Below are 57,671 nucleotides of genomic sequence, written 5' to 3' on the forward strand. Positions count from 1 at the left end.
GATGTATTGGCTCGCCAGTAATGAACGCCGCAAAGCGGGGGCAGTTGGGTTCGACTGCACCCGCGCCCGATCTCGCCGCTAGTATTCCCCGCCAGGCAAAGTTTGGAGTAGTTCATGGGGCGGGCGATGACCACAAAAACGGAGCCTTCGGGATTTGCTGGGTCACCTCTCTGACACGATCGTTCATGCAGCCCGGACGCACGCGCTACTGGCGTATGGTCTAGCCTTCGTGCTGACCGCGGCGGAAGCGTTTCCCGTCATCGGCGCGCTGGTGCCTGGAACCGCCATTATTGTCGGATTGGGCGCTCTCGTGCCGACGGGCGCCCTGCATTTCTGGCCCCTGGTGGCCTGGTCGACGGGAGGAGCCATCCTGGGCGACGGGCTGCCCTTCTGGTTTGGCTCCCGGTTCCGGCACCAGGCGACAGGGCTCTGGCCACTGAGCCTGCATCCGGATCTGCTGCCGCGAGGCAAGGCATTCTTCGAGCGCCATGGCGGGTCCGCCGTTATCATCGCACGGTTCACGCCAGGCGTGCGGGCTGTTGTGCCCATTGTGGCCGGAGTCAGCGGGATGCGTTCGCTCCGCTTTTATGTGCTCGACGTCGTTTCAGCGGTCATCTGGGCGCCCGCGCATGTCGGCGCCGGGGTTCTCGTTGGCGCCTCGTTGGCCATTCTGGGCGTCATGGCAGGCAGGCTCGAGGCCCTGCTCATCGGCTCGATCGTCAGCCTCGTGCTCCTGCTCTGGCTGGTTCCACGGCTTCTCCGTTTTGTGATTAGCTGGTTGGAAAGCAAGCGCGGGCCAGCGCTAGCCTGGGCCCACGCCGGCAAAGGCAGGATTCGCAGTAACGTGGCTTCCATCCTCGATCCGGCACGGACGGAACTGTCCGGCCTGATCACCCTCGCCGGGGCTCTTGCGGGCAGCCTCTGGCTTTTGCTCGGCGTTCTGCAGGACCTGATCGCCGGAGATCCGCTGGTTTATGCCGATCACGCGATTCTGCATTTCCTTGAGCCCTATCGAAGCGGCATACCGATGGAAGCGGCGATGGCGTGCTCCCGGCTTGGCAGCGGTGCGGTCACGCTTGCTGTCGCAGCGGTCGCGCTCGTCTGGCTCGACCGGCAGAGTGCGTGGCGTGGTGCGGCCTATGGTATTGCCGCTGTGATCGGTGCCTCCCTGTTCACCGCGGGGCTCGATCTTGCCCTGCATCGCGCGCCACCGTCGCCGATTGCGCCCGGCTGGAGCCTTATTCCGTTTCCCGGCGGCGATCTTGCAACCTCATGCGCGGTTTATGGCATCCTGACCGTCATCGCCGGCCGACGGCTCGGCGCGCGCCCACGTATTGGGCTGATCACGGCAACGGTCCTTTTCGCTGCACTGCAGCTCGGCAGTCGGGTCTATCTCGGGCTGGACTGGTTTTCATCCGAACTGGCTGCGCTGGGCTTCGGGTTCGCGTGGGCGGCCGGTCTCGGCCTCGCCTATGTTGCGCGTCCGGTCGAACCGGTGGCACCCTGGCGCCTCGTCGCCATTACGGCGGCTACGCTCGCCATCGCCGGTACGCTGGCGGTCGCCCTCAACCGCAATGCCGATCTGGCGCGTCATGACGTGGGGCGCATGAGCACGACGATGACGTGCCCTGACTGGCTTCAACACGGTTGGCAAAACCTGCCAACACGCAGCCTCGGCATGCTCGGCAGTTTTTCCGGCTCACTGACGATCCAGTGGATTGGCCCGGCCGACGGGCTTCGGCACGCTCTCGCCCAGCTCGGCTGGCGCTCGCCCGCGCCCTGGACATTTCGCAATGCTCTTGAATTTCTAGCCCCGCACGCAAGCCCAGCCGAGATCCCGGCGCTGCCACGCTGGGATGACGGCCGACGCGCAGACCTGATAATGGTTTTCGTCGGACACGGCCTTGCCGCCGATAAACGGCTGGTGCTGCGCCTCTGGAAGACGAGTGTATCTGTAACCATGCCGACAGGATCGGTACGGACGCTCAGGATCGGGGAGATCGAGATGCAAAGGCTGCGAAGGATGGTCTCAACCCTGACAATCCCTGTCTCGGAAGGTTCCGCTTCTACCGTCCTGCCTCGAATCGCGGCGGCATTGCCTGCCTCGCGGCTGGTGACGCGTGCCGCCGATGGCGCCACCGTCCTGCTCGCCGGTGATCGTGCCGTGGATACGGAGGGATGCCTGACGCAGCACCGTGGGGACGGTGCGCAATGAGGGTTCTTATCGTCGAGGACGAGGCGAAGACCGCGGCTTATCTCCGAAAGGGTCTCGAAGAGAACGGCTTCACGGCGGATGTGGCTACTGATGGAGAGACGGGGCTCGAATTCGCCCGCCACGGCGGCTACGATGCCATTATTCTCGACATCATGCTGCCACGGCGCAACGGCTTCGAAATCCTCGACGAAATCCGGCGGCGAGACAGTCAGACCGCCGTGCTTCTACTCACGGCGCGGGACCAGGTGACAGATCGCGTCGCCGGGCTGGAGGCCGGGGCTGACGATTACCTCGTCAAGCCCTTCGCGTTTTCCGAGCTGCTTGCCCGTGTGCGCACCATTCTGCGGCGAGGGCACGCGCGGCAACCGGCGCTGATCCAGATCGCCGATCTCGAGATCGACCTCTCGGGACACCGGGCAACGCGAGCGGGTCAGGCGCTCGATCTGACGCCGAAGGAGTTCCGCCTGCTTTCGTTGTTGGCCCGCCGCGCGGGCGATGTCATCTCCCGAACGGTCATTGCCGAACAGGTCTGGGACATCAATTTCGATTCTGGCACGAACGTCGTCGACGTCCACATGTACCGCCTCCGCGCCAAGCTGGACGACCCGTTCTCCCGCCGCCTGATCCACACCGTTCGTGGCGTGGGTTACGTGCTCGAAGACTGTGGCGGCTGATCCTGAAGCGCCGAGCGCTGGCGGATCGATGTCCCTGCGGATGACCGCGTGGTATGCAGGGACGGCGTTCCTGCTCGTCCTGCTGGCCACTAGTCTCCTGACCTGGTCGTTTGGCGCGCGCATCGCCAGGCAGGAAGACCGCACGCTGCACGTGCTCGCACAGATCGCCCGCCCGCTGGGCGGCGCTGCCGATCCGTCCGCATCGCAGGCCATTGCATCGGCGCTTGAGCGAGCGGGCAACACCCGCGAGATCCAGTTCCGCGTCATCGGCCCGCACGGTCGGATCACAATCCAGTCAAAGGGCAATCATCTGCCTCTGCCATCATCGGTCGGCTTGCCGAACGTCGCCACGCTTGATAGCGGCGGGATGGCGTTTCGTGTTCTCACCCAGCCCCTGCCGAACGGCTTCATGCTGCAGATCGCCATCGCCAGCCCCGGCTCGCAGGCCCTCCTGCTCCGTTACCGCGAAACCCTTACCCTGATTCTTGCGGTGTCGATCATCCTCTGCGCCGTGCTCGGATATCTCATCGCCCGTTCGGGCATGCGCCCGATCGAGCGCATTGCCGAAACGGCCGAAAACATCCGCCTTTCGACCCTGCATGAACGTCTCGACGTCGCAGGGCTTCCCGCCGAACTCGCCGCGCTCGCCAACACGTTCAACCTGATGTTGGACCGGCTTGAGCAATCCTTCCTCCAGCTCTCCCAATTCTCGGCTGACCTCGCGCACGAGCTGCGCACGCCGATCAGCAATCTGCGCGGCGAGCTGGAAGTTGCGTTATCGAGGCCCCGCTCTGACGATACTTATCGGGAAGTCCTCGGCTCCGCACTCGAGGAATGCACTCGCATCAGCCGGGTCATTCAGAGCCTCCTGTTCCTTGCCCGCGCCGAGATGGTCGGGGCTCCACCCGCCGTTGAAGCTCTTGATCTTGCCAGCGAGATCGCAACGGTTCTCGAATTCTACCAGCCGATGGCGGCGGAGGCGGGGCTGTCGCTGACCGCCCGCGTCCGCCCGGGACTACCGATCAGGTTCGACCGCATTCTCCTCCAGCAGGCGCTCGGCAATCTGGTGGCCAATGCAATCGCCCATACCGGCACCGGCGGGCAGATCACCATCGAAGTTGCGGAGGTGCTGGAACAGCTCTCCATCCGCATAAAGGATACCGGGCAGGGGATCGCACCCGAGCATCTGCCGCATGTGTTCGACCGGTTCTATCGCGCCGATCCCGCGCGTTCGCATGTCGGCGGCAATCTCGGGCTCGGCCTCGCCGTGGTTCGCGCGATCATGGACCTGCACGGGGGCCGGGTTTCCATTGAAAGCACGCAGGGTCAGGGCACCACCGTATCGCTACTGGTGGCAGCGACCGCGCGCTAATCCCGAAACGGTGAGCCCAAACTGACGAAATCGTCATTCTGGCGAGGCGGAAACGTCATTCTCGCCGGCTAAAGCGCGAACTCTTTTCCGCTTGAAGCCATGAAGAAAACGTCCCGACACCTCCGTTTCAGACCCAGCCGCGTCGGTGCTCTTGCGCTTGCGACACTGCTTGCCGGCTGTGCGCGGTATCAGCCGGCGCCGTTGCATCCCGGTACTTCGGCCACGGCACTGCTCGGCCGCCGTCTCGACGAGCCGGCGCTTGGCCAATTCCTCGCGGCTATGGGCGTGCATCCGCGCGGACACTGGGGATTGCGGGCTCTGACGCTCGTCGCCGTCTATGAGCGGCCAGATCTGCGGATCAGCGTCGCCGCCTATAACGCCGCGAAGGCGGCGGTGACGACGGCCCAGCAGATCCCGAACCCCACGCTTTCCCTCGCGCCCAGCTTCAACGCGACGCAAGCCTTCCCTTCGCCAATCAAGATCGGGCCGGTCATCAGTTTTCTCGTCTCCAATCTCGGTGCTCGCGAGGCTGGCATCGCCGCCGCGCGGGATCGCCAGCAAGCCGCGCGAATACTCATCGCTGCCGCGGCATGGCGGGAACGCAGCAACGTCCGCAACGCGCTGCTCACACTCTGGCTCGATGAACGGATCGCCAGGATCAAGGCGCGCGTCGCCAGCTATGCCGCGACAGCGTCCCGCCTCGTAGCACAGCGCGTGACCTCTGGGATGCTTGCTGATACCGTGCTCGCCAGCACAACCGAGGCGGCGAACAAGGCAAGCTTTGGCGCCGCTGAAGCGCGGGTCCAGATCGGAATGGACCGGGCCCACTTGGCCGCTGCGATCGGAATGCCGGCGGCGGCGCTTCGAGGTAAGCACCTTTCATTCACCGCCTTTGAGCATCCGTTGCCGCCGGCCAATCTCGCCGCTCTTACACGCACGGCGCTGGTAACCAGTCCATCAGTCGTCGGGGCCTACAAGAATTATCGCGCGGCCGACGCTTCTCTCCGCAAAGCGATCGACCAGCAGTTTCCAGGCTTTCGTATTGGCTCCGGGTATCACTACGATCAGGGCGCTAGCAAGTTCATACTTGCCCTCTCGCTGCCGCTGCCAATTCTCAACCAGAATCAGGGCCCGATCGCCGAGGCGCGTGCAAGGCGCCAGCTTGCGGCGGCCCTGTTCGATCGGGCGCAGGTGCGCGTTCTCCACGAGATCGACGCAGCCAAGGCCGCTCTGCAAGGCAGCGTGAGCGTTGCGCGCGCGGCACGGCTACTCCTCGCAACCGCCCGCGAGCGCGAACGCCAGGCTATTGAAGCTTACCGCGCCGGTGCGACCGGCCAGCTGCGCATGGTCGAGGCCGAACAGCAGGCAACCCTGGTCCGCGAACAGGAGCTGACCACGGATGCTCAGCGATTACGCGCCCTCGCAGCCCTGGCCGACGCGCTCCATCACCCCATTTTCCGGGAGAGCCACTCATGAAGCAGCATCTGCAGGCCATCGCGGCAAGCCTATCACTTGTTTGCGCCGCAGCTGTCGCGCATGCCGCGGCCCTGCGCAGCGTGACGATCAATGCGGCCACGATGAGCAGCGGCCTCATCAAGACGAGCGTCCTGCGCCTTGAGACTAAACATCCCGGCTTCGCGGCTTACGGCATGGTGATCGATCCCACGCCGGTCATCACCTTGCGGCACCGGATCGTCTCAGCACGCGCAAAGCTGACGCTGGACGATGCAAATCTCGCCCGCGCCCGGAAGCTTTATCGATCTGGAGGTAACGTCTCCAAGGCCAGCCTGCAGCAGATCCAGGCTAAAACCGCCATTGCGCAAGCGCGTGTCGAGGAATTGCTGGCCCAGGCGAAAGCGCGCTATGGCGCCGCCCTCGGAGCGGCGATCGCCGATAATGGCCCCTCGTTCAGGACAATCAGCACTGGCGGTTCGCTTGTCTCGGTTGTGCAGGCAGTTGCCACACTTGTATCCCCGCCGGCCGCATTCGCTAGGGCGCCGGATGGGTCTCGCGTCACGCTACGCCCTGTCGGGTCTGCCGGCAGGATCCCGAAGGGCTTGCTGGGGCAAACCTTTTTCTACACTGGCCCCGCACTGCCCATCGGCGCACCGCTCGCCATCACGCTCCGCGCGCCTGGCGTTGTCACCGGCTACGATATACCCGCGGCTGCGCTGGTCTGGCACGACAATGGGCCCTTCATCTTCGTCCGGATCGGCGCCAGCCGTTTCGCGATGTACCGTGTTACCAGATCGCACCCGCTGTACCATTCGGGCACCATCTCGGGCTTCTTCGTGCCCGGCACAGACCTGCCGGCCCACCCGGCGATCGTAACGGCGGGGGCCGGACTGCTGAACTCGGCGCTGGCCGGCGGCGACGCATCCGCTGCGAACGACGACTGAGATAATCTTATGCTGTCCCCTATCGTCCGTGCCGCCCTGCGCTACCGCCTCGTCGTCGTGCTTCTGATCTCAGGCTTGGCAGCCCTCCAGCTCTCCCGACTGCCTACCGCCCGCTATGATGTCTTCCCGACCTTCACCGCCCCCACCGTCGTGATTCAGACAGCGGCGCCCGGCTTCAGCGCGCTGCAGACCGAGCAAGTGGTCACCGATCGCATCGAACGCACCCTTACCGGCCTGCCCGGCCTTGCGAAGATGCGCTCATCCTCGGAGTCGGGCCTGTCCGTCATCCATCTCGTCTTTCACGGCGGCACCGATCCGTATCAGGACAGGCAGCGCATCGCCGCGCGCCTGAGCGAGCTTGGCGGGGCTCTCCCGGCCGGGATCCTGCCCCGCCTCGCGCCGATGCAGTCCTCCACCGGCACTGCACTCGAAATCGGCCTCTATCCCAAGCGCGACATGTCGCTCGAACATCTGACCGCCATCGCCGAAACCGGACTGCGACCCGCCCTGCAGGCGGTGCCCGGCGTTGCGAATGTCGTTATCTTCGGCGCACGCCCGCCACAGCTGGATGTCGAGGTCCAGCCCCGATCTCTCATCGCCACGGGCTTCACCATGCAGGATGTGGCGCGTGCCGCCAGGCAAGGCAGCGCCGTGCTTGGCGCCGGCTTCATCGACAACGGCAACCAGCGGTTTGTGCTTGCCCCTCACGGCCAGGCACGCACTGCTGCCGCCCTCGCGAAGACCTGGCTCGGCACCAGCGATGGTGCGCCGATCAGCCTCGGCGATGTGGCAAGTGTTCGGTTGTCGGCACCGCCTAGGTACGGCGCGGCGCTGATCCACGGTCATCCTGGCCTGCTGATGATCGTCTCCTCGCTCTACGGCGCGAACACGCTTGCGGTGGCCGACCAGGCGGCCCGAACGGTCGCGCGGCTGACGCCGGGCCTTGAGGCGCAAGGGATCGAGATTGATCCCAAAGCCTTCACGCCGGCTACGTTCATTCATGTCGCACTGGCCGATCTCGGCCATGTGCTGCTGATCGGCGCAGCGCTCATCCTGCTTGTCCTGCTCATCGCGCTGCGAGACTGGCGGGCCTCAGTCATCTCTTTTGTGGCTATCCCGGTCTCGCTGCTTGCCGCCACTGCGATCATCACGGCCCTCGGGATCACGCTGAACACGATGGCGCTCGCGGGGCTTGCGATCGCACTCGGCGAACTCGTCGATGATGCGGTCGTCGATGTCGAAAACATCACCCGCCGCCTGCGCGAGAACCGTATCGCCGGCAGCCCGGAACCACCGCTCCGCGTCATCTTCAGGGCATCGCTGGAAGTGCGGAGTGCCATCATTTTCGCCAGTGCCGCCGTCGCCATCGCCTTCACCCCGGTGATCGCACTCGGCGGTGTCGCAGGCCGGCTCTTCGCCCCCCTCGGGATTGCCTACATCGCCGCGATCGGCGCGTCACTCGTCGTCGCGCTGGTCCTTACTCCGGCCCTCGCCGCGCTGCTCCTGGTTCGGCCCGCCGCGGCAGCGGACCACACGCCGCCGATCGCACTGCTGCGCCCGGCTTATCGCAGCGCGCTCGGCAGGCTGGAACATCACGGACGTGCCTTCATCGCCGGCGCGCTCGCCCTGATCCTGCTGGCCGGTATCAGTATCCCGCTGCTGCAAACTCGGTTCCTGCCGCGCTTTCGAGAAAACGACGTCATCGTCCATTATCTCGCCGCACCTGGCACGTCGATCGACGCGATGCTCGCCATTGGCAGGCTCGCGATCCACACGCTCGAGAACCTCCCCTCGGTCGGGGATGTCGTGATGCATATCGGCCGCGCTTCGATGAGCAACGGCCATGCTGGGGTGAACAAGGCCGAGATCGACATCACGCTCAGCAAAACCGGCAACCACCATGTCGAACGATCGACGCGGCAGATCCTGGCGTCGGTCGACCATATCGACGGTCTGTCCTGGTGGTCGCGCACATTCCTCAGCGAGCGTGTCGATGAAAGCCTTTCCGGCGTCACCGCCCCGGTGACCGTTTCGGTATTTGGCCCCTCCCTCGATGCGATCGACATCGCAGCGGCGCGGATCGTGGCGGCGGCACACGGGGTGCCTGGCGTGCGCGCAGCAAGCATGGCGGCTGTCCAGCAGGTGCCCGCCCTCACGATTGACCTGAACCGCGCAGCGATGCTGCGATACGGCATCACCCCTCGCGCGGCGCTCGAGGCGATGAAGATCGCTTATTCAGGCGGCACCGTCGGCCATGTCTATCGCGGTACTCTCGTTGAGCCGATCGTTGTCACGCTGCCCGCAGCACTCCGCCATCAACCGGCTGCGATCGGCGACCTCCCGGTCGCGGCGGAAGGCGGCATGATCGTGCCCCTCGACCGTATCGCAACAATTCGCCAGACGCTGGTTCCGGCGCAGATCCTGCACAACGACGGTCGACGCGTTCAGGTCGTCACTGTCCAGGTTGCGCATGGCCAGGCAGCCCCGGTGATCCGCGGCCTACGCCAGCGGCTTGCCAAGCTGCGGCTGGGCACGGATGTTTACGTCCGCTATGGCGGCACGGCCGTTGCCGGAGGCACTGCTCGGCGCGAGCTTGCCGTCCGCGCCGCCATCGCTCTTGCCGGCATTCTGATCCTGATGGCGCTCGCCCTGCGCGAGACACGAGCTGTCGTGCTCATCATGGTGATTCTTCCAGTCGCCTTCTCGGGCGGCATCGCGGCGATATGGACCTTCCTCGGCGGCCATCTCGAACTTGGCGCCATGGTCGGACTCGCGACGCTGTTCGGCCTCACGCTGCGCAACGGCTTGCTGCTCCTGATTCACATGCGCCGGCTCATGGAGGGCAGCGGCAAACCATGGTCAGCAGAGATAGCACGCCAAGCCGCGGCCGACCGGCTTCCGGCAATCCTGATCACCGCCTGTGTAACCGCCCTCGGCCTCCTCCCGCTCGCACTGGCTACCGGCTCCCCCGGCGACGCCATCGAGGGGCCAATGGCGATAGTCATCCTCGGCGGCCTCGCAACCGCAACGATCCTGACGCTGTTCGTCCTGCCGATCCTTGCGCCGCGCCTTCTGCGGATCGCCTTACCTAAAGCCGATAGCCTCGATTGAAGGAACATGCGGTGATCGCGATCCGGCGGTTTGATCTGTCAAACTGGGGCGCGAAGCGAGCGGGTGGTCCGCTTGTTGGAGCCGAGGGAGGCAATCATGGCGCACTACGCAGGACTGGACATTTCGGACAAAGACACCGCCATTCACGTTGTGGACGACAACGGGAAGCTGGTCTGGCGGGGCAAGAGGGCCAGCGAGCCGGAGGTGCTCGCCGCGGCCCTGCGCCGGCATGCGCCCGAACTCGTTCGGGTCGGGCTCGAGACCGGACAGTTGGCGCCGTGGCTCTACCATTCGCTCAAGGACCTCGGTTTTCCGGTGATCTGCCTCGATGCGCGCCATGCACGCGTGGCGACAGCGTTGCAGCGGAACAAGACTGACGCACACGACGCTGAAACTTTGGCGCAGTTGGTCCGGACTGGCTGGTATCGGGAGGCTCGTGTGAAAGGCTGGGCCGCACACGCCATGCGCCGTCTGGTCGGTGCCCGTTCGCAACTCGTCGGCATTTCAATCGATTTGTCGAACCAGATCCGCAGCACGCTGAAGACGTTTGGGCTGAGGGCGACAGGCGGGGCCGGACGCGTCTTCGAAGCGAAGGTGCGCATCGCGCTGGAGGGCCGGCCCGAGGTCGCCGGCGTGGTCGAGCCGTTGCTTGCGGCCTGGCGCGCCGTCCGCGATCAGATCGCCGTACTCGACCGCAAGCTGATGGCCGCGGTCAAGGCCGACCCGACATGTCGGCTGCTGATGACCTGTCCGGGTGTCGGCGTAGTGGTTGCCGCGAGCTTCAGCGCCACCGTCGAGGCCCCAGCGCATTTCCGGCACTCACGCTCGATCGGCGCCTATCTCGGACTTACGCCCCGACGCAACCAGTCCGGCGAAATCGACCACAGCGCCGGCGTGTCCAAGCGCGGGGACCGGTTGCTGCGGAGCTACCTGTTCGAGGCGGCGGCCTCGCTGCTGGTGCGGGTGCAAAGCTCATCAGCATTGAAAACATGGGGGCTGGCACTCGTGCAACGACTTGGTTTCAAGCGGGCAGCCGTTGCCGTCGCCCGTAAGATCGGCGTTGTGCTGCACGCCATGTGGAAGTCCAACCAGCCGTTCGAGGCTTGGCACGGCGCAACACCCAAGGCCCGAGCCGCCTGACGGTTTCGCCAGTTTACTGAATCCGCCCCTCAGGCGGACGCAGGCGTCCTCGCCGGACGCGACGAGGCTACCCCGAGTTGGGTCTTGCTGCCGGACTATCCGGACCGCGCTCTCGACATGGTGGGCCTCGCCTTCGAAAAGCATGTTGCGGCGACCAACGAGGGTCGACCCCGGAAACAACCAAGATCCGGCGATGATGCAGCAAGCTGCAAGAAAGGAGTTGACAGGTCAGTCGCGATCAAACAACCCGTCGGCGGTGTCGGAGCGTTTGACGATCTGTATGATCCATTTGCCGATTTTGGCGAGGTGTCCATTGAGTTTGGGACCGGCATAGCCGCCGTCGGCGAATCCGTGCCGCAACCAAGGATACAGGGATTTGACCGATTTGAGCACGTCGGGCGCCCCATCCCGATCCTGAATGCCGGCATGATGAACGACGGCGCCGACGAGGTGGCCGATTGTATCGGTGATGATGTGGCGCTTGCGCCCCTTGATCTTCTTTCCGGCATCAAACCCGCGCTGCCCGCCGGTGGCGCAGCTCGGTTGGCGCAAGGGAACAAAGGGGCGTCTGACAGCCCGCTTTGCCGCCATGAGGGTACGCATTGCTGATGGCGCGCCCCAGCGAATCGGTTCTGCCGGTGCCCAGCACATGCCGGGAGAGGAAGCCTGGCTGGTGGGTGAGCATCGCTCGAATGGCGAACGAAAATATTATCTCTCGAACCTGCCTGCCGACACCCCGATCAGAGCTCTGGCTGGCGCCATCAAGGCGCGCTGGATCTGCGAGCAGGCCCATCAGCAACTCAAAGAGGAACTCGGCTTGGACCACTTCGAGGGCCGATCCTGGACTGGCCTCCACCGCCATGCCCTGATGACGATGATGGCCTACGCCTTCTTGCAATCCCGAAGGCTCGCTCAGGCGGGACGGAAAAAAGAGTCCCCGGTCCGCCTCCCCAACCCACCCTGCCAGCAGTGCGCCAAGCGGGATTGTCAGGTTGATCGAACGAGGTGTGATTTGACCGAGACGCGATCGATCAGGCGGCGAGATTGGCGGCGTAGTCGGTCCAGAGCAAAAATGCATCGGCTCTTGCGTGGCGGTAGGATCTGGCGGAGAGGCGATGGCGTTTTGGGCGGAACAGGGTGGTGATCTGGTCGTGGGTGGCGAGAAATCTCTGGGCATGACCTGGGGATATGAACCGACCCATTATCTTTTCTCGTCGCCTGGTGTGACGATGGGATGCTTCGATCCGGTTGTTCAGCCGCTTGTGCGATCGGTGATCGGCGCTGCGGCAATCCGTGCGAAGGGCAACGTCGTAGCTCCGTAGCTTATCGGTCACCACGACGCGCGGCTGACCCCATCGGCGCATCAGCTTGCGGAGAAAACGCCGGGCGGCTCGGGCATCTCGCCGCTTCTGGACCAGGATTTCCAGCACGTCACCGCGATGATCAACTGCCCGCCAAAGCCAATGCTTCTCGCCGCCAATGGTGATCACCATTTCATCGAGGTGCCATTTGTCGCCGGCCGGCAGCCGATCGCGACGGATTTGCGCGGCGATCTGCGGGCCAAACCGATCGACCCAGACGCGGATCGTCTCGTAGCATACTATCACGCCGCGAGCGGCCAGAAGATCCTCAACGTCCCGCAGGCTGAGATTGAACCGGTAATAGCTCCAGACCGCATACGCGATCACCGATCGAGGGAAGCGATATCCCTTCAAACGTGCAGGCAGAGTCAAAGCCATCATCCGAAATCGCTACGGGCACACGATCACCACGTCAACCTGACAATGCTCTCGCACTCATTACTATCCCAAAGCATTGAACAGCCCTGCGGCTTGGGCGGGTATGATTCGCTGAGCTTCCCCGAAGGAGGTTTGCGATGACGGTAGCGATAACGCGTTTGGACTTGTCGGCTATGGCGCTGCGCGAGCGGGCGGCTCGTGCGACGGATGCGAAAGTTTCGAGGCGGCTGCTGGCGATTGCTCTTGTTCTCGAAGGCTGGTCTCGGCGCGATGCGGCCGAGGCTTGTGCCATGGACCGGCAGACGCTGCGCGACTGGGTGCACCGTTACAATGGATTGGGGCCTGAAGGACTGAGCGCCGCGCCGCGCCGCAACGGCCCGCCACCCCGATTGTCGGCTTCGCAGCAGGCACAGATCGCGGCATGGGTCAGGCAGGGTCCGGACCTGGAGCGTGACGGCGTGGTGCGGTGGCGCTGTGTCGACCTGCAGCGGCGGATCAAGTCCGAGTTTGCGGTCACCCTGCACGAGACGTCGATCAGCCGACTGTTGCGGCGGCTCAAGTTCACGCGGGTCCAGCCACGTCCGTATCATCCGAAGAGGGACGCTGCGGCACAGGACATTTTTAAAAAGACTTCGCCGGCCTGGTAGCGGCGGCGATCCCGGCCAGGGCGGCCCGTAAGCCGATCGAGGTGTAGTTCGCCGATGAGGCCCGTGTCGGTCAGAAGGGAACCCTGAGCTATGTCTGGGCAGAGCGGGGTTCCCGACCACTGGCTGTGCGCGACAACCGCCATGATTCCGCCTATCTGTTTGGTGCCGTCTGCCCGGAATGCTGTATTGGTGCCACCATCATCATGCCGGTGGTCAACAGCGAGGCGATGGCCGAGCATCTTCGGGAAATCAGCACGCAGGTCGCGCCGAGCGCGCACGCCGTGCTGGTGCTTGACGGTGCCGGCTGGCATCAAGCCGGCGAACGTTTGCCAGTGCCAGACAATATCAGCATGCTGCCGCTGCCACCCTATGCGCCAGAGCTCAACCCGGTCGAAAACATCTGGCAATTTCTGCGCGGCAACTTCCTCAGCCATCAAGTCTGGAACAGCTACGACGAAATCCTTGCCGCCTGCCGAAACGCCTGGAACAAGTTCATGCAGATGCCAGAACAAATCGCTTCAATTGATCTGCCCCCTTCTGAGTGGTCCGGGATCTGTTTTAGATTTTGGCCTGAAGGAGGACTGGGATGGCGAGGAACGTATGGCCCGCCCCGTCCGCAAGGGGTGATTTTCATCTGGCTCTAATCAGTCTGCTTCAACGTATCCGGTCTCGGGCTTCGAACCCGGCCAAGATGGAGATCCGCGCGGCCTGATCCTCATAATCACACCGGCCTCGGAGGCCGTTCACTGCGTCAGGTTTTCAAGCCGCCGTTCGACTGTCAGGCCATCTTCCTTTCACCTCACGCAGACATCGACTGCCCTTTCGCGCCCAACTGTGAGCGCTGTTCGGGCGATTCCGTCATGCGGCCGCAGCCGCCGCTTCGAATTGGGCGTCGTAATCGCAACCGTGCGCCAAAACGGCCCATGCGATCCGAGCCAGCTTCGCGGCCAGCGCGACTACGACCACGTTCTTATGCGCTCGATCGAGCAATCCCCGCGCCCAGCGGCCCAACGGCGTATCACGTTCGACAAGATAAGGCAGCGCCGCTCGTGCGCCATGGATCAAGTTCTTCCGCAAATAACGATTGCCGCGTTTGCTGATGCCGAGCAGGCGCGGTTTTCCACCCGTTGTCATTTGCCGTGGAACGAGCCCCAGCCACGCCGCCATGTCCCGCCCACGTTTGAATGCATGCGCCTCGCCGACCGCCGCAGCCAGCGCCGTAGCGTTTATCGTTCCAATTCCTGGGATTTTGGTCAAACGTCGCACAGCCACGTCGTCACGAGCCAACTGAACGAACTCGGCGTCGAAGCCGGTGATCCTCTGGTCGAGTGAACGCCATTCCGCCCGAAGATCTTCGATCAACGTCCGGATGCGCGGGCTCAACGCGGCAAAACCGCCATCTTCGGCCAATGTCTCAAGCTCGGCTTCCAGTTTCCTCCGGCCTTGCGGAACGACGATCCCTCGCTCCAGCAGCAACGCCCGCAAGTGATTGATCAGCGCCGTCCGTTCCGAGACGAGGCGCTCCCGGGCTCGGTGCAAAGCCTGGAGATCAGATTGGTCCTGGCTCTTCACAGGCACGAAACGCATCGTTGGCCGCGTCGCAGCCTCTGCGATCGCCTCCGCGTCGAGATCATCGTTCTTCTGCGCCTTCACGTACGGACGGACATATTCCGGCGACATCAGCCGCACCTCGTGGCCCCGCGCGGCGAAAATCCGCCCGAGGTGATGAGCGCCGCAACATGCTTCCATTGCCACAATGCACGACCCAAGCTCGCCAACGAAACTTTCCAACGTTCCCCGCCGAAGTCTCCGCCTCAAAACAACCCGGCCGGCGGCGTCCATGCCCACCACGCTGCAAGAGTTCTTCCCAAGATCGATGCCGAGAATCATGATATCCATCGGTCTGCTCCTCTCTCCAAACCAGCGGCGATACTACCCGATCGCCACGAGAGGGGCGGGCCATCCCATAATCACAAGCCGGAAGAGATCATCGGCAAGTTGCGCGAGGCTGAGATTGTTCTGGCGCAGGGCGGGACGGTTGCGGATGCATGCCGTCGGATCGGCGTTACCGAGCAGAGCTATTATCTCTATGGACGGCTCTCCCGTTGCAAGTAGATTTTGAATGATCCTGCGTGATCAGTTGCAAACATCTATCCGGCGTCAGCCGGCCTTGGCCGGAGCGCCCAAATGGCAAATCCGCACGCGCGCACCTCTACAGCTGGTAGGCTTCGGAAGCCTCGATAATAGTCAGGTTCGTCACGCGCCGGTTCGATCAGTGCAGCCCATTTCTCCGTCTACCCGCAAACTGTAGTCCAACCTTCAGGCGGCCGGGCGGTACGGTTCGCCCGTTCGCAGCACGGCCCAGATGATCCGTGCATTCTTATTGGCGACCGCAACCGTTGCCCGGTTGAAGCCCCGCCGCTCCTGAAGCTGGGTGACCCATTGGTTCATGGGATCATTCCTTGTCCCGGCAGTTCGAACCACCGCGCGTGCGCCGTGAACGAGCAGGCTGCGCAAGTGCTGGCTCCCACGCTTGGAGATGCCCATCATGATCTGCCGATCGCCGCTCGAATGCTGGCGCGGGACCAACCCGAGCCAAGCGGCCATATGACGGCCGTTCTTGAATTCAGCGCCATCACCGACGGCGGCGACGATCGCGGTGGCGGTCTTGGGGCCGACGCCCTTGATGCGGGCGATACGCTGGCAAACTGCGCTGCTCTTGAACACGGCTGCGATCTTCGCGTCGAAAATGGCAATACGTCGGTCGAGGTCGCAAAACAGGTCCCAGAGCTCGCCGATTGCCTCCCGGGCCATCGCCGTCAGTTCATTGTCCGGATTGGCCAATATCTCCGGAATCATTCGCCGCGCGCGGGTGATGGACTTGCCGAAGGCGATGCCGCGATCAAGCAGGAGTCCGCGGATCTGGCTGACCACAGCAGTGCGGTGGTTCACCATGCGCTGGCGCGCCCGATGCAGGGCCTGGACATCCTGCTGCTCGACTGTCTTCTTCGGCACCAGCGGAATATGCGGTTGGCGAACCGCCGTGCAGATCGCCTCCGCATCATTGTTGTCGTTCTTCTGCCGACGGACGAACGGCTTCACGTATTGCGGGCTGACGATCTTCACCTTGTGCCCGAGCGCTTCAAACTTCCTCGCCCAGCAGAAGGCACCGGTACACGCCTCGATCGCGATCGTGCAGGGCTCAATACCGGCCAGCACCGACAACAACTGGTCACGCATGACCCGGCGCCTGAAGACAGGATGCCCCTTCCGGTCGACCCCGTGCAGCTGAAACACGTTCTTCGCCAGATCAATCCCCAGAACATCAATCGTCATGGTCGCTCTCCTCCAGGTTCAACAACGGCACAGCCTGCCGGTGGGGAGGGAGAGCCGTCCATCCCATTAGGTGGCGCAAGGAGTATGGCGGCCTGAAGATGGACCAGGCGCGTCGCATGAAGGAACTGGAGCGGGAGAACGCCCGGCTGAAGCGTCTGGTGGCCGATCTGTCGCTGGACAAGGCGATCCTGACGGAGGCGGCACGGGGAAACTTCTGAGCCCCGCGCGGCGCCGGCGCTGTATCGATCACATCAGAGGAACGATGTCTGTCTCCGAGCGGCGGGTGTGCCGCGTGCTCGGACAGCATCGATCGACGCAGCGCAAGGTGCCACGCGGGGCGGATGACGAGGCGGCCCTGACCGGGGACATCATCGCCTGACCCGGCAATATGGTCGTTACGGTTATCGGCGGGTGACGGCCTTGCTGCGGGATGCGGGATGGCATGTGAACCGCAAGCGGGTGGAGCGGATCTGGCGGCGCGAGGGTCTCAAGGTGCCGCAAAGACAGCCGAAGCGCTCACGCCTCTGGCTCAATGACGGGTCGTGTATCCGGCTGCGGCCTGAGTATCCCGGCCATGTGTGGTCCTACGATTTTGTGGAAGGACGGACCCACGACGGCCGCAAGTTCCGGATCCTGTCGATCATCGACGAGGCCAGCCGGGAGTGCCTGGCCCTGCCGGTCGCGCGCCGGCTCAGGAGCGAGGATGTGCTGGGCGCTTTGGCAGAACTGTTCGTCACCAGAGGGCCACCGGCGCATATACGGTCGGATAATGGTCCTGAATTCATCGCCCGGGCGGTGCGGCAATGGCTCGGGAAGGTCGGTGTGAAGACGCTCTACATCACGCCAGGTTCGCCATGGGAAAACGGCTACTGCGAGTCCTTCAACGGTTCGCTGCGCGATGAACTGCTCAACGGGGAGGTCTTCTACTCCCTGGCGGAAGCGCAGATCCTGATCGAGGCCTGGCGGCGGCACTACAATACCGTCAGGCCACACAGTTCGCTCGGATATCGTCCGCCGGCCCCGGAAACCGCGACGCCGCCACGGCCGCCCTCCGGTTCCGCTTCGCTCCACCGACAGCCGGCCATGGCGGCGGAGACAACAATGCACTAACTTCCAACACGGACCACTCAATGGGGGCCGGTCACAATCACCCAACGAGACTGGATCAAAAAAGTCATCGGATAGGCAGATTGGTATAACGCCTATATCCTGTTGTTTTTGCTTGTATATTCCAAGTTGTCTGTCGGTGAGAGAAAATCCGGCGGTTCAAAGAGTTCAATGATGGCGCAGCAAGCTGGGACCGCGTCGAGCGGATCATCGCCCGTGTCGAGGCCGGCGGGAGGACTATCACGTCTCGACCGTGCGCAGGCTGGCGCGGAGGCTGCATCACAGACCTGAGACGAAACGAAATAAATCGGTTACTAAAGCAGGTTATATGTACCCGATTGATATTTCCTGTTTTCCCGACTGGCTATACGTTTCAGCCAAACTTCTTCTTCAACCCCTGTTGTTAATTTCAGTCCAGAATGGCCCCGGAGTGATCCGGGGTTTTTTTTCTCAGGGCAAGGATCAAAAGCAAAGTGGAGCCGGTTGAGGCGATAGGAGCCGCTCTTGCGAGCACTCGTAGGAGTGCTTCGAAGGACCGGACATCATGAGGTCGCATCGGACACCGGCGAAGAGCACTGTGCGCTGATGGCGACGCTGATCGGGTCCGCCAGGCTCAGCGGCGTCGAACCGCTCGCCCGGCTCACCGACGTACTCCAACGCATCGTCGCCGGACGCACCAAGTCCGACGAAATCGGCAGCCTGATGCCGTGGAACTGGAAAACTCAGGCCGCTCTGCCAGCCGCCGTGTAGCGCTCGCTCGCCAAAGCAAGGCCGTCATTCAGATAGCGATTACGCACCGGGCGCACGCGATGGCGCACCAACTGACACACCAGATGCACGAACAGTTCGGCGGTCAGGCCGCCCTCATAGGTGCAGTACCAGAACCCGCCCTTGGCGTTGACGGCCGACGCAGCGCTGAACGTCTGACGCTGACCCGGGCGCTCGACGACCGGTTCAGTGGAAATCGGCATCGAGCGTTTGGTCACGCTTGGGGAACATGCACAGCAGCGTGAGACCAGCAACAGAAGAGACGACTGAGGCAGCAAGGATACCCAGTTTCGCTGCGTTGAGGGTGGCATCTTGAAATGCCTGGCCGGCGATAAACAGCGCCATGGTGAATCCGATACCGGTAAGAAGAGCCCCACCGACAAGTCCCCCCCAGGTGAGCCCCGCCGGCCGAATGGCGACACCCGTGCGCACCCCCAGCCATGCGAATGCTGTGACGCCGATCGGCTTGCCGAGGACGAAGCCCGCCATCACCGCCAGCGAGACTGGGTTGATAAGTCCCTTGATCGTGATCGATACCCCCGCGTTTGCAAGCGCGAAAAGCGGCATAACGCCGAAGGCGACCCAGGGATGGAGCATGGCCTCGAGCCTCTCGACGGGCGACAACGTCTCGCGCACCGCGATACCGGCAACCTGCAGCGCCCGGTTATCCTCGGTATCGCCACTCCAATGATCTCCCGGGGGATAGGAGAGCACCTTTCGCAAGATTTCCCCCAGACGCTGGTCGCTCACCCAGCCAGCCGTCGGTGTCATGAGCCCGAGGATAACACCAACAATCGTCGCGTGGATGCCGGACGCATTGACGGCGAGCCAGATTATTGCCCCAGCCAGAAAGTAGACGCGGATGTTACGAACGCCGAGTAATGCCATCCCCCGAATTATCACCAGTCCGACGGCGCCGAGCGCAAGGGCAGTCCAGTCGATTGATCGACTGTAACCGACGGCGACCACGAGGATGGCGGCAAGGTCGTCGACGACCGCAAGCGATAGCAGGAAGACGCGTAGGCCCGGAGGCACACGCGAACCAAGGAGCGCCAGGCAGCCGATGACGAAAGCTGTGTCGGTCGGCATCACGACGCCCCAACCATGCTGCCCAGGTTGGCCATGCTGCAGCGCCAGATACAAGCCCATGGGCACAAGCATGCCTCCTGCCGCAGCTACGACCGAGAAAGCCACCATGCGCGGGTTCCGAAGTTCACCAAGCACCACTTCGCGCTTGATCTCGAGCGCAACGATGAAGAAGAACAGCGTCATCAGACCGTCGTTGATCAGATCCCGCAACGAGCGCAAAAACTGGAACGCACCGATCTGAATGCCGATTGGTGTCTCCCAAAGAGATCTGAAGCCATCGGACCAGGGTGAGTTGGAAAGCGTCAATGCAACGACGGTGGCCAACAGGAGAACGGCACCACTCGTGGCTTCGATGCGCAGGAACTGCGAAAACGAGTTGGTCAGCGCGTCGATGTGTGTGGTCGGCAGTTCGCCTTGCTGCGGTTTACTGTTCTGGTCCGTAATCAAATCGGCCATCTCCCCTTATATCTCGAGAAAACCCACCCCGCCCGGGGTGTCGAGGCGGTTACCCGTCCCGGCAAGCCCAATTTTTCCCGGCATCAGGCTGAATGCGGGCAGTGCGTGTCGGAATATGCCGTAGCCAGCACTCTCGCAGGATGCGGATCCGGCGTCCGGAATCCACCCGAACGGGGTCGGACCACACCGATCAATGGGACATCGGGCCGTGAAAACTTCCACCAAACAACAGGAATAGCACGAGGATGACAATGAGCAGGGTCAGGATGCCCCCCATAGCCGCGTCCTCCATAATAACCCGACCGGTAACCGGACTGATCGAAATACGCTCTAAGTGTATCCGTGAGCGCGCTAGCCGCCCGACGAGGTGCGCGTCGTCCAACGAATGCCCTCGGCATCAGAGCGAAAACGCACCGTAACGTTTCTATCCGAATGGGTTACTGACCAATCAATCCCCGCCTTTCCGAATTCCTTCGAGAGAAGTTGCAACCATGTCATATTACGGCTGCGATCATAATAGCCTTTCGGCATCGGATACTGCTGTGATTGCAAGGCGACTCTTTCCACTGAGCCTGGCGGAAATGGCGCAATCATTTGTTCGTTGGCTAACATGAATTCATTCCTTCAACTTGAGACCATGGCGATCCTCCAGTCGATTTTCCTATCCTACAGGAAACACATTGCAATCTTGCCAGTACGGGGTGGAGCGTCCGCGTTGGCTGTAGGCTTGATAGCCAATTAAGGAGCCAGCGGCCCGCCTGGCATCTCAGCAACCGTTACCCCATGATCTCCCTAGCGATCTGATACTGCAAAGTACGAATAACGGCGCACCCCTCGAAAGAGACGTCTACAGGGACACTGCCAGAGCGTGCTCGCACAAGCCAAAAGGCACCTAGCTGCGGTCAGTATTAGACCCAGCGATGAATGCCGCCGAATAGCATTATCAGAACCAAGGCGATGATGGTTAGGCCGAGTAGCCCTCAAAAGCTACGACCGCTATAATAGATGCAAAAGTAACCGTAGTAACAGTCGCCACCCTACAAGAGGACGATTGGAAGTATCAGAATGATCGACGCAATGGATCATGATTCTTCGAAATGGGTAGCAGCTAGGCCGATGGGTCTCGCTGCGGACGTGATTGCTATACGCCGACGTTCGCTTGTCGTCGAGCAACACGGTCGCCGTTATCGAGATTTTGGCCGACGCCTTGGTAGTATATGTTATGCGGATCTTTTACACACACACAGATCATCGTTGCCAGGGTAAGGATCTGCGTTATGGCCTTGTTTTGGATTGATTTGGTGCGGGCCGTCATGGCGTGTGCTTTACCGCGCTGTTTGTGAGCGCATTGCCTCCCGAAGAGATGTCCCTACCGACACCGGCAGTCGTATGGCAGCCGTCAAGCAGTGGCGCTACGGCTATCAAGACGAGTAGCGCCAGTGCAATCGTGAAACTCTTTTGCATGGTAATCATCCTTTCCGTTTTCCGTCGTAAGATGACGAGTGGATCCCGATGTGTAATTGGACGGTTCCCTGAAACCACTGTTTGACGTAATGCCCGCCCCGAACGCACAAGTGTATCTGCGATAGTCGGCGGGTGGTATGCACCTAGTCTGACGAACAAAAATTTACTCGTCGGTCTGGTTTTAAGCCGACAGCGTATTAGTGGGCACGCAGATGTAGCGCCGATTGTTTCAGCTTCAGTGCCAAAAAAAATTGTCGACCGCTGCGTGGGTTCGTCGCAATTCAGATCAGGGGCAACACGGCAGGCGGATCGCGGTGGGCGTGGTCTACTCGACGGTGTCGATCGGTTGTCCCAGGGGCGCTTAGCCATCGCCGTATGTGCTTTGTGGGCCCGTCTAGCATACCGGAACAAATCCGAAGATTTGGCTGCATTTTGTATAATTCCTGGTGGATCCACTGGCGGGATTGTGCGCGGTTGGATCGCCGGACAACTGGCTTACGATGTGGTCGTTTCCGCAAGCGACGTCGTCATCATGGCGGATACTCCCGAAACACCGTTTCGAAGGCGATCGCTCGCGTGTTCAGTTTTACAAAATAGGTGATTCGCGCCGACAATGATAGTATCGGAAATTACTTAGTGTCCGTACGTAAACAAACTGAGTCGGCCGATTCGGTTATGCGCCGCAGGGTCTTGCGTCGTCTGAATCACTTGTGTTGGGGTGGACGGCCCACCGGCATCGAATGTGCCGATATAAGGTCGAGCAACGAACCTAATGAAAGGGCCGCCTCCGGATGGCGGATTTCGAGCAGCCCAATGGCCTCGCCTTCACCGCCGATGGCGCGACGATCTACGTATCCGACACGTCACTGTCGCTCGGCGAGGTGCCCGGGCATAAAGCCGGAACGAAGCACGAGATCATCGCATTCGATGTGGGCGATGGCGGCATGCTCTTCAATCGGCGCTTCTTCTCCCACACCGACCACGGCTATCCCGACGGATTTGCGGTCGATGTGCGCGGCTGGGTGTGGACGAGTGTGGCAGACGGCGTGCATATCTGGTCCGCGGATCGGCGCAAGCTGGGCTTCGTACCAAGTCGCCTGTGAACTATGTGATCTAGCGGTGGGCGAAGCCGAGGCTTGGTGAGCGGTTTGCGGCAGAGAGCCATGCGAGGAGGGCACAAAGAAGCCTGATCAACCATCTGCGGAGCAGCCGGAGGTTGTGTCCGACGCCGGCGAGGATGGCGTTGATGGCATCACCGTCGACGCCGAGCAGGAAGTTCCGCCCCAGATGGCTGTCGGTCTTCATGTGGCCGATGACGGGTTCGATGGCGGCGCGTCGGCGCAACTCGCGGCGGATGGTGGGGGTGATGCCGCGTTTCTGGCGGGATATGAAGATCTTTCTGCCCTCGGCTTCGACGCCGTAGCCGCGATAGCCGCGGTCGACATAGGCGCGGGCGACGGCAACGCCGGTGATCCGCTCGACCTGCTCGATCTGGCCGGCCAGGGTGTGGCCGTCATAGGGATTTCCCGGCTGGCTCTGCATGCCGAGAACGAACTGACCGCCGGGTGCAGCGGCGTTGGTGGTGGCGATGGAGACCTTCACGCCGAATTCGAAGCGCGTCCTGGCCTTGCCCTTGCCGATGCACTCCACCTCAGGCGCGTGCAGGGAATAGAGCTTGTCGGCACCGCGATCGGAGCGCTTCTGGCGAAGCAGGCGATTGATCAGGCCCAGCGTTTCGGCGAACGTGGCCTTCGCTTCAGCGTTGCCTGCGATCTTGCGGGTGATGTCACGCGCCAGCCGGCCCAGCCAGGTCCGCAGCTTGCGCACGCGAGCCTCGGCCTCGCGGCGTTTGCCACCATGATGCAGGCGGGCCGCCTCCTGCCTGGCGTAGCGCGCAACCCGGCGATACGACTGGCGTAGCGTGATACCGTGCTTGCGCGCCATGCGAGCGAGTGCCTCGATGCCGCGGTGCAGCAGCTTGCTGTCGGTCGGATGCGTCACTGCCTTCGGCTGGACCGTGGTATCGATGGTGACCCGCTCGTAGTGCTTCTCCGCCACGGCGCCACCCCGCTCGGCGGCCGCCAGCGTCTCGGCGAGCAGGGCCTCCATCCGCTCGGACCCGATCCGCTTGCGCCAGCGCGTCATCGAGGATCGATCAAGCGGCAGCGTGTGCTGGAAATGGATAGCGTCCGTCAATGTGGTGGAAATTCTGGTGTAGCTGAAGCGGCCAATGGTCACGCGGCGACGGTGGAAATTCGTGGTGTATCGGCATCGATGGCGGGTGCCATGAGTTCGACCATTCCCTCGATCTGCATATAGCGGTTCTGTGTCTGCCATTCGTCGTTGGCCTCGAGCAGCACGGCCCCGATCAGGCGGATGATCGAACCTTCATTGGGAAAGATGCCGACGACATCGGCGCGGCGCTTGACCTCCTTGTTCAGGCGTTCGAGCGGGTTCGTCGAGTGAATTTTGGTTCGGTGCTGGGCGGGAAAGTCCATGTGCGCCAGCACGTCGGTTTCACTGTCGTCGATGAACGCGCCAAGTTTTGGCCATTTGCCCCGGAGCTGGTCGGCCACATGGCGCAGGGTCTGGCTGGCACTGACGCGATCCGGCTGGATAAACGCCTGACGCAACGCTGCAGACACCATGCTCTGCTGCCCCTTCGGCACATAGGACAAGGCGTTGCGCATCCAGTGAACGCGGCATCTTTGCCAGGATGCCCCCATCACCCGGCGGATCGCCGCCTTCAACCCTTCATGAGCATCGGAGATCACCAGTTTCACCTCACGCAACCCACGGCGGACCAAGCTCTTGAGAAAGGTCGACCAGAAGGTCTCCGCCTCGGACGGGCCGATGTGCAGGCCGACGATCTCGCGCCGACCGTCGGTGTTCACCGCCACTGCGATTATCGCTGCAACTGAGACGATCCGCCCACCTTCGCGCTGCTTGAGATAGGTCGCATCCAACCACAGATACGGCCACTCGCCGGCGAGTGGCCGGTCGAGGAAGGCGTTCACCCTCTCATCGATGTCCTTGCACAGTTTCGAGACCGTGCTCTTGCTGATCCCCGTCAGCCCCATGGCCTGCACCAGCTCGTCTACCCGCCGGGTCGAGACGCCGCCAATCCAGGCTTCCTGGATGACCGCGGCCAGCGCCTTCTCCGAGGTCCGGCGAGCTTCCAGGAACGGCGGGAAGTAGCTCCCCTGCCGCAGCTTCGGGATCCGAAGCTGCAAGCTGCCAAGCCGCGTGTCCAATGCGCGTTCCCGGTAGCCGTTGCGATAGGTCGCGCGCTCGCCGCTGCGCTCGTAGCGGCTGGCGCCGATCAGCCCATCCACATCCGTCTCCATCAGCAGTTGAACCACCGCCTCCGCAACGCTGTGCAGAAAATCGCCGTCCCCGGCTTTGGCCAGTAGCTCAGCCAGTGGTAATCTATCTTCGGTCATCGGGTTCTCCAGGCTTCAGGTTGAAGTCTCGCAACTCCACCATAGCCGACTGATCCGATGGCCACCTCAAACTACACCGTTACACGGCCCAAAAGTCCACCACGACCCCGGACACTACCCTGGAAATGCGTCTCGCCGCAGAATGCCTGGACATACGGACTATCGAGATAGCGCGCGCAGATCGCTTCGTCGGACAGCCCATCCATGTGCTTGAGAAGATGCAGCGCCACCATCAGGCGGGTCGGCAGTGCCGGACGTCCCGCCGCCTCGGCGTAGAGTGAGCCAAAGCGTTCCTCGAAGACCCGCCAGTCGATCAGCCGGACCAGCCGCACCAGGGGATGCCGCTGGTCGATGATGTTCTCCAGCCGCGAGCGGAACAGTTCGAGATCATCCTGCGAGGCATTCAGCTTCGGCGGCATTCTTTCCTCCACGTCAAACGCATGATGTTCGGCATCAACGGGAGAGAATCACGATCGCGACCACCGCGCAACGCTCCAACGGTTTTGCAAGGTTTTTCCCCTCAGGCCACACAGACCTTGCAAATCCCAATATTGCCCGCCGCTAAAAAGTCATGACTAGATCAGCAAAGTTCGATTTTTCACAGGTGACTACCAACACCGGCGGTCGCCTCGAACTGCACGTTTGGCGGCGCGGACGGACGGCGGCTGTTCATCACAGCAACACAATATCTGCTCGCGATCGATCTTATCGGCTGAGCTGATGAAGATGCCCGTCGGGATCGCGGATCAGTGCGTCGGCATTTGATCGCCAAACGATACGCGTGGCGGCGAGATCATTTGCGAAGAGAGGGTGAAGCGCACGGCCGACGGGATGGCGATAGCCCAGCAGTTCAACGTGCGGCGGCTTACCCGTGGGGTTCATCGGCACCACATCGACTTCGGCGCCGTCAAGCCCGTCGAGCGCATCCTGCGTCGGGCCATAATTTACCGTAGCGCCTGCCTCGCCCAGCCCGTGACGCGCATAGAAGCGTCGGCTGGCTACGACATCGCTGACCGAGATCGCGCTATGGTCGATCCCCATGATGCCGGTACCCTTCCAGCCCGAATTGGCACCCGGCGCGAATTGGAGCAATTCGAGCGGATGACCTTCAGGATCGCGGAACTTGATCGCGGTTACCCCGCCAGCGGACTTGGGAAGCGTTACTGGGCGCGCTCGGCTGATCGGCGTGGCGCCGGCGTCGCGCGCGCGACGCCATGCGGCCTCCGCATCGTCGGTGACGAGCGCGAGGTGCTGGATGACGAGATCGCAAGCAGTCGTGTCAACCGGATAGGGGCGTCCCGGATGGTCGAAACTTTCGAGCTCCACGCGGCTTGGGCCGAGCAACATTGCGATGCGCGAACCGGCGCCTGAGAGGCCGAGGCGTGTGATTTCCTCGGCGGAAATGGGCGCAGCCTCGGCGACGTCGAAACCGATCTCGCGATAAAAGACAGCCAACCGCGCTGGCTCAGCAGTAACGAGCCGAAAGCCTGCTATCCCCTCGAAAATCATGTCAGGTGACATGACCCGCGTCTCGGTTTGACATGAAGTTGGACGGTCATCAGGCAGCACGGTTGATCACCAATCGTTCCGGATCTATGGCCTTTCTTACCGTTCACCTCGGTGCAGCCCTGATCCTCTCCGAACGAGAAGTCACCCGGTCCCTGCTCGATGCGCGTACCGTCCATGCTTTCGATCCACCAACGGCCAGATAGCACGATGATCCATTGCGGCGCCGGATTCTCGTGCCAGTCGCCCACCCAGCCGACCGGTTGGACGGTGAAGACAACGGTCGCCTCGCTGCGTTCCATCTTGTCATTCCACTGCGGATCGGCCGGGCCTACGGCCTTGAGTTGATAATCGGTGAGCGCGCATTGCGATTGATGACTGGTGCCATCGCCATCGACATAAAGATGCCAATAGGGAACCGAGGGCCTTGGGCCTGCCGCGTCGGTTTGATCGCTCATGGGTGAGTTCCATAAGGATGGCTGGAGGCGAAGGGTGCATGAATGAAGGGTGCCAACCCCATCCCGTCCGTGCCGATAACGATCAGCAGGAAACCGGCGCCGAGCGATAGGTTTTTCAGAAAATCCCACAGGAGCGTACGGCCTTTGCCGTCGGGATCAGACCAGAAATCGCCCTGTGCCCAGAATTGTTTATATAGAACCGCCGTCGCCGCGCAGTAGCCGGCAATGACGAAGGCACTCGCCCGATCGGCTATGCCAGTGACGACGCCAAGGCTGCAAATCACCTCCACGAAGAGGCCGATCAGGATCATCGCCATCGCGATTGGGCGCGGCTTGAACATGCTCTGCGCCTGTTTGACCGCGTGATTGAAGCCGAAAAACTTGTCGAGTGCGCTGAACGGGAGGAATAACAGCACGAGGCCATAGCGGACCACGAGCACAACGATTGCTGCTGTCGTCATAGCTGGTCCCTGATGTTATCGACCACGCGCTCCACATCGTCGATCGCAATTGTCGAATTTACCGCTCCGATATCCGCTGCGGGTCGGATAGATGAACAGCCATTTCCAGTCGAGCCCCACCGCCAGAACTTCGAGGGCCGGCTGGTTGGACGCAATACGTCGATAGGGATCAAGCGTGTGAGTATAGTGCCAGAGCAAGAAGCCGAGACCGATGACGATGCCGATCGGCGGGACCAGATAAAGCCTTCGATAGTCCAGGAAAAATCCCGCTTCGGCCTGAACGCGCTATGCTTGTTGGACAGTCGATAATGCCAAGCGATGAGTGGAGTGAGCAGCAGCACCGGACAGCAACGAAGACCAGCACGATGCCGACGATGACGTAGAGGTGCCATTGGCTCGCAGCGATCGGACCCCGCATGATTCATCACATCGAACTTCAGCGCGTCGCATCCGGTGAGCAGGAACGGGGACAGTATCGCGAAAAGCAAAGGCTGCCCCTTCGATACCTTGATCCGGAAGCTCGTTGATTCACAAGCCGGGATCAGAACGAGCCAGCGTTTATCAGACCCAGATTGGTAAAGGCCTGAAGAATTTTTCCGGTCAACCTGCGGCCTCATTTTCCATTGTCCGCGTTTCCAGATGCAGCCCTTTTTGCCGCCTCATCGAAATTGCGCGTATAGGCTTGTGCCGCAAGCAGGATTGCCTCGGATTGCGCCGGATAGGTGTGTGCCACCTCTGCCAGCGCCTTCATGCCGATGCCGGCGCTCATTATGACGGCCATCTCGTTAATCAACTCGCTCGCCCGCGAGGAGACGATGGTCGCGCCTAAAATCCTGTCGGACCCTTCCGATATGTGGATCTTGACGAAGCCCGTGTCCCGTCCATCGGTGATCGCGCGATCGACGTCGTGCATCATCACGGTGAAACTCTTGATGGGAATCGATTGCTGGCGCGCTTCCCAGACGTGCAGACCGATATGCGCGATTTCGGGATCGCAATAGGTGCACCAGGGTATGACCAAGCTGCTTTGTCGCTGTTGTGCCTGCATCAGCGCATTCCGAACCGCCATGCGCGCTGAGGACTGTGCGGCGTTGGTGAATTTAAGCGCCAAGCAGACGTCACCTGCGGCGTACACATTTGGATTTGTGCTGCGCAGAAAATCATCAACTTTGATTCCATGGTCCTCGTCAAAAGTGACGCCGGCGGCTGCAAGATTGAGCTTTTCGACATTTGGAACCCGGCCGATGCTCAACAGGATTTCGTCGGCTTGAATGTCGCCCTTTACATCGTTATTGACGGTCTCCAGAATCTTGATGCCGTTCACGCGCCGCGCCCCGACCACCGTGGTGTTCAGACGGATATCGACTCCATCGCGCGCCATGGAGCGGGATAGGATTTCCGCGGCGTCACGTTCCTCGCGAGGCAGGAATTTCGGATCGTTCTGCACGATGGTTACGTGCGATCCCAGCCCGCAAAAGGCTTGCGCCATTTCGCAACCCAGCGGGCCTCCGCCGATGATGGCGAGACGCGTCGGCAGTGCTGCCATCTCGAAGATCGTCGCGCTCGTGCGATAACCCGTCTGATCGAGGCCCGGAATATTGGGCACCCCGGGACGCGCGCCTGTGGCGATGAGCGCCTTTTTGAAATGCACGGGCGCGTCGTCCACAAACAGCGTATCCGCGCTCTCGAACCGGGCAGAACCGAAAAAAATGTCGACACCCGGTTCGGCGAGTTCGTGAACCGAATGATATCCCGATATGCGCGTCCGAATCCGGCGCATGCGCGCCATCACCTTGTCAAAATCGAGAGACGGCGCAGACGGGATCGGCGCTCCGAACGCTTCGGCATCCCGCATCGTGCTACAAACGCGCGCGGTGCAGATGATTGCCTTGGATGGGACCGACCCTGCATTCAGCGAATTTCCGCCCAGGCGATTGCGCTCGATGAGTGCGACGGAGAACCCCAGCCGCGCGGCGTACTCTGCCGCTTCCAGTCCGGCCGGGCCCGCTCCGACAATTGCGATGTCGTAGGGGTTCCGTGGCACCGGGTTTTTCCAATCTGAAGGGCGTACCCTCCGAAGGAAGCGATCCTCGTCGCCAGGTTTCGTTATTGGGACGCCATCTTGCATTGCTAAAGCCACCCGTCTTCAAAACCGGCGCGTTGGAGCCCATCGTGCACGTAACTGCAATGCCGCATGATCTCCCAGATCATATCAGTGCGATGATTTTCAATCATCATCACGAGCAGGCCCTGGTCGAGCCCGTACCATCCTGTGGAAAGCCAGCCGCCGTCGCCATCCGACAGTGTCGGATTGAAGCCGCTTGAAAATCTGTCCTGGTGGCAGACTTTCGGATGCAACTCGAGAAGACCGCGCGTGCCGGCGAGCGCGGCATCGGCCCCAAAGGGCAGTGTTGCAAGCATGGCCCAAGGCGCGATCGTTCCGTCATCGGGACCGTACGGTACGCCGCGCGACATGTAGCCGAAGAAGCGGCAATCCTTACCGTTCTCGAGCATCTCCGGGGCGGTCGGGCCATCTCCTGCCGTTACACCCCAGAAGTCGCGACCATAGGCTTCGAACCCGTATGGATTGCGTTCGGCGTATTCGCGATGAACAGCGATGGCGCTCTTCGTATTCTCAAAATAGTCGCTCGCCTTCTCACGCATGAACTCATCGCGGATACCGCGAAAGTCGATCCACGCATGGGAGAACAGGTGCGTGAAAAGCGGACCGGAATAGAGAACATCGCGGTCCAGCAGATTTTCCCACTGATAGGTCAGCTGCCATGTAACGTATCCGGCTGGCGTGAGCGGAAAGGTCGGCGAGCCAAGACCTAGAACGTAGAGAAGCGCCGCTTCGTTGTATCCTTCCCAGCCATAATGGAGAAACCCACACTCGGGTTTCCATCCTTGCGAAAGGCCTAGTGTGCCGTTCTGGGCCCATCGCCAATCGACGCGGCGATACAACGCGTCGGCCAGTTCGCGAATTTCACGCTCGCCACTGCCGTCGAAGTAGCATGCGGCCACCAGGAAACCGGCGACCAGCAGCGCGGTATCGATCAGCGAGAGTTCGCATTGCCAGACGCGCTTGCCCGTCTGCATGTCAATAAAGTGATAATAGAAGCCCTTGTAGCCGGTCGCGTCGGGTGCATCGCTCTGAGTGCTGCATGAAAAGAATCTGAGAACCTTGAGCGTGCGGGTAGCTGCATCCGTGCGTGACAGCCAACCATTCCGGACCGCAATAGGATAGCAGGACAGCGCAAACCCGACCACGGCAATACTGCACGGCGACCCCTGGCGGGACGTGTCCGCGACAAGGCCGGTATCGGCGTTAGCGTAGTCGATCAGATAGGAAAAAGCCGCCTGCTGCAGGCGGATCGTGAGTGCCTCGTCCGAAAGCTGCGCCAGATCGCCCATCCCGGTCAATTCGAGAAATGGATCGCGGCGACCGATTGTGGCGGCATCGACACTTTAATGTTCAACTTCCCGGAGTCACCATTGACCGGAACCGGTTCGCTCTGGAACTGCGACAGATGCTTGAGTTCTTCAATGGTCGCGGCGTTCAAATATTCAGGCTTGCCCCGTTGCTCCCAATGGGGCTTCGCATTGGCGTGCTCCAGGTCGATCCGCTGAATGGACGCCATCGATTCCGGCTTCGCGGACTTGAGCTCGAAGGAAACCTGCTCTGTCTCGATCGGATGCCGCGGCAGCGCAAAGTTCGTCAATACCAGCGTGGAACGCTGATCGCCGCGCACGAACCAGGCATCGACGGTTGCGTGGCTCCCCTTGACCGGCATCATCTGCGTGCCCAGTTCATGCAGCAACTGGAAGGCTCGATAGGCGGGCTTGGCGATGCCATGAATGTTGAGCAACCCGAATCCGCCGTGGAATGGGATCGAAGGGAAATAGTTTTCCTCGAAAATGTCTGAGAACGTCCAATAGCTGTATCCCTGAACCAGCCCACTGGCTTCGAGGATCGTTTTGACGATAAACGCGGCGGCGTAGGGATCGTCATGCATCGGATCGCGCGGATTGGAGGATGTGCACCACTCCGTGTAGTAGACCGGCAAATCGCCGGCGTTCTTTCGGACGTCGCGGGCCTGTTCGCGCAGGATGCTGCGCGTTGAGGCCGCTAATTGAGCTTCGGTGTCGTCGCCCGGTTTGCCGAATGCATCCGTGGGATAATGATGTGTACTGACGAAATCGGCCGGCAGGTCATTGGCCTTGCAGAATGCCAGAAAATCATCGATCCACGCATTCGCCGCCGTGGCGGGACCGCCGACTTTCAGCATTGCGTCAACGCCCTTGATGGCCTCCACGGTGTAGCGGTACAGCTCGAAATAATCGCTCTGCTGACCGTTTCCGAATGCCGTCAGGTTCGGTTCGTTCCAGACCTCGAAGAACCACTGCCGCACTTCGCCCAATCCGTAACGGTCCACCCAATGACGTACCAGCTTTCTGATCAGCACGGCCCATTGCGCATAGTCCCTGGGACGGCCGACATTGGCTCGGTAGTGAAAAACCGTCTGATCACCGGAGGACAGAGCAGACGGCATGAAACTCAATTCGACAAAAGGCTTCATGCCGATCGACAGCAGGAAATCGAAGATCTGGTCGGTATTGAAAAACGAATAGAAGAACGTGTCGCCCTCACTCACCAGCGTTCCCATGTCATCGCTCAGAATGCCGTGAAACCGGACATGCCGCATGCCAAGTTCGTCATGCGCCTGCTTGAGTTGCGCCTGCCAATCAGCCCGCAAAGCAAGTGTCGCATGGCCGCTGCCGACCGTATGCTCCCAGAAATGCGGAAAGTCTGTGGTGCGTCCGCTCAGGTCGCTTGAGAACATGGCCGTCATTTCAGTCTTTCCTTGATTCGGTCGGCGACACGAAGCGCGTTGGCGATGATTGTCAGCGTCGGATTGACCGCCCCGATCGATGGAAAGAAGCTGGCATCCGCAATGTACAGGTTATCGAGTTGATGGGCCTTGCAGTCGAGGTCCAGCACCGAGTTCGCGGGATCGGTCCCGAAGCGCGCCGTCCCTGCTTGATGCGCCGTGCCGCCGATCGGAATGTCATTGCCCAGATAAAGGCTGCGCTCCAGGAGTACTGGATGAGCGCCCGCGCTGCTCAATATCTGCTCGAGCTTTTTCTTGAGCCGATGATGAGCTTCCATATCACCTTCGGTGATGTCCAGAACGACACGCTCGCCATCGTAGCGAATGCGGTTTTCCGGCCGCGGAATATCCTCGCTCGACAACCAGAAATCCATCGAGTGGCGCGCCATCTCATCGAACGGCATCTTTGGCATCCATTCCAGCCAGCTCGGCAGCGCTTCGCCCCTGATTTGCGCGCCATGCGACGTGGCGCACATCTGTATTAACCCGAGCGGATATTCCCAGTCATCCGATCCGAAGTAGAAATCGGAGATCGCGAGGGTTTTCTGGAATACCGTGTCGTTGGGTTCGCGCATCAGCGCCATCAGAATGGACTGATTGTGACGCATGTAGTTGCGCCCGACCTGGCCGGAACCGTTGGCGAGGCCATCGGGATGATCGTCGTTCGCGGAGCGCAGCAGAAGCAGCGCCGAGGACAGCGCGCCGCACGCGACGACTACGATATCGGCCGAGTAGTGCTCTTCACTGCCATGGCGCGTCACCGCGACGTCTTTCACTTTGCTGCCCTTGGCGTCCGTTCCGAGCCTGGAGACATACCCGTTGGTCAGCAACGTCAGGTTGGGGTGCAACTTAAGTGCCGGATCGACGCACATGACCTGCGCGTCCGCCTTGCCGTTCAGAAGACAGGGAAATCCATCAAACGCGTCGCAGCGGATGCAGATGCTGGTCGGCGTGACTTTTCCATGCTCCTCATCAAGAAGAATACCAAGAGGGAGATGAAACGGGTGCAAGCCGCCTCTCGCCAGGCTGTCCTGTAGCGTTTGGATGCGCGGCTCGTGGGAAACCGGCGGATAGGGAAAGGGACCGCTTGAAGGGGGCTCGTTCGGATCTTCGCCGCGTTGGCCGTGAACGTGAAACAGCCGCTCGGCCTCGCCGTAATAGGGCTCGAACACCTCGTACTTTAGAGGCCATGCAGGAGAGACGCCGTCCTTGTGCTGGACTTCGCCGAAATCTCGCTCTCGCAGTCTGAAAAGCGCCGCGCCATAGACCTTTGAGTTGCCGCCGACATAATAATGCAGGCCGGGATGAAAAGTCTCGCCATTCTTGCCATACCACGTCTCATCAGCTTGATAGGCGCCATCGACGAACACCGTCTGCGAGTCCCAGTTCGCACGCGAACGCGGCAGATAATCGCCACGCTCAATCAGCAAGATGCGTTTGCCGGTTGGCGCGAGGCGATACGCGACAGATGCGCCACCAGGGCCGCTTCCGATGATGATGACGTCGTAATGCTGCGTCATCGTCTTCAACCGTTGGTCGAGAAGCCGGGGTAAAGCGTCATGCCCCCGTCAACGAAGAGTGTGGTGCCTACGACGTAGTCGGAATCGTCAGACGCCAGCCAAACGGCGGCGCGTGCGATATCTTCGGGCAGTCCGATCCTTCCATAGGGAATTAGCGTCAGCAGACTCTTGAGGGCCTCCGGCGTGTCCCAGGCGGAGGTATTGATTGGCGTCTGTATCGCGCCTGGTGCGATGCCGTTGACGCGGATGCGCTTGGGGGCAAGCTCCTGCGCCATGCTCTCCATCATCAATTTGATGCCGCCCTTCGAGGTGGCGTAATTCGCGTGACCTGCCCACGGGATCACTTGGTGCACCGAACTCATGCAAATGATCTTACCGGCTGCGCGCGACACGGATGGGACCACGCCGCGGCGCAGGAACTCGCGTATGGCCGCCCGCGCGCAGAGAAACTGGCCGGTCAAATTGACGCCAAGGACTTTGTTCCACTTTTCCAGGGTCATGTCAGAAAATGCAGAGTCGCGTTGCATACCGGCATTGTTGACGAGGATGTCGATCGTGCCAAATTCGCGTACGGCTCGGTCGAACATGTCGCCGACCTCATCTTCATGCGAAACATCGGCCTTGTGTGTGATAGCGTTGCCGCCGAACTGCTTGATCTTGTCAACCACAGCGTTCGCGGCGGCGTCGCCCTCGACATAATTCACCACTACATCGGCGCCCGCCTGGCCGAGAGCAATTGCGACGCCCTCGCCGATGCCGGAGTTGGCCCCGGTAACGAGCGCCTTCTGTTTGGCCAAGAGCTTGCGATCGGACATGGGGGTTCTTTCACAAATACCGCAAAAGGTCGGGCAACCCTTGCGAGAGGGTGGCGACCTCTTGAAGAGACAAGTTTGACGGTCCGGTGCTTGCCGGACTGGCCGCAACCTTTATCGGCGAAGCCGGCGGCAAACCCCAGGCCTTTCTTCAGTGGATCGGCCGCTCGTCTGAGGATGCCGGCGTTTGGGCGATCGCGGCAGGCTCGGAATCTACCTAGTCGGCCCAAATGCCGCTGGTCGCACTCGTTGGCTCACCGCCGATTTCCGGAATACGCGTTCCTCTTGATCAAGGAGGGCAAAATCGGGGTCATGTGAACCCAGTATTCGTACTGCTCGATGAGGGCCGTCCGCCTCCAGCTTCACGGCCTAGCCCAATACTTGGCCAATTTCGTCCGCATCCCGGCGCTATCAGGTGAAATCACTCAGCGATCACCCGCGACGCTTGGGCAAACCGGCCAGAATCGAGCGAAGGTCATCGATCACGCCGGCGACGCTACGCTGTCTTTCAGATGGCGGTTGCGGCGCCGCGCGACTTCGGCGGTATTCTGGTGTTGACTGGCGGCCTTCGACCAAAAGCCGGTGGCGCGGTGCTGAGACAGATGGTTGTCCCGTCGTCACCGCCACCGACGTCGGGCGCACCGTGCCCGCCTTCAAACCCGCGCCGGGTTCAGACAATTCTGACCAGGATCGAAGCCGGTGGCGCCGAGCGTATGGGGGTGCTGATTAATTGAGTATTTTCCGAGTCTTGTCTTACTCTTACGATCCCGCCGTAATCAGCTTATCGCAACTCACTCTAATCCGATTGCTGTGACGAGCGAGAAACGACCATGGAACGGGAATTGCTGATGGGGTTCGGGACGCTATTGACGCCATTGCCACGGACCACGTCAGGTCACCTTCCAAGTTTGCAAATTGTACATGATCCGTATGATATTTTCGTGTCCGTTGTGAGTAAGAAACGGCATGTCGTAATCATCGGCGCGGGCTTCGCGGGGCGGCTGCGCACTGTCGAGGGTCGGCTGTTGCAGCTGCGCTTCTCCGAGAAGTCCCTGGCGCCAAGCTGCGACGGCGCTGCACATGTCGATGTCGCCGGCGATCTGCCCGCCGCCGCTGAATGGCGTGCCGACCGGGACGCCGCCCGTCCCGCGCCGTAATCCGGCTTCTGCCCCGCCTGAGCAAAGGTCCTCCGCCCGGACCGTCCGGCCCATGCCTCTCGCGCCACTCTGCACCGGAAGGCATAAATGAATCCGATCGTCGACCTTCGCCGCTACTCCTTCAAACGGGGCAACCGCGCCCGGCAGGGCTCCGTCTGGAACGACGCCTCGCCGATCCGCGAGGAATTGTTCGGTGCCGAGCGGCTGGAACAGCACGCACGAAGCCTCGCTGCCGCCCAGCCCATCACCGCCCGGCCGCCTTCCGCCCCTTCGCTGCATACCCGCCTGAAGAGGAATGCCGGTGTGCTACTCGCCGCCTACCGGGCAACGGCTGCCGATGTCGAGGCAGGCCGCACCGTGGTGCCGGCCGCCGAGTGGCTGCTAGACAATTATCATCTCGTTGAGGAACAGGTCCGGGAGATCCGTGACGACCTCCCGCCTAGCTATTACCGGTTGCTGCCGAAGCTCGCCGAGGGGCCGTTCGCCGGCTACCCTCGCGTGCTCGGCCTCGCCTGGGCCTATGTCGCCCATACCGACAGCCATTTCGATCCCGAGATGTTGCGCTGCTTCATCGCGGCCTATCAGCAGGTCGAGCCGCTGACCATCGGCGAGCTGTGGGCTGTGGCCATCACACTGCGCATCGTGCTCATCGAGAACCTGCGCCGGCTGGCCGACCAGATCACCGCCGGGCGTCGGGCGCGCCGAGAGGCCGACCTGCTCGCCGACCGGCTTCTCGTCTCGGGCGAAGCCCGGGCCGCGCTCGACGCCGACATCCTGATCCGCTCGCCGGAACCGCTGGACGAGGTCTTCGCCGCCCAGCTCGTCAAGCGGCTCAGGGACCGGGACCCGCGGATCACGCCGGCACTGGGATGGCTGGAGACACGACTGGGAGCCCAAGGCGCATCGGTCGAAGGTGTGGTGCAGCATGCTCAGCAGCGGCTTGGCGCCTCCAACGTCAGCGTGCGCAACGTCATCACCAGCATGCGGCTGATCTCCGACATCGACTGGGCCGAGATGTTCGAGAGCGTCAGCCTGGTCGATGATCGGCTGCGGGCGGGGAGTGCCTTCGCCGCGATGGATTTTTCCACGCGCAACCTCTACCGGAGCGCGATCGAGCAACTCGCCCGCGGCTCCGTGGCATCCGAGCTCGACATCGCCGGGCGGGCGCTGCAGGCCGTTGCGTCGGTGAACGCCACAACGCAGGATGCGTCGACCGGGCCGGCCAGCGATCCCGGCTTTTATCTCATCGGCGATGGGCGGAGCGCATTCGAACGGACGATCCGTTTCCGCCCGCCCGCCCGGCTTCGCCTTAGCCGCCTCAGCATCCGGCTCGGCATAGGTGGATATATCGGCACGATCATCGCCGTTACGCTGGGCCTCATCGCGCTGTCACTCTGGGCACTCTCATCCGCCGGCCTTTCCAGCGGCTGGCTCGTTTTGTTCGCGGTCATTGGCTTCGTCTCGGCAAGCGAACTGGCGACCGCACTGGTCAACCGGGGCGTGGCATGGATGTTCAATGCCACCAGCCTGCCGGGCCTCGAACTCGCGGGCGGCGTCCCGACCTCCTTGCGCACTCTCGTCGCCGTGCCGACGCTGCTCACCAGCGAAGCCGACCTTCAGGAACAAGTCGAAAGGCTGGAAGTTCATTTCCTCTCCGGTGCCGGCGGCGATATCACTTTTGCCCTTCTGTCGGATGGCATGGACGCCGACTGCGAGGTCCTGCCGGACGATGCGCCATTATTGGAGCTCGCCGTGCAAGGGATCGAGCAACTTAATCTGCGTCACGGCGCCGGCCCGGCCGGCAACCGCTTCCTCCTGCTGCACCGCCATCGCCTGTTTAATCCGGGCGAAGGAAAATGGATGGGATGGGAGCGCAAGCGCGGCAAGCTGCATGAGCTCAACCGCCTGCTGCGCGGCGCGGACGACACCTCCTTCATGGCCGTTGGTGGCCGGCCTCCGGAGGTCCCGGTGGATGTGCGCTACGTGATTACGCTCGATGCCGACACCCGCCTACCGCGCGACGCCGCGCTCCGGCTCATCGGCAAGATGGCGCATCCGCTGAACCGGCCGAAATTCAACGCTGCCGAGCGGCGGGTGGTAAGCGGCTACGGGATCCTCCAACCGCGGGTGACGCCCTCGTTGCCAATCGGCCGCGAGGGCTCGTTCTATCAGCGGGTCATCTCCGGCGGCGGCGGCATGGACCCCTATGCGGCGGCTGTTTCCGACGTCTATCAGGACCTCTTCGGCGAAGGTTCCTACACCGGAAAAGGCATCTATGAGATCGATGCCTTCGAGGCATCGCTTGCCGGACGCATCCCCGACAACACGCTGCTCAGCCACGATCTCTTCGAGGGCGTGTTTGCACGCGCTGGCCTTGCGTCGGATGTCGAGGTCGTCGAGGAATTCCCTTCGCGCTACGATGTCGTCGCCAAGCGGCAGCATCGCTGGATGCGCGGCGACTGGCAGTTGCTGCCGTGGATCGTGGGTGACGGTGCAGGATGGCGCGGCCTGACCACGGTCGGGCGCGGTAAGATGCTCGACAATCTGCGTCGCTCCGTGGCGGGGCCGCTTACATTGCTGGCACTGGGCTTATGCTGGCTGTTTCCCGTGCCGGCGGCACGGATCGGCACGCTTCTGGTCATCTCCACTGTCGCGGTTCCCTCCTTCCTGCCGATCCTCTTCAGCCTGCTTCCGGGCCGCCCCGACATACGCGTACGCAGCCACTTGGCCCGGCTGCGGTCCGATCTGTGGCTCGCCGCAGCCCAGACATTGCTGTCGCTCGTCTTTCTCGCCGATCAGGCATGGCGTGCGGGCGATGCCGCGATCCGCACGCTGCTGCGGCTGCTCGTGACGCGCCGCCATCTGCTCGAATGGACGACGGCCGCCAAATCCTCGGCAGCGCCGCGACTGGATCTCATCGGCTTCTATCGGCAGATGTCGAGCGGCACGGTGCTCGGCCTGGTAATTACAGGGGGCGCGCTCACCCTCTCGCCATCCATCTGGCCGCTCATCCTGCCTTTCGCCTTGCTCTGGCTCGGCGCGCCCGCGATAGCGCAATGGGCGAGCCGTTCGCCAAAGGTGCCGCTGCGCCTCGCCGTCGGTGAACGGGAAGCACGCGACCTGCGGCTGATTGCCCGGCGCACCTGGCGCTTCTTCGAGACCTTCGTCACCCCGGCCGACAACATGCTGCCGCCGGACAATTTCCAGGAAGTGCCGAAGCCGGTGGTCGCGCGCCGCACCTCGCCGACCAATATCGGCCTCTATCTGCTCTCGGCCGTCGCCGCCCGCGACTTCGGCTGGGCCGGCACGATCGAGACCATCACGCGGCTGGAGGCGACCTTCGCCACGCTGAAGAGGCTGCGCCGCTTCCACGGGCACTTCCTCAACTGGTACGGCACGCAGGACCTCGCGGCATTGCCGCCCGCCTACGTCTCGTCCGTCGACAGCGGCAATCTCGCCGGTCATCTCATCACGCTGGCCAATGCCTGCGAGGAGTGGCGGGATGTCCCCGTCGGCGCGAGTGCGCGCGCGGGCATCGCTGATGCTTTGGCCTTGGCCCGCGAGGCGATGGCCGGCCAGTCCGGTGCGGGCGGTTCGCAGGGGCAGGCGCTGACTGCGGCGCTGGACGAGATCGACGTCCAACTGAACGGCGTGCAGACGCTGGAAGCGACGGCTCCGATTCTGAAACGGCTTACCGACAAGGCCACGAGGATCGTGCTGGAGACTATTCCGGCGACGGGCGACGACGGAGTCACCGACATCGTCTATTGGACAAACGCGCTCGGTAAGGCGGTGAGCGAACATGAGCGCGACCGCCTCGAGCTTCTGGCAGTGCCTGCCGCTACACGGGATCGCCTGACCGCGCTGGCGGATATGGCACGGGCCATGGCCATGGAGATGGACTTCGCCTTCCTGCTCGATCCCGAGCGGAAGCTGCTCTCCATCGGCTATTCGCTCGCCGAGAACGGCCGCGATCCAAGCTGCTACGACCTTCTGGCGTCCGAAGCGCGCCTCGCCAGCCTGTTCGCCGTCGCCAAGGGCGATGCGCCAACCCGCCATTGGTTCCGACTCGGGCGGCTTGCGACGCCACTCGGCAACGCCTCGGCACTCATCTCCTGGTCGGGATCGATGTTCGAATACCTCATGCCGTCGCTGGTGATGCGAGCGCCGGCCAGCAGCGTGCTCGAACAGACCAACCGCCTGGTGGTCGAGCGCCAGCAATCCTACGCGCGGTCTCTCGGCGTTCCGTGGGGCATGTCGGAATCCGCCTACAATGCGCGCGACATCGAATTCACCTATCAATACGCCAATTTCGGCGTGCCTGGCCTCGGCCTCAAGCGCGGCCTCTCGGAGAGCGTCGTCGTGGCGCCCTATGCGACCGGCCTTGCCAGCATGGTGAATCCCGAGCGCGCGCGACAGAACTATGCCCGTCTCGTCGAGCTGGGCGCGCAGGGCCGCTACGGCTTCTATGAAGCGCTCGACTTCACCCGTTCGCGGCTTCCGGAAGACGAGGACGTCGCCATCGTCCGCAGCTTCATGGCCCATCACCAGGGCATGACCATCGTCGCCATCGCCAACACGCTGCTGGGCGGCGAGATGCGCGCCCGATTCCATCGCGAGCCGATGATCCGGGCGAGCGAGCTGCTGTTGCAGGAACGCTCGCCGCGCGACGTCGTCGTGGCCCGTCCCCGCGCCGAGGAAGTTCGGGCCGCCGCCGTCGATGCCCGCAGCGAGGGGGCGATGGTGCGCCGCCTGACCGCGCCCGCTCCCGGGGCGCCGATTACGCATCTGCTCTCCAATGGCAGCTACGCCGTCATGATGACCGCCGCCGGCAGCGGCTACAGCCGCTGGGGCGACATCGCGGTGACGCGCTGGCGCGAAGACGCCACGCGCGACGACTGGGGTTCCTTCATCTTCCTGCGCGACATGCGGGGCGGCAGCATCTGGTCCGCCACCACGCAGCCGATGGCGGACGCTGCGGGTGAAAGCGACGTGGTGTTCGGCGAGGACTACGCCGAGTTCATCCGTCACGATGTCGGCCTGACCACGACGATGGATGTCATCGTCTCCGGCGAGCACAACGGCGAGGTTCGGCGCGTCTCGCTGACCAATAGCGGCCGGCGGACCCGCGAGATCGAGCTGACCTCCTATGCCGAGCTCGTCCTGACCACGCCGGCCGCCGACAATGCCCACCCGGCCTTCGCCAAGATGTTCGTCGAGACCGAGCATCTGCCTGAGTTTGGTGCTCTCATCGCCACGCGGCGACGTCGGGCGCCGGGCGAACCGCAGATATGGGCCGCGCATTTCGCGGTGGTGGAAGGCGAGGTCGCCGCAAATCCGCAATACGAGACCGACCGCGCGCGTTTCATCGGACGTGGGCGCAGCATCGGCACGGCCGAGGCTATGTCGGGCGGCCGGCCGCTCTCGAACAGCGTGGGAACGGTGCTGGACCCAATCTTCTCGCTGCGTCAGAGCGTTCGAATCGAGCCGGGCAAGGTCGCGCGTGTGGCATTCTGGACCGTCGTCGCGTCGTCGCGGCCGGAACTGCTCGATCTGATCGATGCCCATCATGATCGCAACGCGTTCGACCGTGCTAAGACCCTGGCGTGGACACAGGCGCAGGTCCAGCTTCGACACCTCGACGTGGACGCAGAAGAAGCCGCCGACTTTCAGAGAATCGCCGCGCCGCTGCTCTATACCGACCGGCGCTTCAGGTCGCCGTCCGAGACGATCACGCGCGGTGCCGGCCCGCAGTCTGGTCTGTGGCCGCACTCGATCTCTGGCGACCTGCCGATCGTGCTGCTTCGGATCGACGATGTCGAAGACATGGCGCAGGTGCGCCAATTGCTGCACGCCCATGAATATTGGCGCATGAAGCGCCTCGCCGTGGACCTCGTTATTGTGAACGAGCGGGCTTCCTCCTATGTGCAGGACCTGCAGATCGCCATCGAGGCCGCGGTACGGACCAATCAGTCGCGTCCGCTGCTGGGCAAGGAACCGGCGCAGGGGTCCGTCTTTATGCTGCGCGCCGATCTCATGAGCGTGGAGGCGCATGCGCTTCTGCGCTCGGTCGCCCGGATCGTCCTTGGGGCCCGCGGCGGCACTATCGCTGACCATTTCGCTCGCCTGGGTCCGCCGTCGAATCCGCCTCCGGTCCAGCGCCGGGCGCGGGCTTTGACCCCGATGCGTGAACCCGCGTCGTCGCGCGAGCCGCCGAAGCTCGAATTCTTCAATGGCCTGGGCGGATTCGACAAGGACGGGCGGGAATATGTGACCATCCTCGAACGCGGCCACACCACTCCGGCACCGTGGATCAACGTCGTCGCCAATGCCTGCTTTGGTTTCCAGGTTTCGGCTGAGGGCAGCGGCTACAGCTGGGCGCAGAACAGCCGAGAGAACCAGCTCACCCAATGGTCGAACGACGCGGTCGCCGACCCGGCGGGCGAGGCGATCTATGTGCGGGACGAGGAGAGCAGCCATCTGTGGAGCCCGACCGCGCAACCGATCCGAGGTGACGGCACCTATGTCGCGCGGCACGGCTTCGGCTATAGCAGGTTCGAGCATGAAGCGAACGGCGTCGCCCTGGACCTGCTGCACTACGTGCCGCTCGACGATCCGATTAAAATCTCGCGCTTAAGACTTACCAATCGGTCCGGCCGGCCGCGCCGGCTTTCCGTCACCGCCTATGCGGAATGGGTACTCGGCACTTCGCGCGGGGCGTCGGCTCCGTTCATCACCACGGAGATGGACGCGCAGTCCGGAGCGATGCTGGCACGCAATCGGTGGAGCGTCACCTTCGGCTCTCGCGTCGCCTTCGCCGATCTCGCGGGGCGGCAGACCACCTGGACCGCCGACCGCACCGAATTCCTCGGCCGCGATGGCGGACCTGCGTCTCCTCTCTGCCTTGCAAGCAAGGTGCCTCTGTCCGGGACGACCGGCGCCGGCCTCGATCCGTGCGCTGCGCTGCAGACTGTAGTCGAGCTCGGCATCGGCGAGACGGTCGATGTCGTCTCCTTCCTCGGCCAGTGCAGCTCAGTAGACGAGGTGCGGGCACTCGTCGATCGCTATCGCCACGCCGATCTCGATGCTGCGCTCGCCGCCGTGACGCAGCACTGGCATGACGTGCTCGGCGCGGTCCAGGTGAAGACGCCGGACCGGGCGATGGACATCATGCTGAATGGCTGGTTGCTCTACCAGACGCTCGCCTGCCGCATAACCGCACGCTCGGCCTTCTATCAGGCGAGCGGCGCCTATGGCTTCCGCGACCAGTTGCAGGACGGCATGGCGCTGACGCTGGCTCTGCCCGCGGAGACGCGGGACCATATATTGCGCGCCGCCGGGCGGCAGTTCGTCGAGGGCGACGTCCAGCATTGGTGGCTGCCGCAATCGGGCCAGGGAGTTCGCACCCGCATCTCCGACGATCATGTATGGCTCGCCTTCGCCACCGCGACCTACATCGACGGAACCGGAGACGCCGCAATCCTCCACGAGCCCGTGCCTTATCTCGACGGCCCGGTCCTGCGGACCGAAGAGCATGAGCATTTCTTTCAGCCGATGCCCTCGGATATCGTGGAGCCGCTCTACGAGCATTGCGCCCGCGGCCTAGATCATGCCGTTGCTCTCATCGGCGAGCTCGGCCTGCCTTTGATCGGCACCGGCGATTGGAACGACGGCATGAATCGCGTCGGCGAGGCCGGCAGGGGCGAAAGCGTTTGGCTCGGCTGGCTCCTCGTCCGGACCATCGAGATGTTTGCGCCCTTCGCCGGCGAACGAGATCCCGAGCGCGCCCGCCGCTGGCGGATTCATGCTGCCTCGGTAAGGCGGGCCCTGGAGCGCTCGGCCTGGGACGGCGAATGGTATCGGCGGGCGACGTTCGACGACGGCACTTGGCTCGGCTCGAAGGACAGCGGCGAGTGCCGCATCGATTCCATAGCACAGTCCTGGGCTGTGCTGTCGGGCGCCGCTGATAGACTGCGCGCCACCACCGCCATGGCCTCGCTGGAGCGTCGTCTGCTCCGCACCGACGCCAAGCTTGCCTTGTTGTTCACACCACCCTTCGACCATACGCCACTAGATCCCGGCTACATCAAGGGCTATCCGCCGGGCCTGCGCGAGAATGGCGGGCAATACAGCCACGCCGCGATGTGGGCGATCCTCGCCTTTGCAAAGCTCGGCGCCGGCGACAAGGCGCATGATCTGTTCGCGCTTCTCAATCCGATCAACCATGCCTTCACCGCGGAAGAGGCCGAGCGCTACAAGGTCGAGCCCTATGTCGTGGCCGCCGACGTCTATTCCGTCGCTCCGCATGTGGGGCGCGGCGGCTGGAGCTGGTACACCGGCTCGGCCGGGTGGATGTATCGGGCCGGCGTCGAGGGCATTCTCGGCATCCGCCGGGAGGGGGATTTCCTCGTCGTCGCTCCCTCGATTCCGGAGGCATGGCCGGGATTCAAAGCGACGGTGAGGCTGGGTGAGGGGGTCTGCCGAATCGAAGTTCGCGCTATCGCCGGGGGCGAGGAGCCTTATTCGGTGCTCGACGGCGTTCGCAGCCCGTCACCGGACAGATCGGCTCGTATTTCCCTCAACTGCCAGAGTCATGATCTGCTCATGTCCATCTAGGGCTTGTGGGGATTCATCGTGAGTTGATGACGGCTGCGGCGAGGTGGATCATTGCCTGGAAGCTCTGGTCTGTTTTGCAGGCGCGCAGGGCGATGCGTTTGAACTCCTTTAGAGTCCATTTCGAATCGGATTATTAACGAGCCAATCTGCGTAGCAGGAGAATGCTGGACGCGGCGTAGAGGAAGGCCTCGACACTCTCGATAGTGGCTTCGAAATCCTTTGCCAGCCGCCTGTTGCGATTGATCCAGGCGAAGAACCGTTCGACGACCCAGCGTCGAGCGATGACGGCGAAGCCGACCTGGTTGTTGGCCTTGCGCACCACCTCGATGCGGATCGGGCTGGCGTCGGCGACACGGGGCCCGGCATAGCCGCCATCTGCGTAGCCCAGCGCCACAAACGGCCAACTCGCACGCGACGCACGGAGCAGCGGTCCAGCCCCGTCACGATCCTGGATGGCCGCCGAATGGGCCTGCAGCTTGAGCGCCCGGCCGTCGGTATCGACCATGGCGTGCCGCTTGCGCCCCTTGATCTTCTTTCCAGCATCGTACCCCCGCGTGCCGCCACTCTCTGTCGTCTTGACGCTTTGACTGTCGATCACGGCCGCCGTCGGACTGGCCTCGCGACCCACCCTCTCGCGGTCGCGCATCACCAGATGGTGGTTGATCCGCTCCCAGGTGCCGTCGTCGCGGAACCGGGCAAACCAGCGATACGCCGTGGGCCACGGCGGAAAGTCCTTCGGCAGCAGGCTCCAGGCAATCCCACCACGCAAGACGTAGAAGATCGCGTTGACAATCTCGCGCATCTCCCACTTCCGATGCCGGCCGCATCGGCTCGGCGCGGGCAGGAACGGCGACAGGAGCAACCACTCCGCGTCGGTCACGTCACTTCCATAGCGCAGTCCGGTGCGGCTATGCTGCGCACGGGTGGTTGGCGTCCACATGGTGTCTCCGGCAAGGCTTCGAACACCTGCCCGGAATCACATTTGGCCCAACCATCCAACCCCTCATCAAAAACGTTCCGACCCCATTCCGAAATGGCCTCTTAGCATGCAGAAGAAATTCTCGATCAGATGACGCCATTTGTAGGTTTCGTGGTCGATTTTCAGCTTCAGTGCCCGGGCCGGGTGCTGGGAAATGCCGATCCTGGCGCCTCTTTCGTTGAGTTCTGCGACCAGAGCGTTGCTGTCGAATGCCTTGTCTGCGATCAATCCACCGAATTCGACGTTGTCGATCAGTGGCGGGACCTCGATGCTGTCATAGCGATTGCCCGGCATGAGACGAAAGCGCACAAGGTTGCCCAAGGCATCCGTCAGCGCCAGAATTTTGGTTGTCATGCCACCTTTGGAACGGCCTATGGCCTGGCTTTGAGTCCCCCTTTTGCGCCCTGGCCGTGACGGTGGACTTTGACGATCGTGGCGTCGACCATGGCGTATTCCATGTCGGGTTCATCAGATACCGCGTCGAAAATCCGATGGCCATCTCGGAAGAAACTTCCTGCTCGGCGTCGACGGTGATGCCATCAACGCCGTCCTCGCCGGCGTCGGACACAACCCCCGCCTCCTCCGCAGATGGTTGATCAGGCTTCTTTGTGCCCTCCTCGCATGGCTCTATGCCGCAAACCGCTCACCAAGCCTCGGCTTCGCCCACCGCCAGATCACATAGTTCACAGGTGACCACCTAAATTCAACTTGAGACGTCGTGCTATCCGTCCGGCAGCACGAAGCTGGTCGCCAGTCGAACTGGAAGCTAATCGACCATGTAATCACGGCGAATTGGCAACGCGTCCAGCCGCTTTGTCAACTGGATCTGGAACACTACGTTCGTCCGCATCCGGAAGCCGATCTCGCACAGGACGAGATAGAATTCCCACATCCGGTAGAACCGCTCGTCATAGAGGCGCACCACATCCGCCCGCCGCGCGACGAAACGCTCGCGCCAGTGCCGCAGCGTCTCGGCATAATGCAGCCGCAGTACCTCAACATCGGTTATGATCAGGCCGCTCCACTCCACAGCGGCGGCAATCTCCGACAGGGATGGCAGGTCGGCCCCGGGAAAGATGTATTTCCGCAGAAACGGATTGATCGGCGCGGGATGATCCGAATACCCGATCGTGTGGATCAACGCGACGCCGTCATCCGTCAGCAGGTCGCGCAGCTTCGCAAAGAACTCTGCATAGTTCCGCTTTCCCACATGCTCGAACATCCCGACCGAAACGATGCGGTCATAAGGACCCGCTTCGTCGCGGTAATCCTCCAGATGAAACCCCACGCGCTCGGCAACCCCGGCTGCCGCGGCCCGCTCGACGCTCAGTCTGTACTGCTCGGTGCTGAGTGTCACGCCCGTAACCTCGGCATCGCAGTGCGTCGCGATATCGAGGCACATGCCGCCCCAGCCTGAGCCGATGTCGAGAACCCGGAGTCCGCGCCGGTCGAGCAGCAGCTTCGCCATGATGTGCCGCTTCTTGTTCGCCTGCGCCGTCTCCAGATCATCGTCCGGCGAGTGGAAATAGGCGCAGGAATACTGCATGTCCCGGTCGAGAAACATCGCATAGAATTCGTTCGACAAATCGTAATGATGGGCGACGTTGCGCCGCGCCCGCGACATCGGGTTCGACTGCCGCACGTGGCGCCGGGCCCGGTTGAGCAGCGCAAGCCATGGCAGCGACCGCGCCTGACTTGCATTGCGCCCGATCACGGCAGCGAAGTCATAGAGCGTGCCCTCTTCAATCCGCAGTGCGCCGTTCATGTATGCCTCGCCCACCGTGAGCGCCGGATTGACGGCAAGCCGATACTCCATGGCCTTCGACATCAACCTGATTGTCGCGCTGGGCGCGGAGCCGTCGCCGACCTTGTGCAAGCGGCCTCCGGCATCGATCACGCCGAGGCTGCCGTCGTGCACGAGCGATTTCAATATCGAAATAAACATTGCGCCCGTTCGGTTCGCGTCTTTCCATATGCCAACGGGAGATTGGCTCGTCCGACACAATGATATCGCCAATGAGCCACGGTTCGCAACCGTTCATGGTCCGTTGGCCGGATCAGCCGCTTCTCGTTCTACTCGATCCGCGTGAGGCCTTAGGGCCTGATAACGGGCGCGAAGACGCCGGCACCGAGCAGCACTGAACGTCCGCTTCCGGGATCACTCGAACGGCCGTTCAACGGCAGCCGTGGGTCAGGGTGAACTTTGGCTGCGCGACGGCAAGGCTGAAGCGGCCCTCGATCCATGGCCCGGGCTGGGCGGGGCAGTGCAGCACTGCGCCATTCCGCTGTCCCACCCTCGGGTTTTGGTGTCCGCCCCCGTGGTACCGTGATCTCGAGCGGGCCGAACGAGCCGAGGATTTGCCGATGACGGGTACCATGGCGATATCCGACGGCCGCTTCGCCACCCCGGCGGTATTGCCCCCGCCCGAGCGCCATCGTCAGCTCTTCCTCAAGCATGATCCTTGCCATGCTCCAGCACCATCCGGACCGCTCGCTCCCGCACCTCAGGCGAATACCGTACCGATGTCTGCCACTTTTCCATTGCTCCATCCTCAATAGTTGGAGCCTCAGGGATTCCCGGCGCGGTTCATTTCAATGAAACCGCCGATCCGATCCCGGACGCCTGTCTCGATCGGGTCGAACCACGCCGTCGCGTCAAACAAGCTGGTTCTCGTTGACCCCGTGCTATTCTTCTCCATGGCGTGATCTCCATCGGCGCTCGAACGTCGAATCTGGTGGTTGAACTCACCTTGGCATTACGCCACCCAGAATTTCCACACACTTCAAAACGCCACCAAAACCAGCGCTACCACCGTCAGCCAGGACCGCTACCGCGCTGCCCTTGCCGGACTCGAACACATTTTCACCCTCATTACTATCCCAAAGCGTTGAACAGCCCTCACTGCGGCAGTAGCTGGGCGTCTCTGTCACGGTGAGTCGAATACTATGACGCGGTGAATGTGACGGTGGCGGGCCCTGCTGCCATCGGGCGCACGCCGTCGTCCGGCTACGGCTCGGGGACAGGTGCCAACTGACGCACTCTGTCGCTTGCCGGGCCAAGCGCCTCCGCGAGGCAGGCGACGACCATGTCGTGCAGCGAACCTGCATAGATATCGGCGGCCACGGCAGCACGCAGCCTGTCGTCACTCACCATGTTGGAGGGCCAAAATCCGACAAGAATGCAAACCGACGGGCTGCGTGCCCGCAGCCGACGCACGGTGTAGCGCAGATCGGAGGATGTGCCGGCAATGCCGGAATAGGTCAGGCAGACCATCTGCACGCCCACGATGTCGAGCGTGTCGGCCGCACGCAGGCTAACGGCTTCATGCGTCACGACGCTGGCGCCGATCCCGCGCTTGCCGAGCAGCTGAGCGAGCATCGCCGACGCCAGATCATCGAGCGGGCCGCGGCCGGCCACGCACAGCACCGCGGAAGGGGCCTGCCAGTCCGGCGACAGGCCGACCGGCTCGCCCAGCCCGGCAGGCGGCCCGGGCTCGCGCGATTCCGGCGTTGCCTGCCGATCTGACGGCAGCCTCGCCGGTCCCGCGGCAGTCAGAAGCGTATCGCTGTCGTCATGGTCGCCGATTTCCTCCAGCAGTCCCTGCACCCCGGCGATGATCCGAATGGTCTGCGCCTCGGTCAGCACCCCGCGCTCGATGTCGATTGTGGCCAGTCGCAAGCCGGGGATCGCGACCTCATCGTAGTATGCCGACAGCGTACACGACTTCAGCAGCTGCTCGGCGTCGTCTTGCACTTCGTCCAGTCGGCCTGCCAGCATCCGGTTGTAGAAGCTCTCTACCGGCGTCAACGCTGAACGGTCGCCGAGCAGCACGTCGAGGAACTTCAATCGATCCACATGGCGGCCCAGAATGACCAGACAGAGTGTGAGCGGCATCGACAGGATCAGCCCGACCGGCCCCCACAGCCAGCTCCAGAAGATCGCCGCGACCACGACGGACAGCGGCGACAATCCGGTGCTGTGCCCATATGCCATCGGCTCGATCACCTGGCCCATCACGCCCTCGCTAACCACGAACAGGGTCCCCGTCCACAGCAGCATCGACCAACCCGGATCGACTGCCGCGGCAAGCGCAAGCGGTAGCGCGGCCGCGAGCCACGGGCCGATATACGGAATGAAGCGCATGAGGATCGCCATGATGCCCCACAGCACCGCGCTCGGCACGCCGATGACGAACAGACCGAGGCCGATCATGCTGCCGAATGCAGTGTTCAATGCCAGCAGGGTCAGGAAGTACCGGCTCAGGCGGTGCCCGGCCTCATCCATCGCGGTCATCGTCCGGTGCAGATCGCCGGTGCCGAGCATGCGGATGAGTCGGTCGCGCAGATCCTCGGGCCGCAGCAGAATGAAGATCGCCACAACCACGACGATGGCCGTAGTCATCAACGGCGATAGGATCGGCGTGAGGACGCGCCTCGCCAGCTTCATCAGCGACGGTTCCGGCTGATGGACCTCCACCGGTATCGGCTTCGCGGCCGCGTTGGTGGGTGCCGCGGCGGACGCTGCACTGACGGTCGTGCCGGCGCTCGCCGGCGCGCCGGCCGACGCGTGGCTGTCGCGATTGATTTGGCTGCCCATGCTCCCGACGAAAGCGGAGAGGCGGCCAAACGTCGCGCTCTGAACGGCATCGACCTTCTGCTGGATGGTGTCCGTATAACGCGGGATGTCGTCGGCAAGATCGGCGACCTGGGTGCCGATCAGGCCGGCGGTGCCGAGGATGACGCCGAGCGCCAACAGCACTGCGAGTACTACCCCCGGCACCCGCCCCAGCCCGGTGCGGCGGAGCAGATTTACCAGCGGGGCGAGCAGGAACGACAGCAGCACCGCCAGCGTGATCGGGATCAGCACGTCGCGGGCGATCGACAGCGTGGCGACCGCCACCACCACGCTGATCAGCGTCATCAGCCCCGAGGTGTCATTGATCGCGGCTGGCGTGCCCGGTCGCGCCCGTGGCGGCGACAGATCTATCATCAACGTAGCCGTGGTACTGGTGTTACGAGCATCGGCGAACCCATTCAGCGGTGCAAGGCCGCGCGTTTGGCGTGGTCATTGTTCAGAAGCCAGAACGTCGCGATCTGGCGCGCGGCGGACAGATCCGCGCGCGCCAGATACGGGCTGGTGCGGCCGCTCCCGGGCAGGCTGGCATCGACGGGAAAGCCATGCCCGATCGCGGGCAGCGTCCAGATCTCGACGGCGGGCGGTCGATCGGGCCGGCCCCAGGTCCGATGCCGATGCCCCGATGCCACGTTGTCGGTCCTCGGCGCCGTATCCTGGCCATGCAACTCGCCCCATTGCGCCGCGAGTATTTCGGCGTTCGCCGGATCAACCGTGCGATCTCGGCCGCCTTGCCAGATCGAGACGCGTGGCCACGACCGTCGTGAACGGGCCTGCGTCACTGCACGGACGTCGCCAGCGAGCGCCTGCCGCGACCGCGACATGTTTGCCCGTCGCATGTGAAGCATCGCTGCGACCTGGGTTTGCGCGCAGCCGACCGGCATGCCCGCGACAATGCCCCCCGCAGCGAACACCGCAGGGTATGCGGCGAGCATCGCAGCGGCCATGCCGCCGCCGGCAGAAAATCCGACAATGTAGATTCGTCTTGGGTCGGACCCATAGCGTGCGACCGCGACTCTCAGCATCTGGCGAATCGACATCGCCTCGCCGCCGCTCCGGCGGACGTCATCAGGGCGGAACCAGTTGAAGCAGCGGCCACGGTTGTTCGCGTGAACCTGTTCGGGCACCAGCAGCGCGAACCCCAACTCGTCCGCCAGCGCGAGCCAGCCGGACGCGTTGGCAAAGGCTGCGGCATCCTGGCCGCAGCCGTGCAGGACGACGACCAGCGGCCGGCCCGCGGGCAGCCGGGCGCGGGCATGAACCAGCATCCTCAATGCGCCGGGATTGGAGCCGAACCCGACGACTTCCGACACGCAACCTGCCGACATGCGAGCCGCCGACACCGGCCGATCCACCAACGCCCGCTTCCAGACGCGGGCGGCATCCTTTACCAGCGCCGCGGCCTGCCGCCGCGCGACTTTGGTGGCGCGGGAGTGGCGTGCGATAGCGTTCGCCCCACCCAGCCACATGCGCATGAATGGGGTCTTTCCAGTCAACCTTTTCGACAAGACACTCACCTCACGTCTGCAACACCTTCTTGTCCGCACCAACGGCCGGCTTGGTGCACTGTCTGTCTCACCGCGTGAGCTGTCTGATAGCGTGACTATCATCCGATCATATGCTTCAATCCGATCGGCTGTTGCTCTTGAAGCGAATGTATCTGTGATGTTCTCAGACATGGGCACGCTTGGGCAGGTTGCGATCAACCACCGCCGAGCGCCGATGGATCTGCCTTGGCGTCGCGCCAGACATCGGGTGGGGCACTCAAGCGCGCGCTGCGGATGTGAACGCAGCCGTCCCACATAGTAGCGCGCGTGCGGAATGCTATTTCCGGACGGAATCCTTCAGACCGCCGACCGTATTCTGCACCCTGCCCTCGGTCTTGCCGGCACGTCCTTCGGCTTGCAGCTTGGCATCGCCGACGAGTTTACCGACGGCCTCTTTCACGGCGCCCTTGATCTCTTTCGCCAATCCAGCTACGCGATCCTTGTCCATCAGCCGGCTCCCGTTACGATCTCTGCTAAGGCTTTGCACGAAACCCGGTGCGGCTCGTTCGCTGTCGATCGCTATACTGGATCGTGTGATCCGGCCTGCCGAGGCCTCAATAATTAGCAGGGCCTCACTTCCCATAGAAGGCTCGGAAACTACGCATCTCCGGCTCTGCGTACTCGCCCCGTGGAGGCCGCGCCAGGGCGGGCGTCTCGAGGAGGCTTATCACACTTCATCAAAGCGTTCGACGATGCGGTCGCGGCATACCCCGGCGCGGCGACCAGCTCAGCCGCCACCTGCGGCTCCAATGTAGGGCACACATATACGCTCCGACGCCCGCGAGAGGCCCGCCAGGCCACGGCCCGAGCGTTCCGCGAAGGGCGCGTGGCGGGCGTCCGGTTCGGCATGCCTTCACGCGCACGCGCGCCGGCGCGACGCGCTCATCCGCGCGATGCCGAGGGCGGCGCATATGCCAACTCGGCGAGCTCTTCGAACGCGGAGATCAGTGGCTCGGTCCGGACATCTCCGACCGTGACACTCGATACCTCATGCTCGGCAAGGCTGTCCAGCATCCGGGTAACGCATCGCCGAATTGCCGGATTCCGAATCCGACTGAATCTATCGGCGATCTGGTCGATATCGTCATATTGGCGCATGTCCACGGCGGCCTGCCCGACGCCGCCCGCGGCGCGACCGCCGACCGGACACCCGGTTTCGGCCTTTGGCGCCTGCGGCGAGGACGCCGAATCCGTGTAGAAATAGGCGAGGTCCACGCCGAGCGCCTGCGCTAACCGGAACAGGTCCGCTGGTGCGACATGCTGTATGCCGCGCTCGTAGGCGGCGATCCCTCTCACTGGCACGCGCAGTGTCATCGCCAGTTGCCGGCGAGAGAGTCCAATTTCCGCGCGCCGTGCCGTGATCTGACCGCCGATATGGGCGTCGAGAGATGCGACCTGCAATGACACTATGTTGCGCGGACGGCCTGTTCTGTCATCCATGTTCCATACCCCACCTATTGACGGCACGCGCGAAGCGAGCGGTCGAGCCTACAATCTGGCAGACCCGACCGCTCGCCGGACAGCCTCGGAAATTACTCATGCAGCGCGGTGGCGGCGCACGCCATCGCGCTACTCCATCGTCGTCGAGCGCGTGGTCTGCGTGGTCGTGGTCACGGGCGCGCCCAGCATTGGCGGCGCCGCCGCGGTCGCTGTGGTCGAGGTGCTCGTATGTTGCGTCGTCGTCGTCGTCGCGGTGTCCGGCGAACCGCCACCGCAGCCGGCGAGGACCAGGACGGCCCCGCTCATCCACGTGGCAAGCAGAATGCGTGCCGCGGTGGTCTTGTTCGATCGCATGATGTCCTCCGGTTCATTTCGTGGTCGAGTATGGAGACGTTGTGTCGGTCGTGGTGCTAGTGTGTGGCACAGGTGTAATCGTGGTGGTGCTGGTGGACTGGCTGACCGCACCGTCTTCGCTGCCATAGGTCGTCTTCCGCGATTGCGACGTATTCCCGGCCGCATCGACGCTGCGGCTGGTTTCGGTCGTGCTCAGCGTGCCGCTCGGCGACGGCATGACCGGCGTCCACGTCATCGCGGTAGGCTGTAGCGTATGGGCGGTGGATGTTGTGGTCGTCGTCTGCGCGTTCGCGCCAGCCGTCGCCAGAGCGAGGCCGGCGCCGAGCGGCGTGATAACCTGAATGCGGTTCATGGATTCTTTCCTGCTTTCAGGGTGTTTAAACGTCACCTGGGCGGGTTCCGGTTAACGGGGCGAGAGGTTGATCGTGCTCGGACTGGTGAGACCGCCGACGGCTGCACCCACGCCACCGCCGATCAGCGCGCCACCACCCGGCCCGATGCCGGTCACCGAACCGACAACCGCGCCCGTCCCTGCGCCGATCGCAGCACCGGACAGGGCACGGCCTCCCGGCGAATAGCCGCAGCCGCCGAGTAGCAACCCGGCTCCGGCGGCAACGGTGAACCAAGCCAGTCTATACGATCTCATGCTAAAGCTCCTGATGGACGCGCCATGGTCGCGCGTCGGGTCCGCAGCACCTCTGTGTTGGCCGGTAGGCGGGTGTTTGACGCGCATGCCGAGATAGTCGCACTGCTCAACATGGCGACCCGCGAAACGATCATGCAGGACCGGAATCTACGTAGTTCCCAGTGGAAGAAATCCGATCTCGCCAATGTGGCCGAGGCTTCCGAGCGCGCGCGATACCGAGCCTTGCAAAGCCGGGGCGCGGCATTGTGGGCTATTTGGCCGGAGTCTTGTCCACCTCGACGGTCTTGGAGTGGGCCCTTCTCAGCGTGCGCCGTGGGCGCAGTCGAAAATTCCTCCCACTATGTCCAAGACGTCACCTTCGCCGAGAACGTTGGCGTCTTGGATTGTGTGGAAATTGCCTGTGGCGGCGTCTCTGGTTTGGGGAGCCTGACGAGGTCAGGCGACGAGATTAAGATGCATTGAGGCAGGAGGTTCTCCGAGGCTCTGCCCACAAGACGCGCCTGGTCAAGGACTACGTGGCCTCGACCGCGGGGCGTCTGACGCTGCATTTCCTTCCAGGCTGCGCGCCGGAACTGAACCCGGACAAGTTGGTCTGGAGCCATGTGAAGCGCACCGGCGTGGCCAGGAATCCGCTGCGCAAGGGTGAGAAGCTGCGTGATAAGATCGACGCCCAACTCGCCGCCATCAAGCGAGTACCTGCACTCGTGCGCTCATTCTTCCTCGCCCCCAGTGTAGCCTATTACAGACTGGTGAGTAAGAGTCCGGTTGAGGCTGCCTACCCAGTTGATCGTCACGTTGCATCCGCAGCCGCATATTCACGACCTGTGTGAATATGCGATATGCATGTGTTAGACAGACAGCCCCTATGCAGCGATCCCAAGTTCCTGCGCCGATCGTTCCTGTTATTGTCCGCATCGACTGTCTCGGCACCGCAGGCCCGCTCCGAAAAACATGATACCGAGAATTGCCAGATCAGGTAATTCAGGAACGATCGGCCACTCGGAAAAGTTCGTAAGCTTTACCGAGACCTATCTGGCAGGTGGTTTGGCCGCTTCAACCGTCTTGGCATGGGCCTTCTCTGAATGCGCCATGGCCGCGGCAGCATGCAGCTTTGCGGGTTCGTGCTCACCCATGTTGAGATGGTGCGCGGCCTCGAGGTGATGGTGTTCTGCTACGGCGTGATGCGATGCCGCAGCGATATGCACGGCGGCCGCCGGATGATTGGGGGCCGATTGATGGGTGCCGGGGCTCACAGCGGCGGGATTCGCTATTGTCATGTGACTTCTCCAGAAATGGTCCAAGGTTACCGTTCGTGGGAGGCATATGATAGCTTGCCCAAGAACAAACTCAAGATATCAGACCATCGCATTGCCCGGGAGGCTCGGGAAATACTTACATCGACAACTATCCGACGTCACACTTAGAGTCGGTCCAAGATGATATTCTGTTCTGACAGAGCCTTCGTAGCATCAGCCGAATTGAGGCCCAGAGGATGAATGCCAGGGCGTTTCGGTTGAGGCACTCCCAATCCATGCTCAGGCCTGGCATCGGTTCAACCAGGCAATGATGCGTTCCCCATGCGGTGATCGCGATCCGGCGGTTTGATCTGTCAAACTGGGGCGCGATGCGAGCGGGTGGTCCGCTTGTTGGAACCCAGGGAGGCAATCATGGCGCACTACGCAGGACTGGACGTTTCGGACAAAGACACCGCCATTCACGTTGTGGACGACTACGGGAAGCTGGTCTGGCGGGGCAAGAGGGCCAGCGAGCCGGAGGTGCTCGCCGCGGCCCTGCGCCGGCATGCGCCCGAACTCGTTCGGGTCGGGCTCGAGACCGGACAGTTGGCGCCGTGGCTCTACCATTCGCTCAAGGATGTCGGTTTTCCGGTGATCTGCCTCGATGCGCGCCATGCACGCATGGCGACAGCGTCGCAGCGGAACAAGACTGACGCACCCGACGCTGAAACTTTGGCGCAGTTGGTCCGGACTGGCTGGTATCGGGAGGCTCGTGTTTAGGGCTGGGCCGCACACGCCATGCGCCGTCTGGTCGGTGCCCGTTCACAACTCATCGGTATTTCAATCGATGTGTCGAACCAGATCCGCAGCACGTTGAAGACGTTTGGGCTGAGGGCGACAGGCGGGGCCGGATGCGTCTTCGAAGCGAAGGTGCGCATCGCGCTGGAGGGCCGGCCCGAGGTCGCCGGCGTGGTCGAGCCGTTGCTTGCGGCCTGGCGCGCCGTCCGCGATCAGATCGCCGTACTGGACCGCAAGCTGATGGCCGCGGTCAAGGCCGACCCGACATGTCGGTTGCTGATAACCCGTCCGGGTGTCGGCGTAGTGGTTGCCGCAAGCTTCAGCGCCGCCGTCGACCAGATCAATCATACTCAGAAGACCGCCCTTTCTGCCGCGATACGAGTTGCTCCCGCTGATGATCGCCAGGATAGAGAACAGCAGGACACGCGGCAGCTTGTAGAGCTTCCCTTCCGCGCAGCGCAGATCCGGGACTTCCGCCAGGATATCAAGCAACGGACTGCACGTGGGCACTGCAACTTCCGAATCGGTCGCCTTCCCAAGAATCCGAAACCCCGCCGGTCGGTAACCCCTATATTCCCCAGAAAATCAGTTGGCACCGCGGTGTTTCGCATCGGACTCACCCCGGCTCAGAAATTAGCGTTGAACAGTCCTGAGGAATCCCCCGCGAGTCGGTATCATTGTGCAAGGCTATTACATGACACGCAATACGAGAACGATAATCACAACCAGCACTACCAGTCCCAGAAGTCCACCGCCGATATACATGGCTTCAATCCCTTTCTGATATCCCACAGTGATTATTCGACTGAGCAACACGGGTGTCGGGTGTGCCCCGCATTTGCTGGATCGTGGACGCCCCTTCCACAGGCCGTTGGCCACAATTGTTTTGAGACGCAGAGAATAGAGTGGAACATTTATCGGGAATGTATGCCGGCGCGGGGAGAGTCGGAAACTACTCAACCTTCGCAGCTGGACACCCGCATTAACCCTGTGAAGGTTGTAGAATTCGTGATTATGGGATGGCCCGCCCCTCTCGTGGCGATCGGGTAGGATCGCCGCTGGTTTGGAGAGAGGAGCAGACCGATGGATATCATGATTCTCGGCATCGATCTTGGGAAGAACTCTTGCAGCGTGGTGGGCATGGACGCCGCCGGCCGGGTTGTTTTGAGGCGGAGACTTCGGCGGGGAACGTTGGAAAGTTTCGTTGGCGAGCTTGGGTCGTGCATTGTGGCAATGGAAGCATGTTGCGGCGCTCATCACCTCGGGCGGATTTTCGCCGCGCGGGGCCATGAGGTGCGGCTGATGTCGCCGGAATATGTCCGTCCGTACGTGAAGGCGCAGAAGAACGATGATCTCGACGCGGAGGCGATCGCAGAGGCTGCGACGCGGCCAACGATGCGTTTCGTGCCGGTGAAGAGCCAGGACCAATCTGATCTCCAGGCTTTGCACCGAGCCCGGGAGCGTCTCGTCTCGGAACGGACGGCGCTGATCAATCACTTGCGGGCGTTGCTGCTGGAGCGAGGGATCGTCGTTCCGCAAGGCCGGAGGAAACTGGAAGCCGAGCTTGAGACATTGGCCGAAGATGGCGGTTTTGCCGCGTTGAGCCCGCGCATCCGGACGTTGATCGAAGATCTTCGGGCGGAATGGCGTTCACTCG

Annotated in this window: 40 protein-coding genes and 10 pseudogenes (1 of these 50 running past the window's edge); 17 read left to right on the forward strand and 33 right to left on the reverse strand. The window is 62.6% G+C overall.

Annotated elements, in window-relative coordinates; all coding sequences use genetic code 11:
- The first annotated feature begins 154 nt into the window (after nt 1–154).
- The 7 genes from ACRY_RS00005 (at nt 155) to ACRY_RS00035 (ending at nt 10,911) form a co-directional block, all read left to right on the forward strand.
- The gene (locus ACRY_RS00005; protein ID WP_011930580.1) at nt 155–2,215 is read left to right on the forward strand and encodes an LssY C-terminal domain-containing protein; all 2,061 of its coding nucleotides are present in this window, start codon (nt 155–157) and stop codon (nt 2,213–2,215) included.
- Nucleotides 2,212–2,889 carry a heavy metal response regulator transcription factor gene (locus ACRY_RS00010; protein WP_011930579.1) on the forward strand — a complete coding sequence of 226 codons (678 nt, stop codon included), beginning with the start codon at nt 2,212–2,214 and terminating at the stop codon, nt 2,887–2,889. Before ACRY_RS00005 ends, ACRY_RS00010 begins: the two co-directional genes overlap by 4 nt.
- Before the next feature lie 28 nt (nt 2,890–2,917).
- Nucleotides 2,918–4,261, forward strand: a complete 1,344-nt coding sequence (locus ACRY_RS00015) for a heavy metal sensor histidine kinase (protein WP_011930578.1) — start codon at nt 2,918–2,920, stop codon at nt 4,259–4,261.
- Between the two features lie 99 nt (nt 4,262–4,360).
- Nucleotides 4,361–5,737 carry a TolC family protein gene (locus tag ACRY_RS00020; RefSeq protein ID WP_011930577.1) on the forward strand — a complete coding sequence of 459 codons (1,377 nt, stop codon included), beginning with the start codon at nt 4,361–4,363 and terminating at the stop codon, nt 5,735–5,737.
- Nucleotides 5,734–6,660 carry a hypothetical protein gene (locus ACRY_RS00025; protein WP_011930576.1) on the forward strand — a complete coding sequence of 309 codons (927 nt, stop codon included), beginning with the start codon at nt 5,734–5,736 and terminating at the stop codon, nt 6,658–6,660. The genes ACRY_RS00020 and ACRY_RS00025 overlap by 4 nt, the downstream gene beginning before the upstream one ends.
- Before the next feature lie 9 nt (nt 6,661–6,669).
- Entirely contained in the window at nt 6,670–9,771 is a 3,102-nt protein-coding gene (locus ACRY_RS00030) for an efflux RND transporter permease subunit (protein ID WP_011930575.1), read from the forward strand.
- Between the two features lie 96 nt (nt 9,772–9,867).
- Nucleotides 9,868–10,911, forward strand: a complete 1,044-nt coding sequence (locus ACRY_RS00035; protein ID WP_011930574.1) for an IS110 family transposase — start codon at nt 9,868–9,870, stop codon at nt 10,909–10,911.
- Nucleotides 10,912–11,157: 246 nt separating this feature from the next.
- Here the strand turns inward: ACRY_RS00035 and ACRY_RS00040 are convergent.
- Nucleotides 11,158–11,442 (reverse strand): annotated as a pseudogene (locus ACRY_RS00040) (transposase); the annotation flags it as partial.
- Nucleotides 11,443–11,449: 7 nt separating this feature from the next.
- Here ACRY_RS00040 and ACRY_RS18155 point away from each other — a divergent pair.
- Nucleotides 11,450–11,848, forward strand: a pseudogene (locus ACRY_RS18155) (IS701 family transposase); the annotation flags it as partial.
- Between the two features lie 94 nt (nt 11,849–11,942).
- Here the strand turns inward: ACRY_RS18155 and ACRY_RS00045 are convergent.
- Nucleotides 11,943–12,653 (reverse strand): IS6 family transposase, encoded by a 711-nt coding sequence (locus ACRY_RS00045; RefSeq protein WP_011930427.1) that lies wholly within the window; start codon nt 12,651–12,653, stop codon nt 11,943–11,945.
- A 134-nt stretch (nt 12,654–12,787) separates the two neighbouring features.
- Here ACRY_RS00045 and ACRY_RS18160 point away from each other — a divergent pair.
- Nucleotides 12,788–13,821 (forward strand): annotated as a pseudogene (locus ACRY_RS18160) (IS630 family transposase); the annotation flags it as partial.
- A 334-nt stretch (nt 13,822–14,155) separates the two neighbouring features.
- On the opposite strand, the gene ACRY_RS00060 reads toward ACRY_RS18160, so the two are convergent.
- Both ACRY_RS00060 and ACRY_RS00065 read right to left on the reverse strand, forming a co-directional pair.
- Nucleotides 14,156–15,196 carry an IS110 family transposase gene (locus ACRY_RS00060; protein ID WP_011930570.1) on the reverse strand — a complete coding sequence of 347 codons (1,041 nt, stop codon included), beginning with the start codon at nt 15,194–15,196 and terminating at the stop codon, nt 14,156–14,158.
- Between the two features lie 420 nt (nt 15,197–15,616).
- A complete protein-coding gene (locus ACRY_RS00065; RefSeq protein WP_011930569.1) occupies nt 15,617–16,633 on the reverse strand; it encodes an IS110 family transposase in 1,017 nt (338 codons plus the stop codon).
- A 68-nt stretch (nt 16,634–16,701) separates the two neighbouring features.
- Between ACRY_RS00065 and ACRY_RS00075 the strand changes: the two are divergent.
- Nucleotides 16,702–17,743, forward strand: a pseudogene (locus tag ACRY_RS00075) (IS3 family transposase); the annotation flags it as partial.
- Nucleotides 17,744–18,325: 582 nt separating this feature from the next.
- Nucleotides 18,326–18,490: a transposase domain-containing protein gene (locus ACRY_RS18170; RefSeq protein ID WP_231295199.1), complete on the forward strand. Its 165-nt coding sequence runs from the start codon at nt 18,326–18,328 to the stop codon at nt 18,488–18,490.
- Here the strand turns inward: ACRY_RS18170 and ACRY_RS19285 are convergent.
- The 4 genes from ACRY_RS19285 to ACRY_RS20500 all read right to left on the reverse strand — a co-directional run bounded on the left by ACRY_RS19285 (nt 18,463) and on the right by ACRY_RS20500 (nt 21,886).
- The gene (locus tag ACRY_RS19285) at nt 18,463–18,726 is read right to left on the reverse strand and encodes a hypothetical protein (protein ID WP_155856271.1); all 264 of its coding nucleotides are present in this window, start codon (nt 18,724–18,726) and stop codon (nt 18,463–18,465) included. The genes ACRY_RS18170 and ACRY_RS19285 overlap by 28 nt on opposite strands.
- Entirely contained in the window at nt 18,695–20,044 is a 1,350-nt protein-coding gene (nhaA, locus tag ACRY_RS00080) for a Na+/H+ antiporter NhaA (protein WP_011930565.1), read from the reverse strand. The genes ACRY_RS19285 and nhaA overlap by 32 nt, the downstream gene beginning before the upstream one ends.
- A gap of 360 nt (nt 20,045–20,404) precedes the next feature.
- Nucleotides 20,405–20,665, reverse strand: coding sequence for a hypothetical protein (locus ACRY_RS19290; RefSeq protein WP_155856272.1), 261 nt, complete (start codon nt 20,663–20,665; stop codon nt 20,405–20,407).
- A 699-nt stretch (nt 20,666–21,364) separates the two neighbouring features.
- Entirely contained in the window at nt 21,365–21,886 is a 522-nt protein-coding gene (locus tag ACRY_RS20500) for an entericidin A/B family lipoprotein (protein WP_081432801.1), read from the reverse strand.
- A gap of 422 nt (nt 21,887–22,308) precedes the next feature.
- Here ACRY_RS20500 and ACRY_RS00090 point away from each other — a divergent pair, with 422 nt between their 5' ends.
- A complete protein-coding gene (locus tag ACRY_RS00090) occupies nt 22,309–22,620 on the forward strand; it encodes an SMP-30/gluconolactonase/LRE family protein (protein WP_011930564.1) in 312 nt (103 codons plus the stop codon).
- A 10-nt stretch (nt 22,621–22,630) separates the two neighbouring features.
- Here the strand turns inward: ACRY_RS00090 and ACRY_RS00095 are convergent.
- From ACRY_RS00095 to ACRY_RS19975, 12 genes and pseudogenes are all read right to left on the reverse strand, one after another.
- A pseudogene (locus ACRY_RS00095) lies at nt 22,631–23,698 on the reverse strand (IS5 family transposase); the annotation flags it as partial.
- Nucleotides 23,699–23,751: 53 nt separating this feature from the next.
- On the reverse strand, nt 23,752–24,960 hold the full coding sequence (locus ACRY_RS00100; protein ID WP_011930562.1) for an IS256 family transposase: 1,209 nt from the start codon (nt 24,958–24,960) through the stop codon (nt 23,752–23,754).
- A 119-nt stretch (nt 24,961–25,079) separates the two neighbouring features.
- A pseudogene (locus ACRY_RS00105) lies at nt 25,080–25,379 on the reverse strand (transposase); the annotation flags it as partial.
- 286 nt (nt 25,380–25,665) lie between these two features.
- A complete protein-coding gene (locus tag ACRY_RS00110) occupies nt 25,666–26,481 on the reverse strand; it encodes a VOC family protein (protein ID WP_043508769.1) in 816 nt (271 codons plus the stop codon).
- On the reverse strand, nt 26,466–26,924 hold the full coding sequence (locus ACRY_RS00115; protein ID WP_011930559.1) for a cupin: 459 nt from the start codon (nt 26,922–26,924) through the stop codon (nt 26,466–26,468). Before ACRY_RS00115 ends, ACRY_RS00110 begins: the two co-directional genes overlap by 16 nt.
- Nucleotides 26,921–27,385 (reverse strand): DoxX family protein, encoded by a 465-nt coding sequence (locus ACRY_RS00120; protein WP_011930558.1) that lies wholly within the window; start codon nt 27,383–27,385, stop codon nt 26,921–26,923. Before ACRY_RS00120 ends, ACRY_RS00115 begins: the two co-directional genes overlap by 4 nt.
- A gap of 613 nt (nt 27,386–27,998) precedes the next feature.
- Nucleotides 27,999–29,513 (reverse strand): mercuric reductase, encoded by a 1,515-nt coding sequence (locus ACRY_RS00125; RefSeq protein WP_011930556.1) that lies wholly within the window; start codon nt 29,511–29,513, stop codon nt 27,999–28,001.
- A gap of 2 nt (nt 29,514–29,515) precedes the next feature.
- Nucleotides 29,516–30,799 carry a glucoamylase family protein gene (locus ACRY_RS00130; protein ID WP_011930555.1) on the reverse strand — a complete coding sequence of 428 codons (1,284 nt, stop codon included), beginning with the start codon at nt 30,797–30,799 and terminating at the stop codon, nt 29,516–29,518.
- Nucleotides 30,800–30,804: 5 nt separating this feature from the next.
- Entirely contained in the window at nt 30,805–32,238 is a 1,434-nt protein-coding gene (locus tag ACRY_RS00135; protein WP_011930554.1) for a GH39 family glycosyl hydrolase, read from the reverse strand.
- Nucleotides 32,235–33,797 carry a GMC oxidoreductase gene (locus ACRY_RS00140; protein WP_011930553.1) on the reverse strand — a complete coding sequence of 521 codons (1,563 nt, stop codon included), beginning with the start codon at nt 33,795–33,797 and terminating at the stop codon, nt 32,235–32,237. The genes ACRY_RS00135 and ACRY_RS00140 overlap by 4 nt, the downstream gene beginning before the upstream one ends.
- A 5-nt stretch (nt 33,798–33,802) precedes the next feature.
- Nucleotides 33,803–34,612, reverse strand: a complete 810-nt coding sequence (locus ACRY_RS00145) for an SDR family oxidoreductase (protein WP_011930552.1) — start codon at nt 34,610–34,612, stop codon at nt 33,803–33,805.
- 887 nt (nt 34,613–35,499) lie between these two features.
- Nucleotides 35,500–35,982: a hypothetical protein gene (locus ACRY_RS19975; protein ID WP_231295200.1), complete on the reverse strand. Its 483-nt coding sequence runs from the start codon at nt 35,980–35,982 to the stop codon at nt 35,500–35,502.
- Here ACRY_RS19975 and ACRY_RS00155 point away from each other — a divergent pair.
- Complete coding sequence (locus ACRY_RS00155; RefSeq protein ID WP_231295201.1) at nt 35,953–44,382, forward strand: GH36-type glycosyl hydrolase domain-containing protein; 8,430 nt, start codon at nt 35,953–35,955, stop codon at nt 44,380–44,382. The genes ACRY_RS19975 and ACRY_RS00155 overlap by 30 nt on opposite strands.
- A 133-nt stretch (nt 44,383–44,515) precedes the next feature.
- Here the strand turns inward: ACRY_RS00155 and ACRY_RS00160 are convergent, their stop codons facing one another.
- A complete protein-coding gene (locus ACRY_RS00160) occupies nt 44,516–45,322 on the reverse strand; it encodes an IS5 family transposase (RefSeq protein WP_011930548.1) in 807 nt (268 codons plus the stop codon).
- Nucleotides 45,323–45,388: 66 nt separating this feature from the next.
- Nucleotides 45,389–45,715 (reverse strand): IS5 family transposase, encoded by a 327-nt coding sequence (locus ACRY_RS00165; protein ID WP_011930547.1) that lies wholly within the window; start codon nt 45,713–45,715, stop codon nt 45,389–45,391.
- A gap of 118 nt (nt 45,716–45,833) precedes the next feature.
- Between ACRY_RS00165 and ACRY_RS19980 the strand changes: the two are divergent.
- Nucleotides 45,834–46,043 (forward strand): annotated as a pseudogene (locus ACRY_RS19980) (IS5/IS1182 family transposase); the annotation flags it as partial.
- A gap of 84 nt (nt 46,044–46,127) precedes the next feature.
- Here the strand turns inward: ACRY_RS19980 and ACRY_RS00170 are convergent.
- From ACRY_RS00170 to ACRY_RS19320, 10 genes and pseudogenes are all read right to left on the reverse strand, one after another.
- Nucleotides 46,128–47,366, reverse strand: a complete 1,239-nt coding sequence (locus ACRY_RS00170; RefSeq protein ID WP_231295202.1) for an SAM-dependent methyltransferase — start codon at nt 47,364–47,366, stop codon at nt 46,128–46,130.
- Between the two features lie 242 nt (nt 47,367–47,608).
- Nucleotides 47,609–47,818, reverse strand: a pseudogene (locus ACRY_RS20505) (transposase); the annotation flags it as partial.
- Between the two features lie 110 nt (nt 47,819–47,928).
- Complete coding sequence (locus ACRY_RS20310; protein ID WP_269214161.1) at nt 47,929–48,060, reverse strand: hypothetical protein; 132 nt, start codon at nt 48,058–48,060, stop codon at nt 47,929–47,931.
- Nucleotides 48,061–48,368: 308 nt separating this feature from the next.
- On the reverse strand, nt 48,369–50,351 hold the full coding sequence (locus ACRY_RS00175) for an AI-2E family transporter (protein ID WP_011930506.1): 1,983 nt from the start codon (nt 50,349–50,351) through the stop codon (nt 48,369–48,371).
- 44 nt (nt 50,352–50,395) lie between these two features.
- Nucleotides 50,396–51,469: an alpha/beta hydrolase family esterase gene (locus ACRY_RS00180; protein WP_050751056.1), complete on the reverse strand. Its 1,074-nt coding sequence runs from the start codon at nt 51,467–51,469 to the stop codon at nt 50,396–50,398.
- Between the two features lie 349 nt (nt 51,470–51,818).
- Nucleotides 51,819–51,989, reverse strand: coding sequence for a CsbD family protein (locus ACRY_RS19310; RefSeq protein WP_011930545.1), 171 nt, complete (start codon nt 51,987–51,989; stop codon nt 51,819–51,821).
- A gap of 434 nt (nt 51,990–52,423) precedes the next feature.
- Nucleotides 52,424–52,981, reverse strand: coding sequence for a helix-turn-helix domain-containing protein (locus ACRY_RS00190; protein WP_011930509.1), 558 nt, complete (start codon nt 52,979–52,981; stop codon nt 52,424–52,426).
- A gap of 129 nt (nt 52,982–53,110) precedes the next feature.
- Nucleotides 53,111–53,335, reverse strand: a complete 225-nt coding sequence (locus tag ACRY_RS19315; protein WP_043508772.1) for a hypothetical protein — start codon at nt 53,333–53,335, stop codon at nt 53,111–53,113.
- 13 nt (nt 53,336–53,348) lie between these two features.
- Complete coding sequence (locus ACRY_RS00200) at nt 53,349–53,687, reverse strand: hypothetical protein (RefSeq protein ID WP_011930511.1); 339 nt, start codon at nt 53,685–53,687, stop codon at nt 53,349–53,351.
- A gap of 51 nt (nt 53,688–53,738) precedes the next feature.
- Complete coding sequence (locus ACRY_RS19320; protein ID WP_043508773.1) at nt 53,739–53,981, reverse strand: YMGG-like glycine zipper-containing protein; 243 nt, start codon at nt 53,979–53,981, stop codon at nt 53,739–53,741.
- 485 nt (nt 53,982–54,466) lie between these two features.
- On the opposite strand from ACRY_RS19320, the pseudogene ACRY_RS18210 reads away from it, so the two are divergent.
- Nucleotides 54,467–54,721: pseudogene (locus ACRY_RS18210) on the forward strand (transposase); the annotation flags it as partial.
- Between the two features lie 288 nt (nt 54,722–55,009).
- Here the strand turns inward: ACRY_RS18210 and ACRY_RS18215 are convergent.
- Entirely contained in the window at nt 55,010–55,258 is a 249-nt protein-coding gene (locus ACRY_RS18215; RefSeq protein WP_155856277.1) for a hypothetical protein, read from the reverse strand.
- A 390-nt stretch (nt 55,259–55,648) separates the two neighbouring features.
- Between ACRY_RS18215 and ACRY_RS00210 the strand changes: the two are divergent.
- Nucleotides 55,649–56,374, forward strand: a pseudogene (locus ACRY_RS00210) (IS110 family transposase); the annotation flags it as partial.
- A gap of 723 nt (nt 56,375–57,097) precedes the next feature.
- Nucleotides 57,098–57,671, forward strand: partial view of an IS110 family transposase gene (locus ACRY_RS00215; protein WP_011930539.1) — the 5' portion only. The gene runs 467 nt beyond the window's last position; only the first 574 of its 1,041 coding nucleotides appear in the window; it begins with the start codon at nt 57,098–57,100; its stop codon lies beyond the right edge, outside the window.

It is taken from the genome of Acidiphilium cryptum JF-5, from assembly GCF_000016725.1.
GTDB lineage: Bacteria > Pseudomonadota > Alphaproteobacteria > Acetobacterales > Acetobacteraceae > Acidiphilium > Acidiphilium multivorum.

Excerpts from the sequence above, each read along its gene's own strand:
- ACRY_RS00010 (WP_011930579.1), top strand. The coding sequence starts at position 2,212 with ATGAGGGTTCTTATCGTCGAGGACGAGGCGAAGACCGCGGCTTATCTC.
- ACRY_RS00015 (WP_011930578.1), top strand. The coding sequence starts at position 2,918 with ATGTCCCTGCGGATGACCGCGTGGTATGCAGGGACGGCGTTCCTGCTC.
- ACRY_RS00020 (WP_011930577.1), top strand. The coding sequence starts at position 4,361 with ATGAAGAAAACGTCCCGACACCTCCGTTTCAGACCCAGCCGCGTCGGT.
- ACRY_RS00025 (WP_011930576.1), top strand. The coding sequence starts at position 5,734 with ATGAAGCAGCATCTGCAGGCCATCGCGGCAAGCCTATCACTTGTTTGC.
- ACRY_RS00030 (WP_011930575.1), top strand. The coding sequence starts at position 6,670 with ATGCTGTCCCCTATCGTCCGTGCCGCCCTGCGCTACCGCCTCGTCGTC.
- ACRY_RS00035 (WP_011930574.1), top strand. The coding sequence starts at position 9,868 with ATGGCGCACTACGCAGGACTGGACATTTCGGACAAAGACACCGCCATT.
- ACRY_RS00045 (WP_011930427.1), bottom strand. The coding sequence starts at position 12,653 with ATGATGGCTTTGACTCTGCCTGCACGTTTGAAGGGATATCGCTTCCCT.
- ACRY_RS00060 (WP_011930570.1), bottom strand. The coding sequence starts at position 15,196 with ATGGATATCATGATTCTCGGCATCGATCTTGGGAAGAACTCTTGCAGC.
- ACRY_RS00065 (WP_011930569.1), bottom strand. The coding sequence starts at position 16,633 with ATGACGATTGATGTTCTGGGGATTGATCTGGCGAAGAACGTGTTTCAG.
- ACRY_RS18170 (WP_231295199.1), top strand. The coding sequence starts at position 18,326 with ATGGCGACGCTGATCGGGTCCGCCAGGCTCAGCGGCGTCGAACCGCTC.
- ACRY_RS19290 (WP_155856272.1), bottom strand. The coding sequence starts at position 20,665 with ATGTTAGCCAACGAACAAATGATTGCGCCATTTCCGCCAGGCTCAGTG.
- ACRY_RS20500 (WP_081432801.1), bottom strand. The coding sequence starts at position 21,886 with ATGGCTAAGCGCCCCTGGGACAACCGATCGACACCGTCGAGTAGACCA.
- ACRY_RS00090 (WP_011930564.1), top strand. The coding sequence starts at position 22,309 with ATGGCGGATTTCGAGCAGCCCAATGGCCTCGCCTTCACCGCCGATGGC.
- ACRY_RS00100 (WP_011930562.1), bottom strand. The coding sequence starts at position 24,960 with ATGACCGAAGATAGATTACCACTGGCTGAGCTACTGGCCAAAGCCGGG.
- ACRY_RS00110 (WP_043508769.1), bottom strand. The coding sequence starts at position 26,481 with ATGTCACCTGACATGATTTTCGAGGGGATAGCAGGCTTTCGGCTCGTT.
- ACRY_RS00115 (WP_011930559.1), bottom strand. The coding sequence starts at position 26,924 with ATGAGCGATCAAACCGACGCGGCAGGCCCAAGGCCCTCGGTTCCCTAT.
- ACRY_RS00120 (WP_011930558.1), bottom strand. The coding sequence starts at position 27,385 with ATGACGACAGCAGCAATCGTTGTGCTCGTGGTCCGCTATGGCCTCGTG.
- ACRY_RS00125 (WP_011930556.1), bottom strand. The coding sequence starts at position 29,513 with ATGCAAGATGGCGTCCCAATAACGAAACCTGGCGACGAGGATCGCTTC.
- ACRY_RS00130 (WP_011930555.1), bottom strand. The coding sequence starts at position 30,799 with ATGGGCGATCTGGCGCAGCTTTCGGACGAGGCACTCACGATCCGCCTG.
- ACRY_RS00135 (WP_011930554.1), bottom strand. The coding sequence starts at position 32,238 with ATGACGGCCATGTTCTCAAGCGACCTGAGCGGACGCACCACAGACTTT.
- ACRY_RS00140 (WP_011930553.1), bottom strand. The coding sequence starts at position 33,797 with ATGACGCAGCATTACGACGTCATCATCATCGGAAGCGGCCCTGGTGGC.
- ACRY_RS00145 (WP_011930552.1), bottom strand. The coding sequence starts at position 34,612 with ATGTCCGATCGCAAGCTCTTGGCCAAACAGAAGGCGCTCGTTACCGGG.
- ACRY_RS00160 (WP_011930548.1), bottom strand. The coding sequence starts at position 45,322 with ATGTGGACGCCAACCACCCGTGCGCAGCATAGCCGCACCGGACTGCGC.
- ACRY_RS00165 (WP_011930547.1), bottom strand. The coding sequence starts at position 45,715 with ATGACAACCAAAATTCTGGCGCTGACGGATGCCTTGGGCAACCTTGTG.
- ACRY_RS20310 (WP_269214161.1), bottom strand. The coding sequence starts at position 48,060 with ATGGAGAAGAATAGCACGGGGTCAACGAGAACCAGCTTGTTTGACGCG.
- ACRY_RS00175 (WP_011930506.1), bottom strand. The coding sequence starts at position 50,351 with ATGATAGATCTGTCGCCGCCACGGGCGCGACCGGGCACGCCAGCCGCG.
- ACRY_RS00180 (WP_050751056.1), bottom strand. The coding sequence starts at position 51,469 with ATGCGCATGTGGCTGGGTGGGGCGAACGCTATCGCACGCCACTCCCGC.
- ACRY_RS19310 (WP_011930545.1), bottom strand. The coding sequence starts at position 51,989 with ATGGACAAGGATCGCGTAGCTGGATTGGCGAAAGAGATCAAGGGCGCC.
- ACRY_RS00190 (WP_011930509.1), bottom strand. The coding sequence starts at position 52,981 with ATGGATGACAGAACAGGCCGTCCGCGCAACATAGTGTCATTGCAGGTC.
- ACRY_RS19315 (WP_043508772.1), bottom strand. The coding sequence starts at position 53,335 with ATGCGATCGAACAAGACCACCGCGGCACGCATTCTGCTTGCCACGTGG.
- ACRY_RS00200 (WP_011930511.1), bottom strand. The coding sequence starts at position 53,687 with ATGAACCGCATTCAGGTTATCACGCCGCTCGGCGCCGGCCTCGCTCTG.
- ACRY_RS19320 (WP_043508773.1), bottom strand. The coding sequence starts at position 53,981 with ATGAGATCGTATAGACTGGCTTGGTTCACCGTTGCCGCCGGAGCCGGG.
- ACRY_RS18215 (WP_155856277.1), bottom strand. The coding sequence starts at position 55,258 with ATGACAATAGCGAATCCCGCCGCTGTGAGCCCCGGCACCCATCAATCG.